Here is a 56,824-nt window from a genome sequence, read left to right on the forward strand (position 1 = left end):
ACTCGGTGTTGTTCTTGCAGCCCTTCAGGTGCTTCGGGATGTGCACGAGCCCGCGATACGTCGCTCGGCCTTGGCCGACGGAGATCGACTTCGAAACCACGTTCGACGTCGTCTCGTCGGCGGCGTGGATCATCTTCGCGCCGGTGTCCTGATGCTGTCCGTCGTTGGCGAGCGCGATGGAGATCACTTCGCCGCGGGCGCGTTTGCCCTTCATGATGACGCCGGGGTATTTCATCGTGAGGCGACTGCCGATGTTGCAGTCGATCCACTTGATCTCGGCGTCCTCGTGGGCGAGGCCGCGCTTCGTGACGAGATTGAAGACGTTCGCGGACCAGTTCTGGACCGTGACGTATTGGATCTTTGCGCCCTTGAGCGCGACGAGCTCGACGACGGCGCTGTGCAGCGTGGAGGTCTCGAACTTCGGCGCGGTGCAGCCTTCCATATACATCACCTCGCTGCCCTCGTCGGCGATGATGAGCGTGCGCTCGAACTGGCCGAAATTCTGGGCGTTGATGCGGAAGTAGGCCTGGAGCGGATGCTTCACCTTCACGCCGGGCGGCACATAGATGAACGAGCCGCCGGAAAACACGGCACTGTTGAGCGCGCTGAACTTGTTGTCGGAGGTCGGGATGACCTTGCCGAACCACTTGCGAAAGATCTCCGGGTGCTTGTGCAGGCCTTCGGTCGAGCCGACGAAAATGACGCCCTGCTCGCCGACGGCGGCCTTGATGTTCGAATACGCGGCCTCGGAATCGAACTGCGCCTCGACGCCGGCGAGGAACTTGCGCTCCTGCTCGGGAATGCCGAGCCGCTCGAACGTCTGCTTCATCTCCTCGGGGACGTCGTCCCAGCTGCGGCTCGGGGTCACGCCCTGCGAGAGGTAGTAGCGGATGTTTTCGAAGACGATGTTGTCGAGGTCCTTGCTCGCCCAGTGGGTCGGCATGGGCTTCTCGAGAAACTTGCGGTAGCCGTCCTTGCGGAACTCGCGGACCCAGTCCGGGTCGTTCTTGACGTCGCAAATGTAGTCGATCGTCTGCTCGGTGAGACCCACGCCCGCGTCGTAGGCGTAGTCCATCGGGTAGCTGAAATCGCCGGCGCTCCGGTCGATGTCGATATTCGGCTTTTCGGTCTCTTCGATGGTGGCGGGCATGGCGTTCTCCTTTCGGTTAGGCGGTGGCGAGTTCTCCTTCGGTGACCCAGTCGTAGCCCTTCGCCTCGAGCTCGAGGGCGAGGCTCTTGTCGCCGCTCATGACGATGCGACCGTCGACCATCACGTGGACCTTGTCCGGCACGATGTAGTTAAGCAGGCGCTGGTAGTGGGTGATGACGAGGAAGCCGCGGTCGGGCGAACGCAGGGCGTTCACGCCCTCGGAGACAATCTTCAGAGCGTCGATGTCGAGGCCGGAGTCGGTTTCGTCGAGCACGGCGTATTTCGGCTCGAGCATGGCCATCTGGAGGATCTCACAGCGCTTCTTTTCGCCACCGGAGAAGCCTTCGTTCACCGAACGCGACGTGAAGGAACGGTTGATCTTCAGCGCGTCCATCTTCGCGTAGAGGTTCGCGTAATAGTCGGTCGCCTCGAGTTCCTCGCCCTCGGGCAGGCGGGCCTGCACGGCGGCGCGGATGAAATTCGCAATGGTCACGCCAGGAATTTCCATCGGGTATTGGAATGCGAGGAAGAGGCCGGCGCGGGCGCGTTCATCGGGCTCCTCCATCTCGAAAAGGCTCTGGCCGTCCATGAAAACGTCGCCGCCGGTGACCGTGTAGTCCGGATGGCCGGCCATGATCTTGGCCAGCGTGCTCTTGCCGGAGCCGTTCTTGCCCATGATGGCGTGCACTTCGCCCTTGGGGACTTCGAGGTTGAGGCCCTTGAGAATGGGCTGATCGCCGATGTTGGCAGTGAGATTTTGGATGCTGAGACTCATCTAGTTTTTTTGGACGGAATTGACGGAATTTTGGGAATTTTCGGCGCAATCGGCACAAACGCCGCGGAGGGAAACTTCGTGATGGGTGACGGTGAAGCCGGCGGGCAGGTTCCACTGCTCGCTGCGCTCGGCGGCGAGGTCGATGTCGAACACCTTCGCGCAGGCGTCGCAGACGAAATGCCCGTGCTCGTCGAGATTCGGGCAGAAGCGCGTCGGCTCGCGATCCACATGCACCTGCTTGACGAGGCCGCAGGCGACCAGCGTCTCCAGACTATTGTAAACCGTTGCCAGAGAGATGCTCGGCATACCCTTCTTGGCACGCATGAAGACCTCGGTCGCAGTGGGGTGGTCGCGTTTGTTGACGAGCAGATCGTAGACGTGGCGACGCTGCGGCGTATCGCGCAACGCGCCGCCGCGAATCGTCTCGTCGTAATGATCGTGCCGATGGGCTTTCACACCGGCAAGGTGCCACAGCGTCGAACGCGATCAAGAATTATTCTAAATCGAGAACCATTATCAGTGAGAGTCGAACGGGGCCTCTCTCGCCGGAGTTTTTTTTCTTCACCGGCGCCCAAGCGCTTATCACCTTGTCGGCCGTGAATCCCCCGAGCGCTCGCCTGCCCCGCCTGGTCTGGATCGTGGCCCTGCTCCTTCTTCTGGCCTACCTGATCGCCGACAGCGCCGCGCGATGGACGGATGTCGACCGCACCACGCGCTCCCGGGCCGCGGAAGCTCCCGTCCCCGCGCTCGATCCCTCGTCGCCCACCGGCTACGCCCACGGCCAGCACCGGCTCATCCTGGCCTCGTATTCCGCCGACGGTTACCAATGGCTCATGCAGGCGACGCAAGTCGTGAACGGGCAAACGCTGCGGATTCGCTCCGTCGACTGGGACAACGCGCCGTTCGGCCGCGAGGCCCACTGGTGCAGCGGCCTCGTCTGGTGGGTGGCAGGTCTTGCGTGGCTGGATCACGTTCTCACCGGGCGATCCCTGCCGCTGGCGCTCGAGCACATTGCTCCCGTTTCTCTCGCGCTCCTCCTGGCCCTCGTTCTGATCGTTGTCACTCCCGTCCTCGCCCGACGCTTCGGCGGACTGGTCGCCATTATTTTCGCGGCCGGTCTCGTCTTTTTCCTGCCGCTCTACTCGACATTCTCCGTCGGCTATCTGGATCACCACGGCCCGGTCGCCGTGTGCGCCCTGCTGAGCGTGCTGTTCCTGGCGGGCGGCGGCGCCGGCTGGCTGCGTAATCCCACCAGCCGCGAAGCCCCGCTCGAATCAGGCGCGTCCGCGATGGCGAACTGGCTGCCGGAGCGGCGCCAGGCGGCGCGGTGGTTTGTCGCTTCGGGCTTTCTCGGCGCCGCCGGCCTGTGGATCAGCACCGCCTCCCAGGTTCCGGTTCTGGTGGGCATCGGACTGGGAGTTCTCGGCGGAAACTTTCTCTGGGGAAGACGCATAGGCTCCGACCGCCCCTGGAAATCCGATCCCACCCTGTGGCGGATCTGGGGAATCGCGGGAGCCATCGGCAGCATGGCCTTTTACCTGCTGGAATATTTTCCCAGCCATTGGTCGTGGCGGCTGGAGGTCAATCACCCCCTCTACGCTCTCGCCTGGCTCGGTGCCGGGGACATGCTCTGCCGCCTGCACACGATTCCGATCGACCGGGCCGGTCGCCGCCGGGCCTTGGTATCGGCGCTTCCCGCGGCCGCAGCCGTCGCCGCCCTTCCCCTTGTCGTGATTCTCGCCAAAAATCGCGTCTTCATCCTGTCCGACCCCTTCCTCTGGGCACTCCACGTCGACTACATCGGCGAGTTCCAGCCAATCATCGCCCGGCTGACGCAGCACTCCTGGCAATCACTTCTCGTGTTCATCAGCCACCCGCTGGCCGGCCTGCTCGCCACCGGGCTGCTCCTGCGATCATCGCGGGTTGCCGCGCCCGCCAAGGCCCTGCTCGCTCTCGCCGCCGGACCGGCCGCAATTACCACCCTGATGGCCTTCAAGCAGGAACGCTGGCTCGGCCTCGCCTGCGCGCTGGCCATCCCGGCCCTGGCCCTCGCGGCATTCGTCGTCCAGCAAGGCCCTGCCCGTGGTTGGAGCCGGGTCCGCATCCTCCTCGCCGGCGGCGCCCTCGCTCTCGTGATGGTCATCCATCCGCTCTACTGGCCGCCGACCTTCCTCCAGCCCCGCATCGGCGCCCCGCCCGGGAACGACATCTTTCTCACCGTCCGCAGCCTCTCGGATCGTCTGCGGCAACGAGTGGGAGCCGACCCCGTCGTGATCGCCGGCGGTTTCTCGATCACCTCGCAGATGATCTATTTCGGCGGATTTCGAGGTATTGGCACCGGTTATTGGGAAAATCGCGACGGACTGCACGCGACGGTCGAAATTCTCGGCGCGGACACCGACGCCGAGGCTCTCGCGCTCATCCGAAAACGCGGCGTTACGCATATCGCGGACGTGTCGTGGGACTACTACTCCACCCCCGCCTACCGCCTTCTCCACGGCCTGCGTCGCGACGATCCCGACATTCGGACCGGCTTCCTGGGTCGCCTCGAAAATGGCGATCTGCCGTCGTGGGTGCGCCCGGTCATCGCCGAGATCGGGCAGTTGAACGCCATGATTTACGAAATCGATCTCGACCAGTCTCCGCAAGCCGCGCTCGTGCACGCGGCCCGCTTCTTCAGCGAATACGGTGCCCTCCTTCGTGCCGAGTCCTGCGTCAGAAAAGCCCTGCGGCTCGACGCAACCAATGTTCCCGCTCTCATCACGCAGGCCAATCTCCAGGCAGCGCGCAAGCAAAACGCCGCCCTCGAGGAAACGATGCGCCATCTGGAAACCCTCCTGCCAGCCAGTCCGCCTCTCGATTCCGAGGACGAACTGGAACTTGCCCGCGCCTGGCTCGCGATCGGCCGGGAACCGGAGGCCCGAGCGGCCCTTGCCAAAGCCGCCCGTTCGCTGGACACCCGCAGGCTGCGTCGCCTCAGCCCAAGCCAGCTCCTCTTCCTCGTCGAACGCTCGCGGGCATGGGACCTCCCTTCGTCGCCCGGAGTGCCTGCCGGTTTTGCCCGCAGTCTTCTTCCGAAAGTGATGCGCCCGAATTAGGCCCTCGCGTCAGGTCTGCGGCTTCCCGTCGAGGTGGCGGATGACCGTCGTGAGATATACCGGCTCGGGGTGAACCTTCCGGTATTTGGTGATTTCGCGGCGCTCCACGACCTGAAAGCCGTAGCGCTCGAAAAGTTTGGCTCCGCGGCGGCTCTCGAAGGTCACCATCTGCCCGAAAACGGCCTTCTCTCCGGCCGCATTCAAATAATCGAGATACTTGTTTAACAGAACCCGCGTTCCCGCGACGCTCTGGGCCTCCGGCAGGAGATTCACGTGAAAATGTGCCGTCCGCCGGGGCGCCGCAGGCACTTCGCGCCAGGAATTGCGCAGAATCCAGGTGATGAATTCGCGCGTGGCCGGCGAATACCGGCGATAGCGAACCGCCGCACGGCCAAAGAGGCTGAAGTTCAGGAAGAAGTCGTAGAATTGCTGCCGCAGCGGCCGACGGGAACCCAGGAGGTAACCTTTCACCACCCCATCATGCTCGATCACGAAGGACGATTCCGGCTCCCAGTCCGTGTAATAGGACGTGAGGTAATCGGCGAACAATTCGCGGTCCTCGAAAACGGGATCGATGGCCTGTCCGAGATAGCCGGTTTCGCAGCACAGGCGACGCACGTCATCGCGATCGCGGGGCTCGTAACTGCGAACGGAAATACGATCAGAGAGGGACACTACTCTATGGGTTGTATTCCGCGATCACGGTCCGGTAAATCGAAAACAGGCGCTCAAAAATCGTCGTCCATGCGTAACGGTCGCGCACCGTGCGACTTGCGGACGCCCCGGCCGCGCGGAGGTCCGTGCGCGTCGCGGCATCGATCGCCGCCGCCAGGGCCTCCGGCGTATTTTCCGCCGCCCAGTGCGACTGGTTCGTGAAGATGATGCGGTCCATGTAACTGCCGCGAATGCCCACCACGGGCAGGCCGCACGCCTGGGCCTCGAGCGTGACGAGCCCGAACGTCTCGAGGATGCCCGGATGCACGAAAATGTCTGCCGACCGGTAGATCCGGGCCAGCTCGCGCGCCTCGCCACAATACGGCATCCAGCTCACGGCGCCGGTGTAGGCGCGGGCGTGCTCGAGCTCGGACCGCCGCGTGCCGTCGCCCACCGCCAGCAGGTGGAAGCGCCCCGGCTGCCGGGCATTCAGCACCTCGAACCCCTTGAAAAGCGTCTGCACGTTCTTCTCGGGCGCGAGCCGACCGACGTAGAGCAGCAGCGTGCGGTCGGCGGGGATGTCGAGTTCGCGCCGCAATGCGCCGGGATCGGACTCTTCCGGCGTGAAGACGTCGATGTCCACGCCGAGATCGGTATTCGCGATGTTTTCGACGCCCCAGTCCGTGAGCAATGCCGCCAGCGCGGGACTGGGCACGAGCGTGCGCTCGAACTTGTTGTAGAGGGCGCGAATGTAGCGTCGCGAAATTTCCTGCGCGATCTCGGTGGGGATGCGGCCGAGGAATTTCGAGACGGAGCGGATCGACGCCTCGGGAAAGTGCGAGTGGTAGAAGCCGACGGTCGGGATGCCGAGCGCGCGGCCGGAGGCGACCGCCTTCCATGCGACCTGATACGGATCGCCGGACTCGATGAGGTGCGGCTTCTCGCGCTCGAGGATCTCCTCGACGAGATGCAGCTTCAGCAGCGCGCGGTAACGCGAGGTCTTCGAGACGAGCGGCGACTCGATCGTATAAACGCGGGCCTTCGCGTCGCCGAGACGCTCGGTCTTCGCGCCCGGCACGATGAGAATGTGCTCATCGTCCGGGCAATGCGCCCGCACATACGCGACCTTCTGCTCGAGGTAGCGCCGCACCCCGCCGCTGACCGGCGAATAGAACTGGGTGAGGTCGCAGTATTTCAAACTACTCCTGCGCGGCGAGCCAGCGTTCGGCGTCGATCGCAGCGGCACAGCCCTGGCCGGCGGCGGTGATCGCCTGTCGATAGACGTGATCGGCGACGTCGCCGGCGGCAAAAACGCCTGGCACATTCGTGAACGTCCCGCCGGATTGCTTCAAATAACCGGCTTCGTCCGTGTCGATCTTGCCGCGGAACGGCGCGGTATTCGGCTCGTGACCGATCGCAACGAACACGCACTTGAGCGCGAGTTCAGACTCCTCGCCGGTGACGAGATTCTTGAGCGTAACGGCGCGGACTTCGCCCTCGTCGTCGGTGAGGTATTCGGTCACGGCACTGTTCCAGATCGGCGCGATCTTCGGGTTATCCAGCGCGCGGTCGGCCATGATCTTCGAGGCGCGCAAGCTGTCGCGGCGATGGATGAGATAGACCTTGCTCGCAAAGCGCGTGAGGAAGGTCGCCTCCTCGCAGGCGGAATCACCGCCACCGATCACCGCCACCGGCACGTTGCGATAGAACGCACCGTCGCAGGTCGCGCAGGACGTGAGGCCGTGACCAATGAGTTCCTTCTCGCGATCGATGCCGAGATAACGCGGCGAAGCGCCGCTCGCCACGATGAGCGAACGCGTCTCGAGCCATGCGCCGTCGACCTTGATGCGATTCACGCCATCCGCGTGCTCGAAGTCCTCGACCGTGCCGTAGCGAAAGCGCGCGCCAAACTTCTCGGCCTGTGCGTGCATGCGCATGATGAGTTCCGGTCCGTCCACGCCATCGGGAAATCCGGGAAAATTTTCGACCGCGGTCGTGGTGGTGAGCTGACCGCCGGGCTGGCGTCCCTCGAGCACAAGGGGCAAAAGATTCGCGCGTGCCGTATAGATGGCCGCGGTGAGGCCGGCGCATCCCGTGCCGACAATGATCACGTTTTCCATAGAGCCGGTGAGTTAAGCACGAAGCCCGCGCGCCGGACAAAGAAAACTCCTGTCATTCCCCTCGCAACAGAACGACCTGCGTGCCACAGACGACCGCCGGCGCGGGCAGCGGCCCCAGGACCCGCTCCCACCGCGGCATCTCGGAGCGTTCGACCACGAAGGCCATCGGGCGGCCAGACGCCCACAGAGCCGACAATCCGGATTCGCCGAGATACCGCTCCCGCCCGAGGCCGAATTTGCGGGTGAAGAAATCCTCCGCCGGATCCTGCCCGAGCAGCACCACCGGTTGCTCCGTATAAAACAGCAGACTGCTCGCGGTATCGATGCCGCCCTCGAAGACAACGGGGGCCTCCGCCGGCAGCCGCGTGCGCAGGACGCGGGACGCCCCCGCCAGCGAGAAATACGGAGCCACCACCGCATAGCCGAGCACCGCCGCGAGGCAGAAAATGCCCGCCGCGGTGCCGATCGCCGCGAACGTCTGCCGCGGCCGGAACCACCCCCAGCCCAGCGCCGCCAGCGCGAGGCCGAAACAGATCATCCCCAGCCGCGCCAGCCCTCGCCACACCTCGGGGCCGAATCCCGCCACCGTCGTCCACGCCGTCGCCCGGGCGGCCACGCTCGCGGACTCCCCGTCCATCGGCAGCGGCGAAAGCGCCAGCCACGTGCAGGCCAGCAAGCCCAGTCCGCACAGGCCCCCGAAGACCGCCAGCGGAGGCCGAAGCGAACTCCGCTCCAGCACGGCGGCGGCAAACAGCGCGAAGGCCGGCCACATTGTCATGGCGTAATAATCCTGCCGCTCGCCCACGAAAAGCAGCGGGAGAAAAACCACCCCTGCCCAGGCCGCCACGATCGCCGCTTCGTCGCGGCTCATTTCCACCCTGCGGCGCACCGCCAGCGCACCAATCACCACCAGCGACCACGGGAAGAACCACGCCCCGTGTAGCAGGATGAATTGCCAGCGCGGCACGTTTTCATAGCGTGTGGCAGGCGCGGCGCTTCCCGCGAGGTGGCCGGCCTGCTCGGCGGAAATCCAGTTTGCGATCCATCCCGGGAAACGCGATTCGATGTAGAAATACCAGGGGAGGTTGATCGCGAGAAAAGCGAGGATTCCCGGCACGCTCGACAACCGCCACAGCCGGCGCCGCCATTCGGGAACGATCCCGCCCGCGACGAGCAGCGTCGCCAGCGGATACGCGAGCCCGTGCGCCCCTTTGACGAAGCATGCCAGCGCCGCACAAATCCAGAAAGCCGCGGCCCACCGGCGCCCACGATCCGCCGCGAACATCCGCACGCCGCAATAGATCGCCCATGCGATGAACGCGCCGAAGACCGGCTCCGGCATCACGATGCGGCCGAGGGTCGCCGTTCCCAGGCAGGTCAGCAGGATCACGCCGGCAAGAAATCCCCGACGCGGGCCGCCGAAGAACGCGCCGAGCGCATAGACCGCCATCACGCCGGCCGTGATCCCCAGCGCACCGGGCAGCCGCGCGGAAAACTCGTTCACGCCAAACGCGTGAAACGACGTCGCCATCATCCAGTAAAGCAACGGCGGCTTCACGAGGCGCGGCACGCCATTGTTCTCGGGGATCAGCCAGCTGCCGCCCTGCACCATGCGCTTCGCCGCGCCCGCGTATTGGCCGTCGGTTTCATTGTAGAGCGAGCCCACGCCCGCCGGAAGGATCTGCAGCAACCCGCACAGGGCGAGCAACAGCAGCACGGCGCGCGGGGTCGTCACGCGAGGGCGAAACTCTCCGGAAAGCCGGCGGGCAGACGGATCGGGCGGCCCTGCGGCATCTGGACCAATGCCAGCGCCTGCCGGCAGGTTACGAGCAGAGCGCCGTCCCGAGGCCGCACGACCTCGAATTCGCACCAGAAGCGCGCCGCCGACCATTCTTTGACCCGGCCATCGACACGCACCGTATCCCCGAGCACCGCGGGGCGTTTGTAGTCGATCTCGGTGCGGGTCACGACCGGGTGAATCTGCGTGCGCGCAATCTCCTCGAAACTCATGCCGAGCTGGATCGCAAGCAATGTGCGCGCCGTTTCAATGAACCGAAGATAGACGATGTTATGCACCACGCCCGCGGCGTCGGTGTCGAAATACATGACGGAAATCTCGGTGGAAACTTCGGTGCGGGGCATGGAAGGCGATTTACCACAGAGACCGCGGAGAGCACGGAGAAACACAATTTTTCGCATTTCCTCCGTGCCCTCCGCGAAGTCCGTGGTCTTAAATCCCCGCATGTCGAACAAGGCCCCACTCCTCTTTGAACCCCTGCCGATGGAACGCGTCTGGGGCGGGCGCCGCCTCGAGAGCGTGCTCGGAAAAAGCCTGCCAACCGGCGTCCCGATCGGGGAATCGTGGGAAGTCGTCGATCGAGAGGATGCCCAGAGCGTCGTGCACGGCGGAGAGTTCAAGGGGGCCACGCTCCACGAGTTGTGGACCAACCATCGCGTCGAGATTTTCGGAGAAGCCTACCGCGACCACCCCGCACCGCGCTTTCCCATTCTCATCAAGCTGCTGGACGCACGCGAACGCCTTTCGGTGCAGGTTCACCCTCCCGCCAGAATCGCGCCGGCGTTGCAGGGCGAGCCGAAGACGGAGATGTGGTATTTCCTCGATTGCCTTCCCGGTGCCTCGATCTACGCCGGCCTCAAACATGGCGTGACGCGGAGTTCCTTCGAGACCGCCATGGAACGCGGCGAAGTCGAACAGACGCTGCATCAGGTGCCCGTGCAATCCGGCGAAAGCATCTTCATTCCCAGCGGCCGCGTGCACGCGATCGGCGACGGTTGTCTCATCGTGGAGGTCCAGCAGAACAGCGACACGACCTACCGCGTCTTCGACTGGAATCGCACCGGCCTGGACGGCGTCCCGCGCGCACTGCACATCCCTGAATCGATGAACTCCATCGATTTCGAGGATTTCGAACCAGCGGTCGATCCCGCGCGGCCCACGGGAGACAGCATTGTCGCCGGCTGCGAACACTTTCTGGTCGAACGCTGGAACCTCACCGAGCCTCGCCTCGCCTCCACCAATGAAACATTTGCCATCTTCGCCGTGATTTCTGGCCGGGTGAGCTTCGCGGGCGGGATCTTCGAAACGGGAACGTTCTTCCTGACTCCCGCATCCGCGCATGGAGAGCGCCTGCATCCCGTTGGCACGGAAGCCGCTGTCCTCCGGTCAACCCTCCCGATTCCTCACCCCGCCTGAACCCGAAAAGATTCACGCCGGAAGTTCTTGACCTGCTACCGGCAAAATGAAATTCCAACCCCAGCTTGTTATGAAACTCCCAGTTCTCTGCACCTTCGCCCTCCTCGCCGCTGCGGCCGCCTCCCATGCCGGATCTTTCGGCGGCCCGCCCCCCTTCACCGACATGTCCCCGCTCCAGAGCGGCATCGACGGCAGCTATCAGGCCACCGCCCGCGGCGAAAACCTCACCGGCGTCATCCGCTTCGCCTACCAGAACGGCGTGCAGAGCCCGAATTCCACGGCAAACGTCTACTCCTTCTTTGTCGACGGCAATGTCGTCACCGGCGGCGTGACCGCATCCATCACGGGCAAGGACCTCGCCGGCGTTCTCGGCGGTCAGGACTTCACCGTTCCGCAGAGCGATCGAGGCACTACGGAGCTGCCACTGGTCTTTATCGTCCGCGGCAACCGCGCCAATGGCCAGTTCTCCGGTCAGATGGATCTCGAAGATAAGATGTCGGCGTTCCGCGGCAAGGGCAACATTACTCCGGCCCCTGCCGAAACCAACACGGTCGTCCTGATTCAAACCAACAGTAACGACAACAGCCTTGTCATTGTTGATAACGGTTCCTCTTTGAACACGGAAGATGTGACCGTAACGCCTTTTATCATTCCCGGCAGCGCCATCACGCCGACGGACTTCACCTTCGAAGGCGTGCGCACCAGTGTTTTCGCACAAGGTTCCGGCACCGCTTCCAGCGCCATCTCGACGAACAACTAAGTTTCGTCCCCGGGTGTTGTAACCATCGAGCGATTGCGTTTCGACTCTCCATTGTTGATCCAGGCTTGGAACCCCGTCCGTCTCAAACGGACGGGGTTTACGCTTCTCGAGCTGGTCGCGGTCGTCGCGATCGTGCTCATTCTCATCACCCTGCTCAGCGCGGTCATTTCCCGTCTGCCGGGAGTGGGTGACCGCGTGCGCTGCACCGCAAACCTCCGCGGACTCGCCGTCGCCTTCAATAATTACATCGAGGACAACGGCTACTGGCCCAGGCAGCCAAACTTCAGCCACACCCAGCAAAAGGAATACGAGGACTGGTGGCTGAAGGAGATGAAGCCCTACGACGTTTCCGAGAAGACCTGGCAATGCCCGGCCATTGTCCGTCTCGGCAAGATCCAGGCCAACGGCACCTCACCGCGGGTTCAGTATTCCCCGACCATGTTCGATTCGAAACCAGGAACCGCCCGCAAGTGGCCGAACATGCCCTGGCTCATCGAGATCGCCAATGTCCATGGGCACGGACCGCTCATGATTCTTCCGGACGGCTCCGTCCACGACTACGATCTCTACGTCGCGAAATACCTGAAGTAACCCGAGCTGGCGTTACCGCCACTCGTGCTTCGGGTATCGCCGGGAGAGCTCCTGCCTGAGCTTCGGATAGGCTTCGACCCAGAAATTTGCGAGATCCGTGGTCACCTGCACGGGACGCATGTTTGGAGCCAGGATTTGGATGGTGAGCGGCACCCGGCCGCCGGCAATTTTCAGCGAGGATTGCAGGCCGTAAAGATCCTGAATGCGGGCCGCAATGAAGGGGTCTGCCTCCGCCGCATAGAGAACCTTCGCCCGCCGCCCGCCCGGCAGGTCGATCCTCTCCGGCGCAAATTTCTCCACCTGCTGCTGCTGCGCGGGGGTCAGCCATGCCCGCACGGTCTCGCGAACGGGCCGATCCTTGATGTCGCGGTAACTCGTCGCGTTTCCGCAGACCTCGTGAATGAGCAGTTCTCGCTCGGTTTCTCCGATTGGCGGCAGAGCAAGGTCCGGCATCCAGGCTGCGAGCCGATTCACCCGGCAGATCCATTGCTCGACGGCGTCGTCCCATTGCCGGAGGACGAGATTGCCCTCGATGACTTCCCTCGCGAGACAGGCGCCGGACTCCTCCGACGGCTCGGCATCGCGATCCCGCGACTCCAGCACAAGGTCGCGAAAGACCTTCTCGATCCGAACCACCACGCGATTCTGCGTCGAGTCGAAACACACCTCGCGACGCTCGGTGAAATCGCGCGGAAACATCTCCCGAAGCCACGCTTCGTCGATCTCCGTGGCAAGACTCAGCATCACCTGCGCCTCGCCGCCACGCTTTTCGATGTCATTGATCTCGGCAGCGACGAGTAATCGGCTGCCCTGCGCCACGCTTTCCCGAGCGAGCAAGCCACGCCGCCCATGCACGATATCGCAGAGCAGCGTGCCCATGCTCCGGCGGCGCGCGACCTGATCGGCAAACCCCGCCAGCACGCAGCGGGCGATCGTCGCGTCCTCGGCCGGACGCTCGCTCACATCGAGCCGTTCCCCTTTCGCAATCCCGAGAAATTGCTCGAACAGTTTCCCGACCTGGCGCGCCGCATCCGCGTGAACGGCAAGTCGGCGACAGGCATCGACCCGATAACCCTGCCGCTCCGCCCACGCCCACGCGCGCATGAAAATCTGAAAATCGGACACCCCTTCGCCAAAGGTCTCCTCACGCTGCTCTTCGATGCGCTTGTCCGCGCGCAGCAATATGCCGCGCGACTGCGTGATCGCGGCGATCAGCGCCGCGGCCCGCACGCACCCGAGTTCCTGCGCCGCAAGAAACATCCGGGCGTAACGCGGATGCACCGGGAACGAGAGCATCCGGCGCCCAATCTCGGTAATCCCGGCCTCCTCGACGGCCCCAAGATCTCGCAACAACGACTCCGCCCGCTCGAGCCCGCGGGCGTCGGGCGCTTCCAGCCACCGAAACGTGCGAAGATCCGCCACCCCGGCGGCCTTGAGCGTGAGCACGGTCTCCGTGAGGTCGAGACGCCTGATCTCCGGCAACTCGGCAGCCGGGCGCTGCTCGTGATCGCGCCGCGTCCACAGGCGCAGGCAACGGCCGGGAGCCGTGCGCCCGGCGCGGCCAGCGCGTTGATCCGCCGAGGCGTGGCTGATCTTCTCGATGTAGAGCGTGTTGATTCCGCGGTGCGGATCGAACCGCGCGACGCGGGCAACGCCGGCATCGATCACAAGCGTCACGTCCTGAATCGTGAGCGACGTCTCTGCGACATTCGTTGAGACGATGATGCGCCGCGTCCCGCCCGCGGCGACGGCCGCATCCTGCGCGTCGGGCGGAAGTTCCCCATGCAGCGGCAGCACCGGCACGCCGGCACCCAGCCGAAACTGGATCGCCTGGATGGTGCGCTGGATCTCGTAGGCGCCCGGCATGAAGACGAGCGCATTGCCCGGGGTGGACGGAAAGGCCCGCGCGACCGCCTCGGCGGCCCGCTCCCAGATGGGCTCCTCGCGCGGCTCACGGTCGAGAAACTCGATCTCCACGGGGAACGTGCGGCCCTCGGATTCCAGCAGCTCGCACGGCGCGAGATATTCCGAGAGAGCGCCGCCCTGCAACGTCGCCGACATCACGAGGAGCCTGAGATCGGGCCGGCTCGCATCCTGCAAATCGAGAGCCCGCGCCAGCGAGAGATCGCCGAAGAGATGGCGCTCGTGAAACTCGTCGAACACGATCGCCGCAACGCCGCGCAATGCCGGATCTGCCAGCATCCGCCGAAGCAGGATCCCCTCGGTCACGTAAAGAATGCGGGTCTGCCCGCTGGAAACGTTATCGAGGCGAATCTGGTAGCCCACCTCTCCGCCCAGCCGGGCGGCGCGCTCGCTGGCGACGCGCGCCGCGAGCATGCGGGCGGCAAGTCGGCGGGGCTGCAGGACGATGATGAGCCCGTCACCGGCCAGCCCGGAATCGAGCAGCATCTGCGGAACCTGCGTGGATTTTCCGGAGCCCGTCGGCGCCCGGAGCAGGAGCCGATTTCCCCTCCCGAGGGACGCGACAAGCCCGTCCCGGATTTCATAGATGGGCAGCGACATCGTGTTCATGCGAACCGCCCACTTTACAGAAGCCCGGCCGGAGCACAAAGAAAGAGGCAGACCGCCAAATTCCACCCTCCGCACGCTTCGCGCTGGCGTGGCGGGACGCTTTATGTAGTGTGGCGGAAATGGGATCCGGTTTGCGATTTGTCTGGGCGGCCGCCGCGCTATGGAGCGTCGGCTCGCTGGCTTTGGCGGAGGAAACGCCTCTCACTCCGGCGGAAATCAAGTCCGCTGTCGTGCTCGACGAGGTGTCACTGCCCACGCCGGGAGAATTTTTCGCCGCGATCAACAAGCTCGATCGTCCGAACTGGTCGCAGCTCGCCGCGCGCAAACCCGGCCCGCTCGGCACCTCGAACCGCGCGCAGACGGCCCTGAACCTCGGCACGCGCGTCGCGGACGGCTTCATCGCCGTGGAAGCGCAGGACGGCCAGCAGGTCAAGAACGTCGGCAAGGACATCATCGACCTCGCCAAGGGGCTCGGTGTTTCGCAGAGCATTCTCGCCCGCGGCAACAGCATTGGCGATTTCGCGGAGAACAACGACTGGAGCGCCCTCAAGGAAGAACTCGACGCCACCGAGAATGAAGTGAAGCACCAGATGGCCGCGCAAAAGGACGACGAACTCGTCGTTCTCGTCACCACCGGCGCCTGGCTCCGCGGCATTCAGGCCACGAGTTCGGTGGTCGCCGGAAATTACCATCCCGAGTCCGCCCGCCTGCTTCGCCAGCCCGCCATCGTCGAATACCTGATCGGTCGCATCGACACGCTGCCCGAACGCCTGAAGGGCGACGCTCTTGTCGGGCAGGTGCGCAATGGCCTGATCGAAATCAAGGCCGCCGTGGCTCCGTCCACGCCCCCCAGCGCGGACACCGTCAAAACCATCGAGCAAACGACCACCCAGCTCGTCGACGCCATCAGCGGCCCCGCCGCGCCGGCCCCATGAAACGCCTCTCTCTTCCGATTTTCGCCCTTGTCGCGCTCGCCGCGACTGTGACCCTGCGAGCTCAGGACGCCACGCCCACCCCGGCAGCCGATGATCCCTCGGAGGCGGCAACTCGCGCCGCCACTCTCGAACTCGCGGGAGCCTTCTCCAATGACGGCTACAAGATCCGCGACGGCTACTACTTCGGCACGCTCGATCCCGGCAAAAGCACGATCATCGAAGTAAACCTCTTTGCCGGCGACGAATACTGGTTCTGTGCCGCCGCCATCGCCCCGGCCCGGAAGCTCTCCGTGCAGGTCTACGACGAAGAAGGCAAACCCGTCGAGCAGCAGAGCTACGGCGACGGGGTCACCGCCGCGGCCGGCGTCGTCGCCCCGTGGAGCGGGAAATTCCTCGTCAAGACCACGCTCGTCGAGGGTGAGAAGGCACCCTTCACCTTTCTCTACTGCTACAAGTAAGCGTCACTTTTCCCGATGCCCGAAGCTCTCACGACCGAAAAAACCGACGGGCTGGGGGTCCGTCACTTCTCCGTCTTCCTCGACAACAAAGTCGGCGCCCTCCTCGAGGTTGTCCGCATGCTCGGTGATCACAACATCGTGGTCCTCGCCCTCAGCATTCAGGACTCCGCCGAAAGTTCCATCTGCCGGTTCATCGTCAGCGACCCCGACCAGGTGGAGAACCTCTTCGAAGAAAACGCCATCCCGCACAGCGTTTCCGAGATTCTCGTCACCGAACTCAAGGACGGCGCGACCGACCTTCCGAATGTCCTCGCTGCGCTCCTGAAGGCCGAGGTGAACGTCCTCTTCAGCTATCCCCTGCTCATTCGTCCCCGCGGCCGGGCGGTGCTCGCCCTGCACGTGGACGACAACGAGTGCGCGTCCGCCGTGCTTCGCGGTGACGGCTTCCCGGTGCTGAACCAGGCGGACCTTTCCCGCTGACTCCATGCGCCTCGCGCTTTCCGTCTTTTCGTCCCTCCTTGTCGTTGCGCAGCTGGCTTCGGCCGGACTTGTGATCGTTCAGGAGGCCGATCACCTCGGACCCGACGCCGGTCGCACCCGCATGACGTTGAACATTTCCGGCGAACGTGCGCGGATCGACGTCGGCGACCAGCTTTCGAGCATCGTCGATCTCAAATCCGGCACCGTGACCTCCCTCATGCATCCGCAGAAGATCGCGATGCAGTTGCCGAAGGCGGCGCTGGCCGCGATCCGGGAAAAGGCCGCTGAAAAAACCGAGAAGCCGGACCTCGAGCCAACCGGGAAGAAGGAAACGATCAACGGCTATGCCTGCACCGAATACGCCGGCACTCTCCAGGGACTGGCGGTGACCTATTGGGTGACCAATGACGTCCCGGATCAGAAAGCGATTCTCGACCAGATGGCGAAGCTTGCGAGCAGTAGCGACATCTTCAAGGGCGCCCTCGCGAGCGGCGCGGATTTTCCGGGGTTCCCCATTCGCACCACCGTCACCTCTCCCCAGCTCGGCACCTCGACGATGACGGTCATCTCGATCAGGAAGGCCGACCTGCCCGACAGCGAGTTCGAAATTCCCGCCGGCTATCAGACATTGAAATCGCCGCTCCCCGGCGCCGGCGGAAACTAGGCGCTCTCGCCGCCGCAGCCCGTTCGCGCGACCACCCATTCCCTCACCGGTCGGCCTTCCCCGACGTGCTCGCGAAGCACGCGGTCGAGTCGTCCGGGCGTCATCGCGCCATACCAGACACCTTCGGGATAGACGACCAGCCACGGCCCTCCGGTGCAGATGCGCAGGCAGGCGGCCTTGCTTCGCAGGGCGCGCAGCCCCAGCGTTTTCACCGCACCCTTGAGGTGCTGCCACAGGGCCTCCCCCTCCCCGGGGTCACAGCAATCGGGCCCGATGCACAGAAAAAGATGCCGTTCCGCCGCGGTGATCTCCCGAAAAGAGATCTTCGATTGGACCGGAAAGACGTCACTCATCACCGGTATCCTGAATCCTTTCGCCCCTCCCCGGCAACTTCGCTTCCCAGCGATAACTTGCGTAGGGCGCGAATTGCGTCGTAACGTCCCGCCGTGAGACGCGTCCTCCCCATCTTTGCTGCCCTGCTCTGCGCCCTCGGCGCAGCGCGCGCCCAGGAGCAGGAGCAGGGGATGCTCGATCGCATCGACGCAAACTGGAAACAGGGCATTCAGGCAATGAATGCCGACGCGACGGGCAAGAAAAAGGGTAAGGACAAGACGGCAGGCGCCCTCGTCAGTCCGCTCACGAGTAAGAAATTCGAGTCCAGCGAGATGGCGACGAAGAGCTTCTCCGCCAGCTCGTTCAGCGGCGTGAAAGGCGCGCCGATCAAATCTTACGAGACGCGCTCGTTCTTCGGCCTCAGGAATCCGTGGTTCGGCCGCAAGGTCTTCGACACCACGGCGGACACGATGGCAGGCCGATCCGCGCGGGAATCCCGCGAGCAGTTCAAGACCGATGCCTTTGCCGTGAAGGAATTCGAGAAAGCCAGTAAAGGAGACGCCCAGGATGCCTCCGCCACGCTCGCCACCGCCGATCAGCCCCGGCCCTACCTCGTGCCCGGCAAGACCCAGCAGGGCCTCGACAAATTTACGCAAAATCTGAAGAAGGACCTCACGATCGACGACGTTCGCGACCTTCTGAACAAAGGCACGGACAAGTAAGTCCGCTCCCCCCGTTTTCATGGACATCCTCAACGACCTCATCCGCAACTGCGCCCAGGTGCTCAGCCCGGAGGACCTTCGCAAGAAACTCGCCGAAAATCGCCCATTGCGCGTCAAACTCGGCGTCGACCCCACCGCCCCGGACATTCACCTCGGGCACACCGTGGGCCTCACGAAGCTTCGCCAGTTCCAGGAGCTCGGCCACCAGGCCATCCTCATCATCGGCGATTTTACCGCGATGATCGGAGACCCGAGCGGCCGCTCGGCAACCCGGCCGCAGCTCACGCACGACGAGGTCATGGCCAACGCGAAGACCTACCAGCAGCAGGCCTTCAAGATTCTCGATCCCGCCCGCACCCGCGTCGTGTTCAACGGCGAATGGTTCGAGATGATGACCTTCGAGGAGGTGATCCGCCTGAACAGCCGCGTGACGCTCCAGCAGATGCTCCAGCGCGAAGACTTCCGCGAGCGCATGAATGCGGGCCACCCCGTGCGCGCCCACGAGGTCCAATACCCGATCATGCAGGGATGGGATTCCGTGATGATCGAGGCCGACGTCGAACTCGGCGGCACCGACCAGCTTTTCAACATCATGGTCGGCCGCGATCTCCAGCGCGAGGAGGGCCAGCCGCAGCAGGTCGCCATGATGCTGCCGATCCTCGAGGGGCTCGACGGCGTCCAGAAGATGAGCAAGAGCCTCGGCAACTCCATTGGAGTGAGCGAGCCTCCCGTCCAGATGTTCGGCAAGCTCATGAGCATCCCGGACGCGCTCATGCCGAAGTATTACGAACTTCTGCTCGCGGAGACGCTTCCCGCCGACACGCATCCCATGGTCGCCAAGAAGGAGCTCGGTCGCCGCATCGTCGCCCGTTTCCACAGCGAGGCCGACGCGCAGCATGCGCTCGACGACTTCAACACCCGCTTCAGCCAGAAGGATCTCGGCAGCGCCGATCTCCCGGCCTTCCAGCTCCCGCCGGAGAGCGACATCATTTCGATCGTCGTCACCGCTTTCACTTCGCTCGGCGCCCAGCGTTCCCGCAGCGATGCTCGTCGCCTCGTCGAGCAGGGCAGTGTGCAATGGAACGGGGAAAAGATCACCGATCCGAAGGCCACCCTTCCCGCGGACTCCACGGGCATTCTCCGGCTCGACAAGACGCGCGCCGTGCGGGTCGGCTGACTCCCCCCGACTCAGCGAACCAGGGAAGCGCGAACGGGTTTCTCCGCCGCGATGTCCCGCCCGGTAAGGGCGCCTTCGGCCTTTTCGTGCCGATTCTGGAGCACCTGGGCCGGCGTTCTGGAGCGCCCGAGTTTCGAGGGGACGGAAAGCACCCCGTCGTTGCGAGCGATCAATCGGTAGCAGGCGCGTAGCGGCACGTAAGCTTCGCCCGCCGATCCCGGCACCGTCGCCAGGAGGTTCCGATTCGGCCGACTCTCCCGCACCGCCCCGGCCTCCATCCGCACGATCTCCGTATCGCCAAACACCTCGGGAAGGAAATCGAGTCGGTTCGACCCGAAAACGAGCATCTCGCCCGCGCATGGCGTCCACCGCACGCACATCCGGTCGCCATCGGCTCCCTCCATCGAGACGATGCGCGGCGTTGGAGGCTTCGCGACGGCAAAGGCCTCCGGCTCGCTCCAGTCACTCCACACGCCCGCACGTCGAACCTTCGCCCGCACGTAATGCGGGCCGGCCGAGAGGAAGGTTTCGTCAATGGGGGTGAGCTGAAACGTTGGCGAAAATTCCGCAGTGCGATCCAGATTCGGCGCCACGAGCGAGAAGTTCTTCTCGCCGGAGATCTGCCACCACACGCGATCGGGTTTCGCCTCGTGGTCGCGGATTCGCAGCGTCACGGGATCGATCCCGGGGGCCGGCGTGGGTCGAAAATCGCCGCCCTCGTAGTCCAGAGTGAGGCGGAGTTTTCCTCCGGACTTCGACTCGATCACGTTGTCGCCGGCCTGCGGCAGCGGGAATTGCGCCCGCGCGGCCTGGCAGAGGATCGCCGACTTTCCGGCTTTCGCTTCGTAAACCGGTTCGCCGTTTTTCCCGGTCAGCACGGGATAAGGCAGGCTCAATGTCTCGCCGTCCGCCCGGCGCGGAACGAAGTCGACCACGCAGGTCGCCGCACGCAGGGCCGCATTCGCCCGCAGCGCGTCACTCGCGGCCAGCGCGCGCTCGGGAACGCGATCGAGATCGATGATGACCTTTTCGCCGGGCAACAAAGTCCAGTCGCGCGACGGCAGCGTCTTCTTCAGGCGAAAAACCTTGGGGGCGCGGGCCTCCTCGACGAACTCGAATCGGGACGTATTCTGCCACGCCGCGTCAGCCTGCCAGCGCGACTGGCGGCCGAAGACCTGCGTGCGGAGGGCCAGCAGCGGATCGGCGAGAATCTCCTCCTCGCCGACCGGCGTCCGATTGTCCCAGCCGAGATACAGGAGGTTCTGATCGCCATCGAGGAGCATCCACGGGGAATCGCCGAGGCGATGCTCGGCCACGGAGTGCCCGTTGAGCCGCGCGAAGCGGGCCTCGCCGCCGCGGGTGACCGTGATCGCGGCGAGCGCGCGGGCGTCGTCTCCACAGTAGGCCGCGCCGAAGGCCGTGAGCAGCATCGCGGGGTCGCGCCCGGCCTCGAGGTCGCTCGTCGCATGAATAACGCGATCCCGCCACGCGGCGAAAAGCTCCGGCAGGCCGCGAATCCCCTCGAGACCGAGCTGCGCGACGGAATCCTTCACCGGCAGCAACGGCCGGCCATTCACGCGAATGTCGGGATTCCGCACCGGCGCGGAGCCGGTATTTTCGACCGTGATCCGGCGCACGACGCGCGGCGAGGCGGCATCCGGCGCGAAGTAGCCGGGAGGCTCCGCGAGATGGGCATCGTCGACGGCCACCGGAAGGTTCAGATGGGCCTTGCCGCCTTCGGACAAATCGACCTGGACCGTCGCGGCGCAGGCGGCCACCCATGGCAGCGCGAAAAGCCAGGCAACCCTCCGCATGGGCAATCAGCGGGCGCGCTGGTCGTAGAAACTGATCGCCGTCACCAGATCGACGGCGCGCTGAAGAACGGTGTCCCACAGCGCATCGCGGCCGTTGGAGCGCACCACCGCGGGATCGATCTCGGGATTGGTGTTCGCAACGAGCGCGGCTTCGTTGAGGTGCGGGCGCTCCATCTCGAAGACAAACGAGCTCACGCCCTTCTCCTTGCTGAGCGCGAAGATTTTTCCCTGCGTCGCGGGCGAAAGCGCGGCCGCGATATCGGGTTTCACGCCGTCGGGAAAAATCGGCCCGGAATCCGGCAAAACGATCTGCGCGACCGCCACGCGAAGGATTTTTCCCTCGCCGAGCGACACATCCGAGAACTCCACGGCCTCGCCGCGGGTGGTCGTGCCGACGATCATGGCATTTGCATTCTTCCGCAGCGTAGCGGCGAGCGCCTCGGCGGCGCCGGCGTTGTCCTTGTCGGTAAGCACGACAAGGATCCCGCTGAAGTCGGGATCGCGGTCGGAGGTGAGGATTCGCTCCTGCTTGGCGCTCGGCTTCTGGATGGAAAAGAGCAGTTTGCCCTTTGCGCAGAAGCGCTTCGCGACATCGGCGGCCACCTCGTAATCGCTGGAGGCCGGAGCGCCGCGCAAGTCGAGCACGACGGCATCGAGTCCCTTGGCCTTGAAGTTGGCGAGCGCGGCATCCATCTGGGCGAGGGCCTCGCGACCCAGCGAACCCAGCCGCAGGTAGCCGATGCGATCGTCGAGAATCTCGGCGAGAAAGGCCGGGGCGGCGCCGGGCTTGACCGCGGTTTCCGTCGTGATGGAAAGGCCCGGCGACAGCCGATCGATCAGTCCCTCGAGCGTGGCGCGGCGCAGTTCGCGATCGGTGGTGCGACCCGCGTCGAGAAAGTTCGTGCGAAGACTCTGAATCGCCTGATCGAGCTGCGAGTCGCTGAGCGCGTTGATGATCTCGCCGGTGGAAAGCGGCTCCGGAGTCGGCTCGGGAACGGGGGTGGCCGTCGGGCTCGCCGATGGAGCGGGCGGGGCGGAAGGGGACGGCGTTTGCGCAATGGCCAGCGCGGGCAGCAGAAGAGCGGCGAGAGCGGGAAGGAGCGGCTTCACAGGACGGCGCCAATGTCGTTGCGCCGATGCAGATTCGCAAAATGAATCTCATCCGCGGCGGCGTAGGCGGCGGTGCGGGCGGCGGCGAGCGATTCGCCGAGAGCCGTGACTCCGAGAACGCGCCCGCCATTGGTCACAAGTCCGTCGGGCGACTCCGTGGTGCCCGCGTGGAAGACGGCGACGTCGGGCCGGGCCTCGGCGCGATCGATTCCGGTAATGATTTCGCCCTTTCGGTAGGCGCCGGGATAGCCGCCGGAAGCAAGAACGACACACACGGCCGCCCGCGGGTCCCACGCGATCTCCTGCTCGGCGAGGGTGCGATCGATGCAGGCCTCCAGAAGATCGACGAGATCGCTCTGGAGACGCCGGACGAGGACCTGCGTCTCGGGATCACCCCAGCGGCAATTGAACTCGAGAACCTTCGGGCCCCCGGCCGTGAGCATGAGCCCCGGGAAAAGCATGCCGCGGAAATCGAGGCCGTCGGCCTGCGCACCCGCCACGAAGCGATCGAGAATCTCCGCCCGGATGCAGGCCTCGAGCTCGGCGTCGATGGAACCCGTCGGCGAGATCGTGCCCATGCCGCCAGTATTTGGGCCTTCGCCGCCGTCGTAGGCCTGCTTGTGGTCGCGGCAATCGGGAAAGAGCGCGTAGCTCCCGCCGTCGATGAGCGCGTGCAGCGAGCATTCGATGCCTTCGAGAAATTCCTCGATCACCACGCGGCGGCCGGCGTCGCCGAAGGCGCCCTCGTCCATCGAATGGTGGATGGCTTCGTCGGCCTCGTCGAACGAGCGGGCGATCACGACGCCCTTGCCCAGCGCGAGACCGTCGGCCTTGACGACGAGCGGGTATCTGGCGGCACGGCAATATTCGCGGGCGGCGGCACTGTCGTCGAATTCCTCGTAGGCGGCCGTCGGAATGCCATGCCGGCGCATGAAATCCTTCGCAAAGGCCTTCGAGGATTCCAGCCGCGCCGCGGAGGCGGTGGGGCCAAAGGCCCGCAGGCCGGCGGCTTGAAAGGCATCGACAATGCCTCCCGCCAGCGAGTCATCCGGGCCGATGATCGCGAGGTCGATGTGATGCCGGAGAGCGTAGATGACGAGTCCCTCGTTGTCGGTGACGGAGATCGGCACGTTCACCGCAAAGCGCGCGGTGCCGGCATTCCCCGGGGCGCAATGGACTCCCCTGACCCGCGGCGACTGGGCGAGCTTCCAGGCCAGCGCGTGCTCACGACCTCCGGAGCCGACGACGAGGATATTCATCAGGGTGCGCGGAAAAGGAGAACGGTCGGAACGGCAGGCAGGGCGTCGCGCGAGAGCAGCGCGGCGGAGCCGTTGAGGCGATAAACGGAGGTATATCCGCCGGCGAAACGATTCATTGCCGAGACGGTGCCCATCGGAACGATCACCTGCGGACGAAGCGCCTCGATGATCTGCTGGCGCTGCGGACCGGTGAGGTCCGTGCCGCTCACGGGCAGGAAAAGCACATCCACCCGGCCGATGCGCGAGAGATCGGCCGGCGGCGGAACGGTCTCCAACTGGCCGAGGAAGCAGAATTTCAGGCCGTCCATCGTCCAGCGGTAGGTGACGTTCATGCCGCTGACGTCCTGAACGTCGGGGTTCTTGAAGACGGGCACGCCAAGGATCCGGATGCCGCCCACGGTGTTCGTCCCGGCGCCGACGCTGCCGCGCAGGATGTGCGGGGTATTGTCGACGAGATCGACATTGTTCGCCTCGGGATTCTCGCTCGAGATCAGCACGATCTCCGGGGTGAGGTTTTTCGGCTCGGGGAAGTCGGTGCTGCCAGGCGTGAAGGGATTCGTGAGCATGGCGACCCCGAGAGCGCTGCGAACCCGGAAGCACTGATCGCCATACCAATCCACGCGCACGATGCGCTGCGGTTGTCCGGTGGGTTTCTGAATGGATCCGCCACCGCAACCGGCGAGGAGCAGAGCCAGAACGGCGACAAGGGAGAGGCGGGCAGTCATCAAGGTCGTTCCGTGTTACGTGATGCCGCCCGGCAATTCAAGCGGCGGGAAGCAATCCGGCCCGCACATTCCACGCGAGCGTCTCCGCCAGCGTCCCGGCAAGCGAGGCAAACGGCTCCGGCGCGTAGCGCGCGCGAAACTCGGAGCTGTCGAGCACCCAGCGGTCGGGAAAAATCTCGCGCACGCGATCGCGAGTCAGGCTGGGAGCGGCATCGCGAAGCGCCGGCACAGCATCGACCACCGCGGAAACCCCGCGCAGCAGCGCATGGGGCAGCGGCAGAATGCGCCCGGGCCGCCCGAGCACATCGGCCGCGGTCTGGATGAGCTCCCGATCGGTGATCGATTCCGACGCACAGGCCGCCAGCGGCGTGGTCGGGGCGGGCGCGGCATCCTCGAGCGCCCGCAGAATGGCCCGCACGAGGTCGCCGACAGCAATCCAGCTGTAGGTCTTCGGCCGCAGCCCAGGCTTGATGCGCACGGCACCGGCGGCCATGCGGAAAAGCGGCAGCGTGGCGCGATCCCGCGGACCGAGAATCATCGGAGGCCGCCAGACCAGGGTTCCCGGCCGCTCCACGAGGAGACGACGCTCCATCGCGAGCTTGGATGCGCCATACCACGTGAGCGGAGCATCCGCGTCGGCCGCCGTTCGCACGATCTGGCCCGCAGGGGTCGGCCCGCCGGCACTTTGCGACGAAAGGACAACCGTGCGCGTGCCAGCGGGCAGGCGCGTGAGCAGGGCGAGGGATTCGTCGACGTTCACGCGGAAGCATTCCTCGCGACTTCGCGAAAAGAGGACGCCCGCGCAGTGCACGGCGTGGTCCACTGCCGGCGGCGGCTCGCCCCAGGGCATCACCCGCAGATTTCGGGGCAGTTCGGCAAACCCCTCGAAGGCGAGCTGCCGGGCGAGCTTCCCGGGATCGCGCACGCTGGCGACGATTTCCTCGTAACGGCCGTCCCGCAGGACCTCGAGCAGAAGGTTGAGTCCGACGAATCCCGTGGCGCCGGTCAGAAACAGGCGCATGGACGTCAGGCGGCCGCGAAGGGAATCGGGCGCTCGTAGATGCGGAACGTGCGATTGACGAAGCCGCCGAGCAGCTCGCCGTTTGCGATGATTTCCACGTTGTTCTCCTCCATCCAGCCGAGTTCTGCGGAGGGATAGCGGTCCCGCGCGCGGGCAAATTGCTCTCGCAGCAGCCAGGCGTGCAGACCGCGGTCGCGGAACTGCGGCAGGATGCCGTAGACCGTCTGGCGGCAGGACGTGATTTTCCGCGTCTTCATGCGCCAGAGAATCACCGGCAGGCGCAGCAGATGCGGCACACGCTGGAGGCCGTGCAGGATTTGATTGAAATCCGGCAGCGTGAGCGCCACGCCTGCCGGTTCGCCGTCCTTCTCCGCAATGAGGATGATCTTCGCGTCGGCGAAAGCGCGCATGTCGTCCGCCGCGCCGAGCAGATCCTCCATGGCGATCGGCACGAAGCCCCAGTTTCGCTCCAGCGTGTCGTTGTAAACCGCGTGCACGATTTCCAGCTCCTTCTCGAGCTTCGGGAGACTGATCGGACGCACCGTCATCTTCGAGCGCGCGGCGACCCGATTTGCCATCCGCTCGAGCCGTTCGGGTGTCGGCACCCCGGCCATCGGCAGGTGCATGCCGACGAGGTTTCGCACGCCGACGAAGCCCGCCTGCAGCAGGAGCGGCTCGTAATACGCAGGATTCCACGTGAAGCCGATGCACGGCGGCTTGTCGTGCGAATCGACGAGCAGGCCGCATTCGTCGTTGATGCTGGGATTGTAGGGCCCGCGCATGGCGGTGAGGCCGTGCTCGCGGAGGACGGAGGCGGCGCGATCGAACAAGGCGCGCGCGATCTCGGCATTGTCCTCGCAATCGAAGAAACCGAAGAAGCCCACCGTGTCGCCGTAACGGGCATTGTGCGAGCGATTGACGACCGCCGCAATGCGTCCGACGACCTTTCCTCCGCGACGCGCGAGGAACGGAAAAATCGTGCCGTGAACCCGCTGAAACGGCGAGTCTGGCTTCAGGTATTTTGCGACGCTACCGGGAAACGGCGGGATGAAACCCGGTTCCGTTCCGTGCAACGTCTCCGGCACCCTCTCGAAGCGGGTCCGATCCCTCGGCGTAAGACAGGCTGAAATCGAAAACATTTTTGCGGCGGCCGGGTTCTGAATATGCGGGGTCGTCGAAGGTGCCAAGCTCCCTCGCCAGCCGGGCAAAGATATCCAGCACGCGGTCGAGATCTTCGTCCGTATGCGTGGCCATGAAACTTGTGCGAACGATCGCCTCGCCGTAGCGGACGGCCGGGTAGATCGCCGGCGTGGCAAACACGCCCTCCTCGTAAAGACGCTGGGTGAACTGGAACGCCCGCGCCTCGCTGCCGATGAGAATCGGGACGATCGGCGTCTGCGTGGTGCCGATCTTGAAGCCGAGCGACTTGAAGCCCTCGTGCATCTTGCGGGTATTGCGCCACAGCGCGTCGATCCGCTCGGGCTCGCTCTGCATGAGCTCGAGCGCCTTCAGCACGCCCCCCGCCACCGCGGGCGCCAGCGAAGCCGTGAAAATGAAGCAGCGCGCCTTGTGCCGGAGAAATTCGATGACTTCCTTCGAGCCGGCGATGAAGCCGCCCATCGAGCCAAGCGACTTCGAGAACGTGCCCATCACGAGGTCGACATCGTCGTTCACGCCAAAATGGTGCACCGTGCCGCGACCGAGCGGCCCGAGCACGCCCAGGGCGTGAGCCTCGTCGACGTAGGTGAGCGCGCCGTATTCCTTCGCGGCCTCGATGATTGGCGGAAGGTCCGCAATGTCGCCCGACATGCTGAAGACGCCGTCGAGGACCACCAGCTTGCCGGTCGCCTCGGGCAGACGCTTCATCCGGTTCCGCAGCGAGACGGCGGAATTGTGGCGAAAGGGGACGAGCTTGGCCGGAGCGAACTGGCAGCCATCGATGATGCTCGCGTGGTTCTCGCGGTCGCAGAGAATCGCATCGTCGTCCTCGGTGAGAGTGGCCAGGGCGCCCTGGTTTGCAAAAAAGCCGGTCGAGAAGAGGAGCACCGCCTCGCGCTGGAGGAATGTCGCCAGGGCTTCCTCGAGCTGCTCGTGCAGGCGGATGTTGCCGTTGAGCAAGCGGGAGCCCGTGCAACCGGAACCAAACCGCCGCACCGCATCACAGGCCGCCTCGACCACGCGCTCGTCCTGAGCGAGGCCGAGGTAGTTGTTCGACCCGATCATGATCTTCTCGGCCCCGTCGCAAACGACGTGATTGCCTGCCGTGTCGTCGATGCGGCGAAAATATGGATAAAAGCCCTGGGCTCGTGCGTCGGCGGAATCCCGATAATCCCGGCACTTTTGTGTTAAATCTTTCGCCACCTTGGAAATAATAGACCGTTCTTTCGCACGAATTTGTGCCGTCTCAATCCATTTCGTCTCCAAAAGCCCTCCGTATCAATCAAAAAGGAGAGCCTCGCATGATCGGAGAGCACGAACCGAGGCAAGGGAAGCGAATCCCGTGCCAGTGATTACGCCGCTTGCCAGCACCGGTTTTCTCGGTCACTGTCTGGCCCCTCGGGGCGTAGCTTAGCTTGGTAGAGCGCCTGGTTTGGGACCAGGAGGTCGCAGGTTCGAATCCTGTCGCCCCGATTTTCTTCGACAGGATGAGAACAATCGTTCGACCGCCCGCGCGCGAGCGCCTCCTTTCGCGAAGTCCCGCTCGCGGAGCCCGGCATTTGCCGGGATAATCCTGTCGCCCCGATTTTTTCGTTTCGCATTTCCCGGAATGTCGCCTCGCCCGCCCGGTTTTCTGACGATGCTGCGCACGCTGTTGCGGGATTCGGCGCGGGAAGGCGCCGCCGCCCTCCGGGGCGATCCGGAAATGCCGGCCGAGGAAATCGTCCGCCGGCACGCCATTTGTCGCTCGAACGCCTGCGGCCAATACCTCGACCTTCACGATCAATGCGCCGAATGCGGCTGCCGCGTGGCGGTGAAGGTCGCCTGGCGCACGGCGGCCTGTCCGCTCGGGCATTGGCAGGCCCTCACTCCGATCGTCGTGCCGCCGCAGGACCCGCCCGCGACTTGATTCCCCCGGCGTGACGTGCGACACCGACGCCCTGCCATGCGCCTCGCCCTGAAAATTCTGGCCGTCCTTTTCGTCATCCTCGCCGGAGCGGCGATCTACGAGGGCGTCCTCAAGGTCCATGCCTACCGCGAGACGCAGTTCGCCGGGCGCGAGCTCACCCAGGTCCAGTTTCTCTCGCTGGCACGGAACCTCGGTTTCACGTGGCTCTTCGCGGCGATGTATGCGGCCATCGGCGCCGGCCTCTGGCAGCAGCGGAAGTTCACGTTCATCCTGGTGCTCCTGTTCGCGACGCTCGTCGGCCAGTGGATGAACGTCGGTTACCGCAACGGCTTCGTGCTCTCGTTCGTCGCCCTCGCGGTGCTCGCCGCGCCGAAGGTGCGGGCGTCATTTCGCAACTGACACGCATTCCGTTTTGAGTTCTGACGCGGCGCGGGTAGGCTGCCCGGAACGATGAATCCGCCGGTTGGCACCATCACTTTCCTCTTCAGCGACATCGAGGGCAGCACCCGCCTCTGGGAGCAGCATTCGGAGGCGATGCGCCTGTCCCTGCGCCGACACGACGAGATCCTGCGCAATGCGATGGAGTCGCACCACGGCTTCGTCTTCAAGACGATCGGCGACGCCTTCTGCGTAGCCTTCGATCGCGCCGGCGACGCCTTTGCCGCCGCCGCCCAGGTGCAGCACGAATTGCACGAAGAGGAATGGGGCCCAACCGGGCCGCTGAAGGTGCGCATGGCCCTGCACGTCGGCGCGGCCGAATTCCGCGACGGCGACTACTACGGCAACAGCCTCAATCGCGTCGCCCGCATTCTCGCCGCCGCGCATGGCGGTCAGGTGCTGCTTTCGCTGCCGGTCGAGGAACTCGTCCGCGACCACATCGCGCCCGGCCTCATGCTGCGCGACCTGGGCGAGCGCCGCCTGCGCGACCTCATTCGCCCGGAGCATCTCTTCCAGCTCGTTCTTGCCGGCCTGCCGGCGGACTTCCCGCCGCTGCGCTCGCTGGAAGTCACGCCGAACAATCTTCCGACGCTGTTGAATACCTTCGTCGGCCGCGGCCAGGAGCGCGACACCGTGAAGCAGTTGCTCGCGACCACTCGCCTGCTCACGCTCACCGGCACCGGCGGCACGGGCAAGACGCGCCTCTCCATTCAGGTCGCCGAGGAATCCCTCGCCGAATATCCCGACGGCGTCTGGCTCGTGGAACTCGCGACCATTTCCGATCCCGACCGCATCGTCGAACTCATGGCCGAGACCGTGGGCCAGCGCGAGGAACCCGGCGAATCCCGCCGCGCCGCGCTCATCCGCTACCTCTGCGGCCGGCGCATGCTTCTCATCATCGACAACTGCGAGCACCTGCTCGAGGCCTGCGCCGATCTCGTCGCCGAAATGCTCCGCAGCTGCAGCACCATCCGCATTCTCGCGACCAGCCGCGCCTCGCTCGGCATCGCGGGCGAACGCACCTGGGCCGTGCCGCCGCTCAGCGTGCTGAATCCCGCCCGGGACCTCTTTCAGATTTCCGACATCGTCGGCGTGGTGTCCCAATACGAGGCCGTTCGCCTTTTCATCGACCGCGCCGCCGCCGTGAAGCCCGGCTTCGAAGTCACCCGGCAGAACGCCGCCGCCATCGCCCAGATCTGCTGGCGACTCGACGGCATCCCGCTCGCGATCGAGCTCGCCGCCGCCCGCGCCCGCGTCCTCACGCCGGAACAGATCGCCCAGCGCCTCGACGACCGCTTTCGCCTGCTCACCGGCGGCGGCCGCTCCGTCCTGCCGCACCAGCAGACGCTGCGCACGCTCATCGACTGGAGCTACGACCTGCTCTCCGAGAGCGAGCGCGTGCTCTTTCGCCGACTCGGCGTCTTCGGCGGCGGCCGCACGATCGAGGCCATCGAGGCCGTCTGCACCGGCGACGGCGTCGACACCTACGACGCGCTCGACCTGCTCCAGCTCCTCGTCGACAAGTCGCTCCTCAGCGTCGAATCGGACGCCACCGACGCGACCCGTTACACGATGATCGAGTCCGTCTGGCAATACGCCCGCGAGCGCCTCGAAGCCTCCGGCGAATTCCCGGCGCTGCGCGACCGCCACCTCGATTACTTCCTCGTCCTCGCCGAAGAGGCCCGCCCCCAGCTCGAGAGCCTCAGCACCGCAAGGTGGCTCGACCGCGTCGGCTCCGACATCTTCAACTTCCGCCTCGCCTTCGACTGGGCCGCCGCCAGCACTCCGGAAAACACGCAGAAGGGACTGCGCATCGTCGCCGCCCTCACCCGTTACATCGAGATCCGTGGCAACTTCGAGGAAGGCAAGGCCGTCATCGAAGATCTGCTCGGGGCTCCCGGCGCCGAAGCCCCCACGCTCGCCCGCGCCGAGTCGCTCGTCGGCGCCGGCCGCATCGCCTGGTGCCGCGACAATTCCGAGGCGGCCGTCGGCTACTACCGCGAGGGCGTCGCCCTGTTCGAAAAGCTCGGCCGCACACGCGACGCCATCTTTCACAACGCCTTGCTCGGCTTCGTGGAAACCAACATCGGCATCACCGACGGCGTCGAAGAGCGCTTCCGGCGCGCGCTGGAGGCTGGCCGCGAACTTCAGGATGTCAGCCTCACCGCGATCGGCCTCAGCGGCATGGGAAGTTTTGCGGCGCGGCGCGGCGACAATACCGAGGCCCGGCGCCTGCGCGAGGAGAGCCTCGCGATCTACCGCTCGACCGGCGATCAATGGATCTCCGGCTACCTGCTCTGGGGCATTGCGAAGGCCTGCGCCATCGACGGCGATGCTCCCGCCGCCCGCGCGGCGCTCGAGGAATGGACGGCCATCGCCCGGAAGTTCGGCAACCGCTGGGTCACTCCCTACCTCCTCCAGATTTTTGCCGAAGTCCTCCTCATCGAGAAAGACGCCCCCGCTGCCGCCCGGGTTCTCGGCGCCTCCGAGGCCGGCCGCGAAGCCCTCGGCATCACGCTCGACGTCATCGATCGCGCCGACTGGGAGCGAACGGTGAGCACGCTCGGCCGCGAGCTGGATGCCCCGGCCCGGCTGCGCGAATGGAATACCGGCCGCCAGCTCGGCCTCTGGGAGGCCATCGACTTCGCCATTCACAACCGCAAGAGATCCGCCGCCGCAGCCGTCGCGGCCTGAGGTCCGTGAGCACGTTCACCACGCCGGATCCCCGCTTCGCCAGCCTCGGCCGCCTGCTCGGCGCCGGGGCCGTTGCCCGGCTCGCCCGCTCCCATGTCGTCGTGGTCGGCGTCGGCGGAGTCGGCTCGTGGACCGTCGAAGCCCTCGCGCGCTCCGGCGTCGGCGCGCTGACGCTCGTCGACATGGACGACATCTGCATCACGAACGTCAACCGCCAGCTCCCCGCCCTCACCTCCACCGTTGGCCAGGCGAAGGTCGCCGTCCTCGCCGAGCGCATCGCCCACATTCATCCCGGCTGCGCCGTCACTCCCGTCTGCGAATTCCTCACCGAATCGAATGCCGCCCGCCTGCTCGACGGCCCGTTCGACTTCGTCGTGGACGCCACCGATCGCATGTCCGTGAAGGCCGCCATCCTCGGCACCGCCCGGGCGCGCGGCATTCCCGCCCTCACCGTCGGCGGGGCGGGTGGCCGGGCGGACGCGACCCGCATTCGTTGCGTCGATCTCGCCGAGGCCGGCGGCGATGAGCTTCTCCGCCAGGTCCGCCGCAAACTCCGGCAGCACTACGGCTGGCCGGGCGGCAACGGCAATTTCTACGACGTCCCCGCCGTGCTCTCGAGCGAGCCTCCGGCCTACCCGTGGAGCGACGGCCGCGTCTGCGCCACGCCCGAGCCGGATTCGTCGCTCAAGATGGACTGCGCCACCGGCTTCGGCGCGGCGTGCTTCGTCACCGGGGCCTTCGGGTTCGTCGCTGCCGGCGAGGTCGTCCGCCGATTGGTTCAGGAGCCAAAAAGCCTCGCATAATTCCCGGCCACCGGCCCCGCGAGCTCCGCGACCGGCATCCCGCGCAACTCCGCCAGCCCCGCGTAGACCGCGCCGAGATTGCCGGGATGGTTCACCCGCTCGCCCGTCGCGGATCGCGCCGCGAACTGGTCGAGTTCCTCCGGCAGCGGCATGTCCGGCGCATCCGTCTCCACCAGCAGCCGATCGAGCGGCACCGCGAGGAACGCCTCCCGCTTCCGCTCCCGATTCGCCGCGAGGAACGATCCGGAGAACGAGAAATACCCGCCGCGCTCGACAAAGCCGCGCACCATTTCGACCGGCCCGCCATACGCATGCAGGAGGAACGGGGGCGCCGTTGCTTCGTGCAGCACCTCGTTCAACGCGCCCCACGCCCGCAGGCAATGGATCGTCACCGGCAATCCGCGCCGCGCCGCCTCCCCCAACTGCCACCGGAAAATCTCCAGCTGCCGGTCGAAATTCCGATCGGTCTTCCACCGATCGAGCCCGATCTCCCCCACGACGCCTCCGCCATCCAGCCGCGCGCTCAGTCGCTCCCGCCATTCCGCCGAGACCTCGTCGACCCGCCAGGGATGCACGCCATAGCTCGCGCGAATCCCCGCGTGCGCCGCCGCCAGCTCCGCCACCGCGGCCCAGTCCGCCTCGCTCGTGCCGTTCACGACCATTCCCGCCACCGCACCGCTCGCGAGAAAGGCGTCGCGCCACGGCGTGAGCTCCGCCGCCTGCAGGTGGTTGTGGGCGTCGAAGATCTTCATGTCGCCGAGAGCGCGCGGATCCGCTCGCAGACCTTCCCGAGGCCGTGCAGTCGCGTCGGCGAAAGCACCCGCGCAATGCCGAGGTCCTCGAGCAGCGTCGGCTGGAAATGCGCGGCCTCGGCCGCCTCCGCCCCGTCGTAGAACTCCGCAAGAAACGCCGCGAGCCCGCGCACGATTCCCGCCTCCGCATCCAGCCGCAATCGCAATGCTCCGCCGGCCACCTCGCCAGCCAGCCACACGCGCGAGACGCAGCCGGGCACAAGGTTCGCGTCGATCCGCTCCGCGTCGGTCAGCGGCTCCAGCCGCGACTTCCGCCCCACGATCGCGGCCAGCCGCTCCTGGGGATCGGGCACGAGCCGGTATTTTTCGGTCCACGCCGTTTGTTTTTCCGCAAGCGTCACCCCCGCACGATAGCGCGTCGCCCCGCTCCCGACAGGCAGGAAATCCGTCCCGGGCTTGCAGCGGCTGCGAATCTCGGGTTGGCTAGCGCGCAGACTGCTCCGCAGCATGATGCGATTCGCCGCCCCCCTGCTCCTCGCCAGCGCGCTCCTGCTTCTGGTCGCTCCGATCGGCGTTCGCGCCCAGGTCCCTGCCGGCGCGCCTCCCGCGGCCGCGAACGGCCCCACCGTCCGCAATCTCGTCTTTCTCATCCGCGGCCCCGACGGCGTCGTCAGCGCGATTCGCACCACCTCGTTCCAGCAGCAGGGCGCCGTGCTTCTGCTCGTGAATACGAAGGGCGGCCGCGCCATGGTGCAGGCCCGCACCGTCGCCGGCCAGCTGGCCTGGCTGACCGACGAGCAGCTCGCCGTCGCGAACACCATCGACATCGGCGTTCTCGCCACCCAATACGAGCTCGCCGCACGCAACATGCCCTCGGTGAAGAAGATGCTCGGCGAAGAAGCCGCCCGCCTGCGCGCCGAGCAGAAACGCCGGGCCGACGCCCTCGCCGCCGAGAAAAGTGCGGCCGAGGCGCGCATCCAGGCCGCCACCTCCTCCGTTTACGATCCCGGCGCCGGTTACACCGCCGAGGCCCTCGACGGCCTGCTTGCCGCCGCGGAGGCCGTGCGCGCCGAGAATCCCGCCGCCGCCCCGCGCATCGATGCCTGGGGAAAGCCCTTCCGCGCGCATCTCGAGCGATTGAAAGCCGGCGAAGTCTACGAGAACGGCGCGTGGATCACGAAGGAGCAGGTCGCCGAACGCGCCCGCGCCGAGCGCGAAGCCGCCTTCCAGCGCAGCCTCGCGGACCTCACGATCAGCGCCGTCGCCCTGCCCGCGGACGCCATTCAGGGCCTCGCCCGGAATGCCGCGATCTCCGCCGGCGTCGCGATGCTCGTCGGCATCGGCCTCATCGTCTTCGCGCGGCGCCGCATCGCCATGCGGGCCGTCGGCGTCGCCCTGCTCGTCGGCGGCCCGGGCTATCCCGCCGCCCTCTTCTTCCTTGCCACGCGCACACCCTCCGGGCTTCCGACGGAATCCACCCCGGCGGACCTGCAACCCGTGCTCCTCGCCCTCGAGGCCGCGGCCGACTCCGCCACGCCCGCGGACAGCCAGACGCTCTCCGAGGCCGCGGTGAACACCTTCCTCGCGCGGTTTCTCCGGATCGAACGCGCCGCGAACCCCACCGGCTGGGCCGCCACCCGCGAGGCCATCGCCGTCCGCCTTCTGCCCGATCGCCTGTTCCTGTTCGAGCTCCTCCGCAGCACGGATCGCGAATGGATCATCCGCTACACCCTCGACTTCCGCCCCCCCGGCGTGACGCCGCCGCTCGTTGTTTCCAGCGTCACCCTCGGCGCCCTCGACCTGCCCACCGGCGTCGCGCAGGCCCTCTGGAGAAATCTCGAGCCGCAGCTCGCCGGCCTCCTCTCCCGCGTCCATGTCACCGGCGGCCTGAAGATCCAGAATCCCACCGACGGAGCCATCAAACTGGCGCCGCAGACCCTGAAGCCCGACGCCAGCGCTCCGCTCGTCATCCCTCCTCCGTCTTTTAACGAGAATTCACCCGGCCAATCCCCCACCCCCGAGCGAAAAGAGGAGTCCACCGCATCACCGACTCCCATGCCATGATCCTCGACGCTCACTGCCGACTCTCGCTCGAAGCCACCTCGCCCGTTCCCGTGATCTTCATGCTCCGCCCGCGCAGCGGCTGGGGGCAGTGGGTGATGCGCGAGGAATACGTGATCGAGCCGCACGTCCCCATGTCCGAATACACGGACGACTTCGGCAACCTCTGCCAGCGCGTCGTCCTGCCGACCGGCCCGTTCTCGCTCGAGGCCAGCTGCACCGTCGACACCTCCGACACGATCGACGTCGATCCCGAGGCCACGTTCGTCCCCGTCGAGCTGCTGCCCGACCCCATCCTCAAGTTTCTCCTGCCCAGCCGCTACTGCGAGTCCGACCAGCTCGGCCAGCTCGCCCACTCCATCATCGGGAACCTCCCGCCCGGCTACCAGCAGGTCGAAGCCATCACCCGCTGGATTCACCAGAACGTCACCTACCAATACGGCACGAGCGACGCCTCGACCTCCGCGCGCGTGACGGCGGAATCTCACACCGGCGTCTGCCGCGACATGGCCCACCTCGGCATCGCCCTCTGCCGCGCCATCAACATCCCCTCGCGCTTCGTCTGCGGCTTCCTCCACGAGCTCGATCCCATGGACCTCCACGCGTGGTTCGAGGCCTACGTCGGCACGCGCTGGTATACGTTCGACGCCACCCAGTCCGAACCGAAAGGCAACCGCATCGCCATCGCCTACGGCCGCGATGCCGCGGACGTCGCCCTGCTCACGCAGTTCGGCCAGCTCCAGCTGAGCGACATCAAGGTGGATATCGGCCCGCACAAGGGCTGATCCCCGCTTGCCATCGCCGCCGCCACGCGCGAACCTCCCCCGGCATGGGCCCGCAGGATTTCCAATGAGGACCACGGACCCCGAGGTCGCGATCATCGGCGCCGGCCCCTGCGGATTGCTCACCGCGCTCGTCCTCGCCCGCCGCGGCATTCGCTGCGCGGTCTTCGAGCGCCGCGCGGAGCCGCTCGACCACCCCCGCGCCATGGCGATCAGCCGGCGCACGTCGGAAATCTTCCAGCAGCTCGGGATTCGCGACGCCATGGAGGTCTCCCATCTCCGACCCGGCGACTACGACCTCGCGATCTGGGAAACCTCGCTTGCCGGCGAGATCCACGGCCACGTGCCGTGGCGGCCGGACGATCCCTCGGTCGTGCCCTATCCCGGGCTCCACTGCCCGCAGACCGTCACCGAGCGCGTGCTTCGCGAAGCGCTGGCGGCCGAGGCGACGGCCGGCGTCTTCTTCGATCACGACGTGCTCTCCCACGAGGAGACCGCCGACGGCGTCCGGCTCCAGATCCGGCGCAGCCCGTCCGACGCGACGTTTCCCGTCGCGGCCCGCTACGTCGTCGCGGCCGACGGCGCCGGCAGCCCGATGCGGCGGTCCCTCGGCATCGAGGCCATCGGGCCGGGCGACCTCGGCCACTTCCTGAATACCTGCTTCCGCGCGCCCTACGGCGCGTCTCTGCGCGAGCGCCGGGCCGTGCTGCACCACCTGCTTCGCAAGGATCTCTTCGAGGTCTTCGTGGCCATCAATGGCGACGACCTCTGGCTCATGCACCACTTCCTCCAGCCGGGCGAAGATCCCGCGGACTACCCGCCCGAGCGGCTCGCCGACATCGTGCGCGAGGCCTCCGGCCTGCCCGAGGTGCCGGTGGAAGTGCTCGGCGTCACCCAATGGGTGATGAGCCCGAAAATCGCGAACGCCTTCCGCAAGGGCCGCGTGTTCCTCACGGGCGACGCCGCGGCCCGCCTCTCGCCCGCCGGCGGCCTCGGCATGAACACCGGCCTGCAGTCCGCGCACAATCTCGCCTGGAAACTTGCCGCCGTCCTGCGCGGCGCGCCCGCCAGTCTGCTCGACAGCTACGATACCGAACGCCGCGGCCATGTGATGGAGACCTTCTCGACATCGAACGATTTCGGCAAAGAGGTATGGACGATCCTCGAAGCCGGCCTTGCCGGCGATTACGCCCGCGTGCGGGAGCTCGTCGCCGGCAGTCGCCGCGGCGGCGGCGGCCTGGGGCTCGACCTCGGCTTTGCCTATCGGCAGGGCGCCCTCGTGCCCTCCGCGCAGGCCGCGCCGCAGTGCGGCATCGACGCCTACACGCCCTCGGCGCTTCCGGGCCGGCGCGCGCCGCATTGCCGGCTCGGCGACGGCGAACAGACGTTCTCCTGCCTCGATCTTTTCGGCCACGACTTCGTGCTCCTCGTCGCGGGCGATCCCGCGCCCTGGCGCGCCGACACCCCGCTTCCCGGCGGCTACGGGCTCGAGATCCACGGCATTGGTGCCGCGGGGCTCCGCGACGTCGACGGCGCGTTTGCCAGCATCTACGGGCTGGCTCCCGGCGAGGCCGTGCTCGTGCGGCCCGATGGCGTGGTCGGCGCGCGACTCACGTCCAGCGACGCCCTGCCGTCGGCGCTCGCCACGATCCTCGGCGGCGGCCCCGCCGTCGCGTAGCCCCGTCAGTCCGCGGCGTCCTTCGCCTCGGCCGGCTTCGCCGCCTTCTCCGCAGATGGCCCCTCGGCCGCCCGCGCCAGCACCTTCGAGAGGCGATGCAGCATCCACGCGCCCAGCTCGAAGGCATCGGCCAGCGCCGCGACCTCCGGCGCGGCGGATTGCGCCTTCGCCCGGTCCACCTGCGCCTTCACGTAGTCGCCGCGCCGCTTCGTCAGCGCCCGCAATTTCTCCACCGCCTCCGGACTGCGCTCCTCCGCCGCCCGCCGCGCCGCCCGGATGAGTTCGTGCAGCCCGTGCTTGAGCGTGTAAACCGCGTCCCGCAGGTCGTCCCGCTCCCGCACCTCGAAAAGCGCGTCGTTGAACTCCCGCACGGAGTCCTCGAAATACCGCACCAGCGACAGCTCGGCGCGCAGCAAGTGCAGCAAATACGCCTCCCGCTCGCTCAGCGAATTTCCCGCCGCCAGCCGCGCGCCGTATTGCTCGATCGTCGCGCTCAGCTGGCCAAACGCCGCGTCGCCGATCGGCTCGCCATCCTCGCCAATCTCCGCCTTCACCGGGTGCACGTGCACCGCCACCAGTAACCGCGACAGCTCCTTCGCCATCAGCTCCACGCCCGTCGTCGGGTCGTCCAGCGCACCGTCGGAGAGAAACTTCGGCGCCGCCAGCTCGGCGGAGGACTCGCCCGGCAGCCACGCCTCCAGCCGCCGCATCACCGGCCCGATCGCCAGCGCCATCACGCTCGCCGGCAGCAGATTCGAGAGCAGGAACACCAGCGCCAGCTCCAGCTTCGGCCCCACGCCAGCGTGCTCCACCGCCGCCAGCACCAGCGGCACGCCCGCCTTCTCGACGAGGAACAGCCCCGCCATCAGCAGCCCGCTCCACGCGCAGAAGACATCCTCGAACCGCACCAGCCGCTTCGACGGCCGGTCCAGATTCCACGCGAGGAACACCCGCAGCGCGATCGCCCCGAGGTTCGTCCCGTAGATCAGCATCGCCGCCTGCTCCGGCGAGAACGACCCCACCCCCGCCAGCGTGATGATCAGCATCGCCGCGCCCGTGTTCGACTGGAGGATCGCCGCCACCAGCACGCCGATCGCAAACGCCACCAGCGGCGCATCCACCGTCGCCGCCAGCATGTGTTGAAACCACGCCTCGTTCCGCAGCGGCGCCGCCCCGTCGCCCATGCTCTCGAGCCCGAAGAGCACCAGGCCCACGCCCAGCAGCACCCCCGCCGCCGCCCGCCACCGCGGCTGCCTCACCGTCCCCGAGAAAATGCCCGCCGCGCCCACGAGGTAGGCCACGTAAGGGTGGATATCCAGCGTCACGATGAACGCCAGCGCCGTCAGGCCCACGTTGCACCAAAGGATCACCGGCGCCGCGCCCCGCGCCGTCACGAACCCGCTGCGCACCATGCCCGCCACGATGAACGTGACCGCCGTCGCGCTCTGCATCAGCGCGCCAAAGCCCATGCCCGTCAGCCCCGCCAGCACCGGCCGCTCGCTCACCCGGTGGATCGCCCGCCGGAAGCTCGGCCCCGAAAGCCGGCGCAGGTTTTCGCCCACGAGCTGGATCCCGAGGAAAAACAGCCCCAGCCCGAGAATCAGCGCACTCAGCCCGTGCATAAGGAGAATGACTTAGCCGCAGAGACCGCCGAGGACACGAAGAAAGACGACCGCGCCGGGCTTCGCATCAGCAACTCCGCCACGCCGCCCCCCCGGGAAGACCGAAAGCGAGAGAACTCCTTCGCCCCATTCGTCAAAGGCATCCGCCTTCCTCCGCGCTCTCTGCGTCCTCTGCGGTGAAACCTCACTCCCTCACCAGGTGCGAGAAATCGTGCTCCGTGAGCTGGTCGATGCGGTCGATCGTGAGGTCCGCCGGCGGGTATTTCTCCTCGATCCCCGGCTCGTGCGCGTAATGGCCCTGGCGGACGAACACCGTCGTCAGCCGGTCGCCCCAGATCGCCTTCATCGCCGTCAGGATGCGCAACTTGTCATCCATCATCACGTAATGCTTCGCCGGGTGGATTCGCTCCACGTGGTCCAGCTCCTCCTCCTTGTGGATGTAGATCATCACATTGCGCACCACCGCCTCGAACAGCCCCGAGCGCTCCGCCTTCCGCGGCTGGAACACCGCATCGCCATCCGAGAGGATCGCCACCGTCCCCCACTTCTTGCAGTGCTGGATCGCATCCAGCGAGCCCGGGAACAACCGGTTCGCAAACGGGTAATCCACCAGCCACGAAGAGAGCCGCAGCAGCCGCGCATCCCGCATGTCGCTCACCCGGTAGCGCTGCAGCGCCCCGAGGTAATCCGCATAGCCCAGCTCCACCCGCAGCTCCTCGAAGATCTCCCAATACCGCTGGCTCACCGCCGTCCCAAAGTGCCGCGTGAGGTGGTGCCGCATATCCTCGGTCACCCGGTCGTTGTTGAGCAGCGTATTATCGATATCGAACAGAAAGACAACCGGCTCGGGAGGCTTGCTCATGGCGCCGACCCTAGGCCCCCACCCGCACCGAGGCAAACCCGGAACACAGGCCGGACGGATAAGGCGAAATATACCCCACCCCTTTATCAGCCGAGGCAGGAGTAGCTTGATTGGCTCATATCGCCCTTCTATTGAAGACAAGCATGCGTTGGGTAGTTCTTTGTCTGGCTATTGGGTGCTCAACGTCTTTCGCGGCCAGCTACAAGAAGCTCGGGACAGTTCCATACACCGCCACGGCCGTTGCTCCGGTCTCTCGATCGGGTGACGCCGTCTACATCGCCGACGGGAGTGCCGGGAAATTCGACTGCGGCCAAATCCAGATCCTTGAGAACGGAAAGAAACGCACGATCCATGTCTTCAACGGCTATGGAGGCAAACACCCAGCGGAGTTTGTCACGACTCGGAAGGCGGTGGTCGGAATCACGGACGCAGGCGGGCGATACGGCTCGGGAACCGTCTTCGAACTGCGTGGAAAGCGCTTCCGGATATTAGCCCACTTCCCGGAAGCCTTCGGAGCTCCGAGGACCCTCTTCGTGAGTGGGAAAACCATTTACGGTGCTTGCGCCAACGGCGCCTACCGGTTGCGGGGCCGAACGTTGGAGCTCTTTCCCCTTCCAGTCATCGCTTCAGCGGTGATTCTTCGGGGCAACCTGTATGCCGCGAAAAACTACCTTGGTTGGCTTTACCGCTTCGACGGGACGGCCTCGACCTTGATCACCGAGAACTGGTTCTCGTGGACTGTGCCCGGCCCACGCGCCCTACTCGGGATCACTGCCTATGGCGGGCGATACGGCTACGGCAGCATCACGGAGTTCAACCCATCGACCGGAGCGATGCGAACGATCGTGAATTTCCAAAGCTACAACGGAGGCCGGCCCGGCGAGATTGTCGTCCTGCGCAATGGCAAAATCTTCGGCGCAAATCCGGACGGCATTTGGCAAATCTCGAAGCGTCCTCGGAAAGTGTTGGATATCGACTCCGTGCAAATGCTGGGAACCGACGGCCGACGACTCTTCGGCCTAGCCGGCTTCCTTTCGAAGACAGTCTTTCGCCTCAGCCCCTAACTCTAAAAACAACGATTTCGAGGCGCGGAACACTTCTCGTGAGAACGTGGGTTCCTCTAAGGGCATAGGTCCCACAACTTGACTCATCGTCTAAGGACCGATCGTCCATGACGCGCCAGTCTTCGGCGCATGTCGAAGACTCCCCGCCCGCATACCGACCCGCCAAATTGTAGCCGATCGTCCACAGACGGCGGCGCCGTTTTCACTCATCGTCCGTCGATGACCGCTCCCGTCGCCAACAGCTACTTCTCCGGCGCGGGGTTGATGGACATCGGCCTGCGCCTCGGCGGCGTGGAAATTCAGCAGAGCTTCGAGATCGATTCCGTGTGCTGCGCCACGCAGCGACTCAACTTCTCACACGAAACGGTCGAGGGAGACATCCGCGCGAAGCTCGTCGCCGCCGAGAAGCCCTGCGACGTGATGATCGCCACCTATCCCTGCACGCGTTACTCGCCCATCGCCGACATCCACGGCACCCGCACCGGCGAAGACCTCTTTCTCCACTTCTTCCGCCACATCGCCATCCGCGAGCCCGAGGCCTACGTCATCGAGAACGTGCCCGGCATGCGGAAGTTTCCCGTCGTGATGGAGGCGATGACCGCGCTGCCCCGCTATTTCATCAACGTCTTCTGCCCCGTCTCCACGCAAACGTGGCTCCCGCAACGCCGCGACCGCCTCATCATCCTCGGCACGCGGCGGCCCTTCACGTGGCGCCCACCCGAAGCAGGCCATCGCGTCACCCTCGCCGAAATCCTCGAAGACGAACCGGAAGTCGAAATCCCCAGCTACGTCGCAAAGCGCCTCGACGGTGCCTACCGCGACAAACCCATCATCAGCGATCCCTCGCGCGGCGACCTCGCCCCGACTTGCGTCGCGCATTACGCAAAGGACGTCTCCACGCGCCTCGTTGTCGACCGCCGCTTCCCGCGCGGCGTGCGCCCTTACAGCGTCCGCGAATACGCTCGGCTCCAAGGAGTGCCCGACAGCTTCCGCTTCACCGGCACCTCGCGCGACGCCTACCGCATGATCGGCAACGGCGTGAGCGTGCCCGTCGGCGAATGGATCGGGCGGGAGCTCGTGCGGTATTTTCGCAGTTCGTAGAGGAAGCTACGACTTCTTGAAGATCGTTGCGTAGTGCGTCGCGAGGAACTTTTCGTCCGGCAGGGCGGCGTCTTCGGGGAGCCGCAGCGGCTCGCCGACAAACGCGCCAAAGTTTTCCTGCACGCTTCGCTGGGCGAGTTCGCCCTTCAGACGCGGGGAAAGCAGGAGGCGCAAATCTTGGTCGAAGGCAATCAATCCGAGATCGAAGGCCGCGTCGTGCAACCTCGATAGGCAGAGGCCATTTCTCACGTTCAGCCGCTCGTTCTCGGCCACGCTCCACGGAAGGATGTGCGAGGCGACGAGCAGCTCGCGGATGGCGAGCTGCGTGACCCCGCAACGGCCACCGAAGTTGTTCAGCACGGCGTTGCGAAAATACTCCTGCCCACGGCGTTGTTTCACCGTGACGGTGACGTCCGTAGGTCCTGCGGGCGGATTTCGCCGGACGCGGATGCCCGTCTTAGGCACGACTTCGAGAGTCGCGTTGGCCGGCGTGGCGAAGAGCTTCCGCAGCATCTCTTCGCTCGCGGGAACGGTCTCGCCCAAGTTGTCGTGAAACTCTTGCCACATCTGACGGTCGAGGTTGCTCGCGCCAGCGAGCCCGCGAATGCCGCGCATCTGCAAGGCCGGATCGAGGGATGCGAAGTTGCAGAGCTTCATCGCAACGCTGTCGGACGTGCGGCCCAACTTTTCCGCGAGGGCGATGATAGCCGGCTGTCGCGCGTGAAACTGCCCGAACGTGAGCTTGTGGTAGAGATTCAGCGCGACAAGCAATTCGTCGCGAGTCCAACGGCGTCGGGGCGTGGCCATCGGAGCGGAGATTGAAAGGCGGGGCGCTTTTTGTCGATGGGTGATTCGCATCTGGGCGCCTCGGGAGTGCGACCTTGCGGCGAAGCATTGGCAGCGGGTGGCGCGGCGGTTGCGGCGGGCCATTCTGACTTCTCGGAAGGGGCCGGCCGGCGGTTGACGGGGCATTCCGAGAACCCGGAACGCTCCATCTCTCGTGTGGGACGCCCTTCCGAGAACCTGGAATGCTCCATCTCTGGTGTGGGACGCCATTCCGAAAACTCGGAATGCTCCACCTCTCGTGTGAGAACCTGGAATGCTCCATCTCTGGTGTGGGACGCCATTCCGAAAACTCGGAATGCTCCGCCACTCGTGTGGGATGCCATTCCGAAAACTCGGAATGCTCCACCTCTCGTGTGAGATGGCATTCTGAAAACTCGGAATGCCGTCTCAAGCGGGTAGGGAGGGCTTCTGAGAACCCGGAAGCCGTCCTCCGGCGGGCAAACAAACGGGGCGGCGGGAGCGAACGCCCCGGAAGTCGCGAGCAAAGCGGGGGCGACTTCTGATCTTCCCCTGACATTCCCGTATCGTCCGCTCCCGTATTTTGGTTGCCAGTCCTCTTTTCTGGCTATAGACGAATGGGCATTCGTGAGGACTCCGGCGAGGCGGCCGCCGGCGAATTGCGAAGGTCGTATCCTCTAAAATTTGCCGCCTTTGGAGACCTCAAGCGTTACCTTTCGAACCCCTTCGACTCGAAGGAGATCAGCATCGACGAACTCGTGGCCTTCACGGCCGACCACCTCGGCAAGCTCACGGGGCAGAACCCGGGCGGGATGTTCAACGAGGCGATCGCGGCGACGGATGCGCTGTTCACGGCGCTGTCGGGCACGATCTCCGCGGAGGATACGGCAGGGGCGATCCGCCAGGCGCGCACGGCGGCGACGACGGCGAAGCGGGAGGCGATTTTCGAAAAGCTCAGCCAGCTGGAGGGCCTCATCCATGCGCGATTCCCGCGCACTTCGGCGACGTTATGTGGAGCTGCTGCCGGGCGGGCTGAAGGAGTTCCGCGAGGCGACGCTGGATGCGTTGAACGGGAAGCTGGTGGCGCTGCTCGCGCGGCTGGCGCCGTATGCGGCGACGATCGGCACGGCGGATGTGGCGGGGCTGACGACGTTGCAGGGGGAATGGGCGACGCTGCGCGGCGAGCAGGTGGCGAAGAAGGGCGTGTCGACGGATGCCTCGGGGAATCGCCGGGAGGCGGCGGACGCGCTGCGCGAGCAGCTTTTCGACAATCTCCTCGCGATCGCCCGCCACGAGAAGGGCCAGCCGGAGAAGCTCGGCCTCTACATGCAGCAGAGCCTGCTGGAGGACGCGACGCAGTCCGCCGAGGAACCGGCGCCGGCGACCCCGGTGTAGGGGGGGCGGGCAGGGCGAATCCTACGCCGCCGCAACCAGCCGGCGGACGCTGAGCACTTCGTTGGAAAGAAGCGGCTCCAGCCAGGATTCCGGCACGGAAGTCACGGCAATCGTGTCCCCAAGGGCGTTGAATACCTCGATGGAATAGCCGTCCTCGGTATCTCCCATCGGGTGATGATCCACGATCTTCACCACATCGCCGGCACAGAGGCCATCCGTGGGAAGATCCCGGGCAAGCGCGGCGTCGGTATAGAGTTCGAACTTCATGCGGTCGGTGCTTTGTCCGGGACCAAGGTAACAAACTTCGTCTGGCGCGACAAATGTTCCGTCATCCAGATCGTGCGAACTCGCAGCATCCGGCCAGTAGGTCCGGTGAGCGAGGTCCGGATTTGATAAAACTGCCCATGCTCGGTGCTCTCCAGCACTTCGGCATCGAGCGGCAGGATCTGCTCGCGAAGGTCTGCAATGAGCCGGTCGGCATGGTCGCTGTCGTAACCCGCCAGAGCAAGGAAACGGCTTTTGTCTCCGTTGGCACGTCGCACGAGCAGATAGTGAGTAATCTTGCGCGGGTCGATGATGGCGTCTTTCGGGAGCTTCATCGCGCGGTTTCCAGGCTGCCGACAATGCGGCTGACAGCGCTGATCGTCTCTTGAACCTCCGCCATCGTATTCGTGACGCCGAGCGAGAAACGAATACTCTCGTGGGCGGCGGCTCCGGGCTTCATGGCGGCGATCACGTGCGAGGGATCGGGCGAATCCGCGAGGCAGGCGGAGCCGCTGCTCGCGCAGATGCCAGCTTGATCGAGCAGCAGGAGCAGGGCCTCGCTGTCGAGGCCGGGAAAGTGGAGGTTCGTCGTGTTGGCGAGACGGCGGTCGGCATGGCCATTGCGCGTCGATCCCGGCACGGCGGCGAGGATGTCAGTTTCCAATGCATCGCGCAACGGGAGCACGGTGCGGGCGAAGGCATCGAGTTTCTTCCGCGCATGGGCGGCAGCGACGCCGAGGCCGGCGACGAAGGCGACATTCTCGGTGCCGCCGCGACGGCCGCGTTCCTGGTGTCCACCACTTACGAAAGACGTGAACGGCGCCTTGCGCCGCACGTAGAGCGCGCCAATGCCCTTCGGTGCGCCGATCTTGTGGCCGGAGAGCGCGAGGTAGTCGACGGACAGGCTTTTTACATTGAGCGGCATCTTGCCCACCGACTGCACGGCATCGCAGTGGAAGAGCACGCTGCGCTCGCGGCAAATCGCCGCAATTTCCTCGGTCGGGAAAAGGACGCCTGTCTCGTTGTTCACCGCCATCAGCGAGACGCCGACCGTGTCGGGCGTGATGGCTGCTTCCAGGTCGGTGAGCGATAACAGTCCGTCGCGATCGACAGGCAGATACGTGATGCGGAATCCCATCTCTTCCAACCCGCGGCAAAAACTCAACACGGCCGAATGCTCGACGGCGGAGGTGATGAGGTGCCGCTTCGTCAAGTCGGCTCGCAGCATGGCGTGGAGGGCGGTGTTATCGCTCTCGGTGCCGCCGCTCGTGAAAATAATCTCCAACGGGTGCGCCCCAATGAAGTCGGCAACCTGCTCCCGGGCCGTTTCCAGAGCCTTCCTGAGCTTCGAGCCAAATCGATAGCTGCTCGAAGGATTACCCCATTCCTCGCGGAAGTAGGGCATCATGGCCTCGACCACCTCCGGGAGCACGGGCGTGGTCGCGTTGTGGTCGAGGTAGATCATTGAGGAATCGGAGATTCGCGGAACTTCCGAAACGGAACAAGGAAACTGCCTTACCGCCCCCAAAATCTCCTCGCGATCGCGCGCCACGAGAAGGGCCAGCCGGAGAAGCTCGGCCTCTACATGCAGCAAAGCCTGCTGGAGGACGCGACGCAGTCCGCCGAGGAACCGGCGCCGGCGACTCCGGTGTAGGGGGGCAACCGTTGGCGGCGGGCCCTAGTCGAGCACGAAGGGCTCGGGATTGGGCGGGCGATTTGCCGCCAGGCCAGACTCCAGCAGGAAGCGGGCGTGGGCCAGCATGAGCTCGTAGGACGGCGCGGGAGCCGGCAGCGGAGCTTCCTCTTCGCGCACGACGAGGAGGTCGAGGTCAAAGAGGTGGCTCGAAGTCGCGCTGGAGGCGTTCGCGGATGATGGGCGAGGCATACCGATTCAGCATCTGTTCGAATTCCGGGCTGGAGATGTCAATGTGTTTCAGGCGGATGAGCTGGGTGATGTCGAGGTAGTCGACGCCCGCCTCGACCCGGTGCGGGGATTGCAGGGCGTGGAGCTTGAGGGCGATGAGATGCAGCGCACCGATCACGCGCACGCGACGATGGCCGATCTCGAGCCATTCGCTGCTGGCAATGAGCTTCGTGAGGGTGGCGTCGTCCACGAGCATGAGGTCGACTCGCAGTCCGGCCGGCCCACGCGGTTCGAATTGCGCGAAGGCCCGGATCGGGCGCTCCGGCGCAACGAGCCGGTAGCCGGCGCTTTCCAGCACTTCACTCCAGGCCCGCAGGTCGCGGCTTGCGAGAAGGAAGTCGAAATCGGTCGTTGTGCGGATGAAGCCGTGCGCGTTCACGGCGTGGCCGCCGATGACGAGGAAATCGAGCCCGGCCGCGGTAGCGGCATCCACGCAGGTCTGGAAGATGTCGCGCGGGTCTTCCATCGGCGGGGCTACGCGGCGGCGAAGGTCTGCGAGACGATTTCCTGGGCCTCGGTCTGGATGCGCTTCAAATGCGCGGCGTCGACGAAGCTCTCGGCGTAGATCTTGTAGACGTCCTCGGTGCCGGAGGGACGGGCGGCGAACCAGCCGCTGGCGCTCTCGACCTTGAGGCCGCCGATGGCTTCGCCGTTGCCGGGGGCCTTCGTGAGCATGCGGGTGATGGGCTCGCCGGCGAGCTCGGTGGCGGGCACCTGCTCGGGCGAGAGGGCCTTGAGGATCTTTTTCTGCTCGGCGTTGGCAGGGGCGTCGATGCGCTCGTAGACGGGAGCGCCGAATTCCTCGGTGAGCGATTGGTAGTGCTGGCCGGGGTCGCGGCCGGTCTTTGCGGTGATTTCCGCGGCGAGGAGGCCGAGGATGGGGCCGTCCTTGTCGGTGGACCACACGCGGCCGTCTTTCTTGAGGAACGAGGCGCCGGCGCTTTCCTCGCCGCCGAAGCCGAGGGTGCCGCCGAAGAGGCCGTCGACGAAGTATTTGAAGCCGACGGGGACCTCGATGAGCGGGCGGCCGAGCTTGCCGGCGACGCGGTCGATCATGCTGGAGCTGACGAGCGTCTTGCCGATGCCAACGCCAGCGGGCCAGCCGGGGCGATTCGCGAAGAGGTAGTTGATGGCGACGGCGAGGTAGTGGTTCGGGTTCATCAACCCGCAGCTCGGGGCGACGATGCCGTGGCGGTCGGCGTCGGTATCGTTCGCGAAGGCGATGTCGAACTTGTCCTTCAGCCCGATGAGGCCGGCCATGGCGTAGGGGGAGGAGCAGTCCATGCGGATCTTTCCGTCCCAGTCGACGCTCATGAAGCGGAAGGTGAAGTCGATCTCGTCGTTCACGACGGTGAGGTCGATGCCGTAGCGCTCGGCAATGTGGGGCCAGTAGGCGACGGAGGAATTGCCGATGGGGTCGACGCCGATACGGAGGCCGGCGGCCTTGATGACGTCGAAGTCGATGACGGCGCCGAGGTCGCCGACGTAGTCCGCGATGTAGTCGAACTTCGTGGCGGCGGCCTTCGCCCGCGCGAGCGTCGTGCGCTTCACGTCCTTCAGCCCGCCGGCGAGCAGCTCGTTGGCGCGTTTTTCCATCCAGCCGGTGATGTCGGTATCGGCCGGGCCACCGTTGGTGGGGTTGTATTTGATGCCGCCGTCGGTGGGCGGATTGTGCGACGGAGTGATGACGATGCCGTCGGCGAGGCCGGAGGATTTGCCGGCATTCCAGGCGAGGATGGCATGGGAGATGGCGGGCGTGGGCGTGTAGCCATCCTGCGCGTCGATCATGACGGTGACGCCGTTGGCGACGAGCACCTCGAGGGTGGAGATCCACGCGGGCTCGGAGAGCGGGTGGGTATCCATGCCGAGGAAGAGCGGGCCGGTGATGCCCGCGCCGGCGCGGTATTCGGCCACGGCCTGGGCGATGGCGAGGATGTGGCCTTCGTTGAACGTGGTCTTGAACGAGGAGCCGCGGTGGCCGGAGGTGCCGAAGGCGACGCGCTGCGCGGGCACGGAGGCGTCGGGCTGATCGGCGTAATACGCCGAGATGAGGCGGGGCAGGTTGACGAGGATGGAGGCGGGGGCGGGCTTTCCGGCAAGGGGACTGAGGCTCATGGAATCAGCGAAGTTTCGCCGAGGGTAGGCCCCGGCGCGGGGCTTGGCGAGCGGGGATCGCCGCCCGCGGGCTGGACAATCGGGGAGCCGGGTTTACGCTTTTCGTGTGACCCCCCTGCTCGGCGAATTCGTCGGCACGATGCTGTTGATCATTCTCGGCGACGGCGTGGTGGCCAACGTGCTGCTTGCGAAGTCCAAGGGCCAGAATGGCGGCTGGATGGTGATCGCGACCGGCTGGGGGCTGGCGGTTTTCTTCGCCGTGGCGGTGGTGGCGCGGGTGAGCGGCGCGCACCTGAATCCCGCGGTGAGCGTGGGCCTCGCGACGGCGGGGCTGTTCCCATGGGCCGACGTGCCGGGCTACGTCGTCGCGCAGATGCTCGGCGCCTTCGCCGGGGCCGTGGTCGTGTGGCTCGCGTATCTGCCGCACTGGCGCGTGACCGACGATGCGGAGCTCAAGCGCGCCATTTTCTGCACCGCGCCGGCGATCCGCAGCGCGCCCGCGAATTTCCTCTGCGAGGTGATCGGGACGTTCGTGCTCGTGTTCGGCGCGCTCGCGATGAAGGGCGCCTTCGAGCCGGCGCCCCTGAGCGGCGCGGCGGTGCCGATGAACCTCGGCGCGCTGGGGGCCATCCCGATCGCGCTGCTCGTGCTGGCGATCGGCCTCTCTCTCGGCGGCCCGACCGGCTACGCGATCAATCCCGCCCGCGACCTCGGCCCCCGCCTCGCGCACGCGCTCCTGCCCATCCCCGGCAAGGCCGGCAGCGACTGGGGCTACGCCGCGATCCCCGTCGTCGCCCCGCTCGTGGGTGGCGCGCTCGCCGCCCTCGCCTACGTTGCCCTCGGAAAGTTTTAACGCCCCGCCTCCCATGAAATACCTCCTCGCCCTCGACCAGGGCACCACCAGTTCCCGCGCCATCGTTTACGACGCCACGTGCACGCCCGTCGCCTCTGCGCAGAAGGAATTCACGCAGCATTTTCCGCAGCCCGGCTGGGTGGAGCACGACGCGAGCGAGATCTGGCACGGCGTGGTCGAGACCGCGCGCGACGCGGTGTCGCAGGCCGGCATTGCGATCGAGGACATCGCCGCGCTCGGCATCACGAACCAGCGGGAAACCGTCGTCGTGTGGGATCGCGCCACGGCCCAGCCCATCGCGCCGGCCATCGTCTGGCAGGACCGCCGCACCTCCGACTACATGACCGCGCTGCGCGAGGCCGGGAAGGAGCCGCTCATCCAGCAGAAGACCGGCCTCGTGCTCGACTCGTATTTCTCCGCGAGCAAGCTCCACTGGCTGCTCCGCGACCGGCCCGACGCCCGCGCCCGCGCCGCGGCGGGCGAACTCGCCGCCGGCACGATCGACTCGTGGCTCATCTACAAGCTCACCGGCGGCCGTGAGCACGTGACGGACGTGACCAACGCCTGCCGCACGATGCTGATGAACATCCACACCGGCGACTGGGACGACGAACTGCTCGCGCTCTTCGACATCCCGCGCGCGGTGCTGCCGCGCATCGTCGCGAATGGCGTGCAGCTCGGCGAATCCATCCCCGGCTTCCTCTCGAAACCCGTCCCGGTCTTTGGCGGCGTCGGCGACCAGCAGTCCGCCCTCTTCGGCCAGCTCTGCGCAAAGCCCGGCCTCGTGAAATGCACCTACGGCACGGGCTGCTTCATGCTGGAATTCACCGGCGGCGAACCCGTCGCCAGCCGGAATCGCCTGCTCACCACCGTCGCATGGAAGCTCGGCGACGCGCCGATGCAATACGCGATGGAGGGCAGCGTCTTCGTCGGCGGGGCGGCCATCCAGTGGCTGCGCGACGGCCTCGGGATCATTCGCTCGGCGCCCGAGGTGAACGACCTTGCCGCCCGCGTGGCGGACTCCGGCGGCGTGACGCTCGTGCCGGCCTTCACCGGCATGGGCGCGCCGTATTGGGACGGCTCCGCCCGCGGCGCGCTGCTCGGCATCACCCGCGGCACCACCGCCGCCCACCTCGCCCGCGCGACGCTCGAGGGCATCGCGTTTCAGGTCACCGATCTGCTCGTGGCGATGGAGAAGGATTCCGGGCGGAAGATCTCCACGCTGCGCGTCGATGGCGGGGCCGCGGCGAGTGATCTCCTCATGCAAATCCAGACCGACCTGCTCGGCGTGCCCATCGAGCGACCGAAGAACGTCGAGACCACCGCGCTCGGCGCCGCGATGATGGCCGGCCTCGGCGCGGGCGTCTGGAGCAGCCTCGACGAGCTCTCGAAGGTGCGCGAGGTGGAGAAGAAATTCTCACCCGTCACCACCGCGAAGCAGCGCCGCGAGCGCCTCAAAACCTGGCGCCGCGCCGTGAAGCGCGCACAGAACTGGATCGTGGAATAATCTTATGAACCGCAACGAAATGCTGGAGCGCATCCGCTCCGAGAAGGAATGGGACGTCGTGATCATTGGCGGAGGCGCCACCGGCCTCGGCGTCGCGGTCGACGCCGCCACGCGCGGCTATCGCACGCTGCTCGTCGAGGCGCACGATTTCGCGAAGGCCACGTCCAGCCGCAGCACGAAGCTCGTGCACGGCGGCGTCCGCTACCTCGAGCAGGGCGACATCCCGCTCGTGCTCGAGGCGCTGCGCGAGCGCGGCCTGCTCCACCGCAACGCGCCCCACATCGTTCACCACCTCTCGTTCATCGTGCCGCGCTACAAATGGTGGGAGGGCCCGTTCTTCGGCATCGGCCTGAAGATGTATGACCTCCTCGCCGGCAAGCTGAACCTCGAGAAATCCCGCCTGCTCAGCCGCGAGGAAACCATCGCGCGCATCCCGAACATCGAGACGGAGAACCTGCTCGGCGGCGTGGAGTATTTCGACGGGCAGTTCGACGACGCGCGCCTCGCGATCACCCTCGCGCAGACCGCCGCCGACCACGGCGCCACCCTGCTGAACTACGTGAGAGCCACCGGCCTCACGAAGACGGACAACCTCATCACCGGCCTCACCGCCGAGGACGTCGAGACGGGCGAGGCCTTCACCCTGCGCGCGAAGGTCGTCATCAACGCGACGGGAATCTTCGCGGACACGATCCGCCACATGGACGAGCCGCAGGGGCCCGCCGTCGTGCAGCCCAGCCAGGGCGTGCACCTCGTCTTCGACCGCAGTTTCCTGCAGGGCGACTCGGCCATCATGGTGCCGCACACCGACGACGGGCGCGTGCTCTTCGTCATCCCATGGCACGACCGCGTGCTCGTCGGCACGACCGATACACCGATGCCGCACGCCGACGTCGAGCCTCGCGCGCTCGACGAGGAGATCGGCTTCATCCTGCGCAACGCCTCGCGTTACCTCGCCCGCGATCCCCGGCGCAGCGACATCCAGAGCATCTTTGCCGGCCAGCGTCCGCTCGTGCGGCCGCCGCGCTCCGACGGCTCCAGCACGAAGCAAATCTCGCGCAATCACGAGGTCCTCATCTCCGACGCCGGCCTCGTCACGATCGTCGGCGGCAAATGGACGACCTACCGCAAGATGGCCGAGGACGCGATGGACCACGCCACGCTCATCGGCGAGCTGCCCGAGCGCAAATGCGTGACCGAGACGCTCCAGCTCCACGCATGGACCAGTCCACACGCGCCCGAGGTCGACGAAGCCCTCGACGTCTACGGCAGCGACGCCCAGCACATCGCGCGGTTGATCCAGGCCGACGCCACGCTCGCCGAGCCGATCGCCACCGGGCTCCCCTACCAGCGCGCCCACGTCCTCTGGGCCGCGCGGCACGAGCTCGCCCGCACGATCGAGGACGTCCTCGCCCGCCGGCTGCGCGTTCTCTTCCTCGATGCCCAGGCCGCCCTCGACGCCGCTCCGGTGGTGGCCGAGCTGCTCGCCTTCGAGCTCGGGCACGACGCCGATTGGATCGCCGCACAGCTTGCCGACTTCCGCAAACTTGCCGGCGGCTATCTCGCGCCGAAGTGATAGATTGTCCGCCATGCTCCCGCTCAAAGATCCCACGCTCCTCAAGACGCTCGCCTGCCTTTGCGGCGAATGGCGGGCTGCCCGTTCCGGCGCCACGATCGCGGTCACGAATCCGGCGACCGGCGAAGTGATCGCCACCGTGCCGGAGTTGAGCGGCGAGGAAGCCCACGAGGCCATTGCCTTCGCCGCCGAGCGCATGAAGGAGTGGCAGAAACGCACCGTGCTCGAGCGCTCGAGGATCCTGCGCCGCTGGTTCGAGCTGCTCGTGGAGAACACCGACGACCTCGCGCTGATCCTGACGAGCGAGCAGGGCAAGCCGCTGGCCGAGGCGAAGGGCGAGATCGCCTACGGCGCGGCCTACATCGAGTGGTTCGCCGAAGAGGCGAAGCGCATCGGCGGCGACCTCATCCCGCCGCCTTCGAACGACCGCCGCATCCTCGTTCTTCGCCAGCCCGTGGGCGTCTGCGCCGCGATCACGCCGTGGAATTTTCCGAACGCGATGCTCACCCGCAAGGCCGCGCCAGCGCTCGCCGCGGGTTGCGCAATGGTCTGCAAGCCCGCCTCGCAGACCCCGCTTTCCGCGCTCGCCCTGGCCGAGCTCGGGGAACGCGCCGGCCTGCCACCGGGGCTTTTCAGCGTGCTCACCGGCCCCGCCTCCGCGATCGGCGAGGCCTTCACCTCCAGCCCGATCGTGCGCAAGCTCACCTTCACCGGCTCGACCGGCGTCGGCAAGAAGCTCATGGCCGCGTGCGCGGGCACCGTGAAGAAAGTGACGATGGAACTTGGGGGCAACGCGCCGTTCATCGTCTTCGACGACGCCGATCTCGACGCCGCCGTCGAGGGCGCGATGGCCTCGAAATACCGCAACACCGGCCAGACCTGCGTGTGCGTGAACCGCCTGCTCGTGCAGTCCGGCATCTACGACGCCTTCGCCGCGAAACTCGTCGCCGCGGTGCGAAATCTGAAGGTCGGCAACGGACTGGAACCCGGCGTCGAGCAGGGCCCGCTCATCGAGGAAATGGCCGTCGAGAAGGTCGAGGCGCTCGTCGCGGATGCCCTTGGCAAGGGCGCGCGGGTGCTCACCGGCGGCCGGCGGCACGCCCTCGGCGCGACCTACTACGAGCCCACCGTTCTCGCTGAGGCCACGCCGGCGATGGATCTCGCGGAGGAGGAAATCTTCGGCCCGGTCGCACCGCTCTTCCGCTTCGAGACCGAGGAGGAAGCCGTCGCCCTCGCGAACGACACGAACGTCGGCCTCGCGAGCTACTTCTACACGCGCGACCTCGCCCGCATCTGGCGCGTCGCCGAGGCGCTGGAATACGGCATGGCCGGCGTGAACACGGGCCTCATCTCGAACGCGATGGCCCCCTTCGGCGGCGTGAAGGAAAGCGGCCTCGGCCGCGAAGGCTCGAAATACGGCATCGAGGACTACCTCGTCCTCAAATACGTTTGCCTTGCCGGGCTGTGAGCGACGGGCTTCCCCCTTGACCATTCCGCACGACATCCGCTTACCTGCGGGATGCTTTATTGCTGTAACGGGGCATTCAAAAGCGGTTCGACCTGGCTTTACATCATCGTTTGCAACCTTGTCGGTCGCGGCGAAGCCCTGCCCTCCCGGTTTGAAAACCCGAAACGACTCAATCGGGGCCTTCAACGGGAGCTTCTCCTGCCTTTTCTCGCGGAAGTCGACCTGACCGCCGCGCATTACGTCATCAAATCGCACTACGCGGACGCCGAGGCCCGCGAGGCCCTTACCGCGAATCCGAATGCCCGCGTCTGCGGCGTCTCCCGCGATCTCAAGGACGTCGTCGTCTCGGCCTACTTCCACTACAAGCGGCTCGGCGAAACCGCGGCGCCCTTCGAGGAGTTCTTCTGGGAACGCGGGCTCCGCGTCGTCAAGCGCGTGCATGCCTACAACGAGCTCTGGAGCGCGCCGCATCCGCAGATTTACATGACGCGCTACGAGGCCCTGCACGAGGACTTCGCCGCAGAAGTCGGCCGGCTTTGCGAATTTCTCGGCCTCTCGCCCGATCCCGCGCTCATCGAAGCCGCCCGCGCGAACAGCAGCTTCAAGCAGCAACAGGCCAAGGAGGTGCAGAAGAAGGGCGAATCCGAGCACAAGTTCTTCCGCTCGGGCAAGGCCAGGGACTGGGTGAACCACCTCACTCCCGAGATGGCCGCCGCCGTGGACGCCATCCAGTTCGGCCACGGAGCGCCCGCCAGTTCCTGACTCGATTCCGCGTCAGTCGCCGCTCGCTTCGGGCGGCAGCAGCCGGCGCGCGCTGGCCACGGTATCGATCTCCGCGACCGTCTTGTCGGCGCGAATGCGGTGGATGCGAGGGAAGCGCAGCGCGAGTCCGCTCGCGTGCCGCGCACTCGGCTGGATCGAGTCGAAGGCGACCTCCAGCACGACCTCCGGGCGCACGTCGTAAACGCGACCCCGCTGGCGAACGATCATGCCGAGAAATCGCTCCGTGAACGCCGCGATTTCCGCATCGGTCAGGCCGCTGTAGGCCTTGCCGATGTTCAGCAATTCGCCCGTCACCTCGTCGCGCACGGCGAAGGTGTAGTCGCTCAGCACGCCCTTGCGCCTGCCGTGCCCGTATTCCACTGAGGTCACCACCACGTCGAGCGTCGCAAAGGCTTTCTTGAGCTTCACCCACGCGAGGCCGCGACGCCCCGGCGCATAGCGGCTGCCCGGATCCTTCACGATGAGTCCCTCGTTGTTTCGGCCTCGCGCGACGACGAAGGCGATCTCGACCTCCTCCGCGGATTGCGCCCGGGTCAGCGGCAGCGTCCGCAACGGCGCCGCCAGCGGAAGTGCCTCCAGTATTTTTCGGCGTTCCGCCAGGGGCTCGCGGAAAACCGATCTCCCGTTCATCCACAACACGTCGAACGCGGTGAACGTCACCGGCACCTCCGTCTCCATGAACAGGTCGCGCTCGACGCGGCCGAGCCGCTTCTGCAGCTCGAAGAAGCTCAGCGGCCTGCCGTCACGCCACGCGACAATCTCGCCATCGAGCACGAATTCCACGCCGGTCCGCACGGCCGCCTCGGCAATCTCGGGAAACGTCTTCGTGATGGGCCGCAGGTCGCGAGAATAGATCGCCGCGTCGCCACCCGCGCAGTGCAGTTGCGCGCGGATGCCATCGAGCTTGTCCTCGACCCACACTTCGGTCGCGCCACCCGCGGTCATGCGATCCCACACGCTCTCCTCGTCCGGCTCGGGACTCGCGAGCATGCACTTCACGGGACGAAACGGCTGCAGCGCGATGCCGACGAGCGCGTCGCGTCGCGCCCGGAGAGCCGTTTCCCCGAGATCGCCGAGAAGCATGTGCGCCTCGCGGACGACTTCCGGCTCGCGGGAAAAAGCGGCCGCCACGGCATCCTCGACGAGGCCTTCCTTCAGGCCGATGCGCAGGTCGCCGGTCAGGATTTTCACGAGCGTCTTGGCATCCTGCGCGGAGAGCCGACGCAAGCGCTCCTCCAGCAACGCACCCTTCGCAAGCGGCCCCCGCGCCTGCTCGATCTGCGTGAAGAACGCGTGCACGGCGGCAAGCGGGAGGGCTTCCCCGCCGACGTTCGCGGCCAGCGCCTCCTCGGCCGTGAGGCCGGCGTCGTTATGGCGGCGCGAGATGGCCTGCAGGTCGGAAGGCGACAGACCCGAGGCCGCAAGTAACGCGCGCCGAATGATTGCGCCGCCGAGCTGCAGCGGCCGCGCCGCGGCCTGTGGAAAGGCACGCCCAGTCAGCCATGTCGCGGCCAGCGGGAGCTCCTCATCATCGAGCCGGGCGAGATAATCCGCGAGGAGCTGCACCTTCACGAGCTTGCCGGTAGCGGCGGCGATCTTTTCGCAAACGGCGGAGAAGC

The 56,824-nt window shown here is 66.1% G+C and carries 55 protein-coding genes and 1 tRNA gene (1 of these 56 cut by a window edge); 26 read left to right on the top strand and 30 right to left on the bottom strand.

The window, feature by feature from the left end:
- The 3 genes from sufB to VIM61_05640 all read right to left on the bottom strand — a co-directional run.
- Positions 1-1,150 (bottom strand): Fe-S cluster assembly protein SufB (gene sufB / locus VIM61_05630; GenBank protein HEY8899872.1); only part of this gene is annotated, 1,150 nt, incomplete at its 3' end.
- 16 nt (positions 1,151-1,166) lie between these two features.
- Positions 1,167-1,925 (bottom strand): Fe-S cluster assembly ATPase SufC, encoded by a 759-nt coding sequence (gene sufC, locus VIM61_05635; protein ID HEY8899873.1) that lies wholly within the window; start codon positions 1,923-1,925, stop codon positions 1,167-1,169.
- On the bottom strand, positions 1,926-2,381 hold the full coding sequence (locus tag VIM61_05640) for a transcriptional repressor (GenBank protein ID HEY8899874.1): 456 nt from the start codon (positions 2,379-2,381) through the stop codon (positions 1,926-1,928).
- Between the two features lie 140 nt (positions 2,382-2,521).
- Here VIM61_05640 and VIM61_05645 point away from each other — a divergent pair, with 140 nt between their 5' ends.
- Entirely contained in the window at positions 2,522-5,023 is a 2,502-nt protein-coding gene (locus VIM61_05645; GenBank protein HEY8899875.1) for a hypothetical protein, read from the top strand.
- Between the two features lie 9 nt (positions 5,024-5,032).
- On the opposite strand, the gene VIM61_05650 is transcribed toward VIM61_05645, so the two are convergent.
- From VIM61_05650 to VIM61_05670, 5 genes are read right to left on the bottom strand one after another with little or no spacing between them, the layout of a single operon-like run.
- Positions 5,033-5,698 (bottom strand): hypothetical protein, encoded by a 666-nt coding sequence (locus VIM61_05650; protein ID HEY8899876.1) that lies wholly within the window; start codon positions 5,696-5,698, stop codon positions 5,033-5,035.
- Between the two features lie 4 nt (positions 5,699-5,702).
- On the bottom strand, positions 5,703-6,875 hold the full coding sequence (locus VIM61_05655) for a glycosyltransferase (GenBank protein ID HEY8899877.1): 1,173 nt from the start codon (positions 6,873-6,875) through the stop codon (positions 5,703-5,705).
- Between the two features lies 1 nt (position 6,876).
- Positions 6,877-7,797 (bottom strand): thioredoxin-disulfide reductase, encoded by a 921-nt coding sequence (gene trxB, locus VIM61_05660; protein HEY8899878.1) that lies wholly within the window; start codon positions 7,795-7,797, stop codon positions 6,877-6,879.
- A gap of 52 nt (positions 7,798-7,849) precedes the next feature.
- A complete protein-coding gene (locus VIM61_05665; protein HEY8899879.1) occupies positions 7,850-9,532 on the bottom strand; it encodes a glycosyltransferase family 39 protein in 1,683 nt (560 codons plus the stop codon).
- Complete coding sequence (locus tag VIM61_05670; protein HEY8899880.1) at positions 9,529-9,939, bottom strand: thioesterase family protein; 411 nt, start codon at positions 9,937-9,939, stop codon at positions 9,529-9,531. The genes VIM61_05665 and VIM61_05670 overlap by 4 nt, the downstream gene beginning before the upstream one ends.
- A 100-nt stretch (positions 9,940-10,039) precedes the next feature.
- On the opposite strand from VIM61_05670, the gene VIM61_05675 reads away from it, so the two are divergent.
- The 3 genes from VIM61_05675 (at position 10,040) to VIM61_05685 (ending at position 12,362) form a co-directional block, all read left to right on the top strand.
- Complete coding sequence (locus VIM61_05675; GenBank protein ID HEY8899881.1) at positions 10,040-11,011, top strand: type I phosphomannose isomerase catalytic subunit; 972 nt, start codon at positions 10,040-10,042, stop codon at positions 11,009-11,011.
- A 70-nt stretch (positions 11,012-11,081) separates the two neighbouring features.
- Entirely contained in the window at positions 11,082-11,771 is a 690-nt protein-coding gene (locus tag VIM61_05680; protein ID HEY8899882.1) for a hypothetical protein, read from the top strand.
- Positions 11,772-11,825: 54 nt separating this feature from the next.
- Complete coding sequence (locus tag VIM61_05685) at positions 11,826-12,362, top strand: type II secretion system protein (protein ID HEY8899883.1); 537 nt, start codon at positions 11,826-11,828, stop codon at positions 12,360-12,362.
- Positions 12,363-12,374: 12 nt separating this feature from the next.
- On the opposite strand, the gene hrpB is transcribed toward VIM61_05685, so the two are convergent.
- Positions 12,375-14,894, bottom strand: a complete 2,520-nt coding sequence (gene hrpB / locus VIM61_05690) for an ATP-dependent helicase HrpB (GenBank protein HEY8899884.1) — start codon at positions 14,892-14,894, stop codon at positions 12,375-12,377.
- Positions 14,895-15,013: 119 nt separating this feature from the next.
- Between hrpB and VIM61_05695 the strand changes: the two genes are divergently transcribed.
- Genes VIM61_05695 through VIM61_05710 form a run of 4 tightly spaced genes read left to right on the top strand, consistent with a single transcriptional unit; the run spans position 15,014 to position 17,431 of the window.
- Positions 15,014-15,829, top strand: coding sequence for a hypothetical protein (locus VIM61_05695; GenBank protein HEY8899885.1), 816 nt, complete (start codon positions 15,014-15,016; stop codon positions 15,827-15,829).
- Positions 15,826-16,287 carry a hypothetical protein gene (locus VIM61_05700; GenBank protein ID HEY8899886.1) on the top strand — a complete coding sequence of 154 codons (462 nt, stop codon included), beginning with the start codon at positions 15,826-15,828 and terminating at the stop codon, positions 16,285-16,287. The genes VIM61_05695 and VIM61_05700 overlap by 4 nt, the downstream gene beginning before the upstream one ends.
- Before the next feature lie 15 nt (positions 16,288-16,302).
- The gene (locus VIM61_05705; protein HEY8899887.1) at positions 16,303-16,767 is read left to right on the top strand and encodes a hypothetical protein; all 465 of its coding nucleotides are present in this window, start codon (positions 16,303-16,305) and stop codon (positions 16,765-16,767) included.
- Between the two features lie 4 nt (positions 16,768-16,771).
- Positions 16,772-17,431: a DUF4412 domain-containing protein gene (locus VIM61_05710; protein ID HEY8899888.1), complete on the top strand. Its 660-nt coding sequence runs from the start codon at positions 16,772-16,774 to the stop codon at positions 17,429-17,431.
- Here the strand turns inward: VIM61_05710 and VIM61_05715 are convergent.
- Positions 17,428-17,784 (bottom strand): hypothetical protein, encoded by a 357-nt coding sequence (locus VIM61_05715; protein HEY8899889.1) that lies wholly within the window; start codon positions 17,782-17,784, stop codon positions 17,428-17,430. The genes VIM61_05710 and VIM61_05715 overlap by 4 nt on opposite strands.
- Before the next feature lie 93 nt (positions 17,785-17,877).
- Here VIM61_05715 and VIM61_05720 point away from each other — a divergent pair, with 93 nt between their 5' ends.
- Complete coding sequence (locus VIM61_05720; protein HEY8899890.1) at positions 17,878-18,486, top strand: hypothetical protein; 609 nt, start codon at positions 17,878-17,880, stop codon at positions 18,484-18,486.
- A gap of 19 nt (positions 18,487-18,505) precedes the next feature.
- On the top strand, positions 18,506-19,663 hold the full coding sequence (tyrS, locus tag VIM61_05725) for a tyrosine--tRNA ligase (protein ID HEY8899891.1): 1,158 nt from the start codon (positions 18,506-18,508) through the stop codon (positions 19,661-19,663).
- 11 nt (positions 19,664-19,674) lie between these two features.
- Here the strand turns inward: tyrS and VIM61_05730 are convergent, their stop codons facing one another.
- From VIM61_05730 to VIM61_05760, 7 genes are read right to left on the bottom strand one after another with little or no spacing between them, the layout of a single operon-like run.
- Complete coding sequence (locus tag VIM61_05730; GenBank protein HEY8899892.1) at positions 19,675-21,477, bottom strand: hypothetical protein; 1,803 nt, start codon at positions 21,475-21,477, stop codon at positions 19,675-19,677.
- A gap of 6 nt (positions 21,478-21,483) precedes the next feature.
- On the bottom strand, positions 21,484-22,587 hold the full coding sequence (locus VIM61_05735) for a S41 family peptidase (protein ID HEY8899893.1): 1,104 nt from the start codon (positions 22,585-22,587) through the stop codon (positions 21,484-21,486).
- Positions 22,584-23,846, bottom strand: a complete 1,263-nt coding sequence (gene purD, locus VIM61_05740) for a phosphoribosylamine--glycine ligase (protein ID HEY8899894.1) — start codon at positions 23,844-23,846, stop codon at positions 22,584-22,586. The genes VIM61_05735 and purD overlap by 4 nt, the downstream gene beginning before the upstream one ends.
- The gene (locus tag VIM61_05745; protein HEY8899895.1) at positions 23,846-24,571 is read right to left on the bottom strand and encodes an MBL fold metallo-hydrolase; all 726 of its coding nucleotides are present in this window, start codon (positions 24,569-24,571) and stop codon (positions 23,846-23,848) included. The genes purD and VIM61_05745 overlap by 1 nt, the downstream gene beginning before the upstream one ends.
- Before the next feature lie 37 nt (positions 24,572-24,608).
- The gene (locus VIM61_05750; protein ID HEY8899896.1) at positions 24,609-25,592 is read right to left on the bottom strand and encodes an NAD(P)-dependent oxidoreductase; all 984 of its coding nucleotides are present in this window, start codon (positions 25,590-25,592) and stop codon (positions 24,609-24,611) included.
- 5 nt (positions 25,593-25,597) lie between these two features.
- Entirely contained in the window at positions 25,598-26,677 is a 1,080-nt protein-coding gene (locus VIM61_05755) for a hypothetical protein (GenBank protein ID HEY8899897.1), read from the bottom strand.
- Positions 26,622-27,953 carry an aminotransferase class I/II-fold pyridoxal phosphate-dependent enzyme gene (locus tag VIM61_05760; protein ID HEY8899898.1) on the bottom strand — a complete coding sequence of 444 codons (1,332 nt, stop codon included), beginning with the start codon at positions 27,951-27,953 and terminating at the stop codon, positions 26,622-26,624. Before VIM61_05760 ends, VIM61_05755 begins: the two co-directional genes overlap by 56 nt.
- Positions 27,954-28,149: 196 nt before the next feature.
- Here VIM61_05760 and VIM61_05765 point away from each other — a divergent pair.
- The 5 genes from VIM61_05765 (at position 28,150) to VIM61_05785 (ending at position 32,594) form a co-directional block, all read left to right on the top strand.
- Positions 28,150-28,223 (top strand) — tRNA-Pro (locus VIM61_05765).
- A 136-nt stretch (positions 28,224-28,359) separates the two neighbouring features.
- Positions 28,360-28,659, top strand: a complete 300-nt coding sequence (locus tag VIM61_05770) for a hypothetical protein (protein HEY8899899.1) — start codon at positions 28,360-28,362, stop codon at positions 28,657-28,659.
- Positions 28,660-28,695: 36 nt separating this feature from the next.
- Positions 28,696-29,058 carry a hypothetical protein gene (locus VIM61_05775; GenBank protein HEY8899900.1) on the top strand — a complete coding sequence of 121 codons (363 nt, stop codon included), beginning with the start codon at positions 28,696-28,698 and terminating at the stop codon, positions 29,056-29,058.
- A gap of 51 nt (positions 29,059-29,109) precedes the next feature.
- The gene (locus VIM61_05780; GenBank protein ID HEY8899901.1) at positions 29,110-31,791 is read left to right on the top strand and encodes an adenylate/guanylate cyclase domain-containing protein; all 2,682 of its coding nucleotides are present in this window, start codon (positions 29,110-29,112) and stop codon (positions 31,789-31,791) included.
- Between the two features lie 5 nt (positions 31,792-31,796).
- On the top strand, positions 31,797-32,594 hold the full coding sequence (locus VIM61_05785) for a tRNA threonylcarbamoyladenosine dehydratase (protein ID HEY8899902.1): 798 nt from the start codon (positions 31,797-31,799) through the stop codon (positions 32,592-32,594).
- Here the strand turns inward: VIM61_05785 and VIM61_05790 are convergent.
- Together VIM61_05790 and VIM61_05795 are read right to left on the bottom strand one after the other, a co-directional pair.
- Positions 32,570-33,346 (bottom strand): TatD family hydrolase, encoded by a 777-nt coding sequence (locus VIM61_05790; protein HEY8899903.1) that lies wholly within the window; start codon positions 33,344-33,346, stop codon positions 32,570-32,572. The two genes, VIM61_05785 and VIM61_05790, sit on opposite strands and share 25 nt — an antisense overlap.
- A complete protein-coding gene (locus VIM61_05795) occupies positions 33,343-33,855 on the bottom strand; it encodes a SufE family protein (protein HEY8899904.1) in 513 nt (170 codons plus the stop codon). The genes VIM61_05790 and VIM61_05795 overlap by 4 nt, the downstream gene beginning before the upstream one ends.
- On the opposite strand from VIM61_05795, the gene VIM61_05800 reads away from it, so the two are divergent.
- From VIM61_05800 to VIM61_05810, 3 genes are all read left to right on the top strand, one after another.
- The gene (locus tag VIM61_05800; protein HEY8899905.1) at positions 33,854-35,410 is read left to right on the top strand and encodes a hypothetical protein; all 1,557 of its coding nucleotides are present in this window, start codon (positions 33,854-33,856) and stop codon (positions 35,408-35,410) included. The two genes, VIM61_05795 and VIM61_05800, sit on opposite strands and share 2 nt — an antisense overlap.
- The gene (locus VIM61_05805) at positions 35,407-36,192 is read left to right on the top strand and encodes a transglutaminase family protein (protein ID HEY8899906.1); all 786 of its coding nucleotides are present in this window, start codon (positions 35,407-35,409) and stop codon (positions 36,190-36,192) included. Before VIM61_05800 ends, VIM61_05805 begins: the two co-directional genes overlap by 4 nt.
- A 64-nt stretch (positions 36,193-36,256) precedes the next feature.
- Positions 36,257-37,867, top strand: coding sequence for an FAD-dependent monooxygenase (locus tag VIM61_05810; protein ID HEY8899907.1), 1,611 nt, complete (start codon positions 36,257-36,259; stop codon positions 37,865-37,867).
- A gap of 5 nt (positions 37,868-37,872) precedes the next feature.
- Here the strand turns inward: VIM61_05810 and VIM61_05815 are convergent, their stop codons facing one another.
- Together VIM61_05815 and VIM61_05820 are read right to left on the bottom strand one after the other, a co-directional pair.
- The gene (locus VIM61_05815; protein HEY8899908.1) at positions 37,873-39,489 is read right to left on the bottom strand and encodes a Na/Pi symporter; all 1,617 of its coding nucleotides are present in this window, start codon (positions 39,487-39,489) and stop codon (positions 37,873-37,875) included.
- Positions 39,490-39,673: 184 nt separating this feature from the next.
- Positions 39,674-40,351 (bottom strand): HAD family hydrolase, encoded by a 678-nt coding sequence (locus VIM61_05820; protein ID HEY8899909.1) that lies wholly within the window; start codon positions 40,349-40,351, stop codon positions 39,674-39,676.
- A 143-nt stretch (positions 40,352-40,494) separates the two neighbouring features.
- Here VIM61_05820 and VIM61_05825 point away from each other — a divergent pair, with 143 nt between their 5' ends.
- Positions 40,495-41,415 (top strand): hypothetical protein, encoded by a 921-nt coding sequence (locus VIM61_05825; protein HEY8899910.1) that lies wholly within the window; start codon positions 40,495-40,497, stop codon positions 41,413-41,415.
- Between the two features lie 219 nt (positions 41,416-41,634).
- The gene (locus tag VIM61_05830; GenBank protein HEY8899911.1) at positions 41,635-42,516 is read left to right on the top strand and encodes a DNA cytosine methyltransferase; all 882 of its coding nucleotides are present in this window, start codon (positions 41,635-41,637) and stop codon (positions 42,514-42,516) included.
- Positions 42,517-42,522: 6 nt separating this feature from the next.
- Here VIM61_05830 and VIM61_05835 read toward each other — a convergent pair whose 3' ends face one another.
- Entirely contained in the window at positions 42,523-43,323 is an 801-nt protein-coding gene (locus tag VIM61_05835; protein HEY8899912.1) for an HNH endonuclease, read from the bottom strand.
- Between the two features lie 706 nt (positions 43,324-44,029).
- Positions 44,030-44,296 (bottom strand): hypothetical protein, encoded by a 267-nt coding sequence (locus VIM61_05840; GenBank protein ID HEY8899913.1) that lies wholly within the window; start codon positions 44,294-44,296, stop codon positions 44,030-44,032.
- 2 nt (positions 44,297-44,298) lie between these two features.
- On the opposite strand from VIM61_05840, the gene VIM61_05845 reads away from it, so the two are divergent.
- Positions 44,299-44,715: a hypothetical protein gene (locus tag VIM61_05845; protein HEY8899914.1), complete on the top strand. Its 417-nt coding sequence runs from the start codon at positions 44,299-44,301 to the stop codon at positions 44,713-44,715.
- A 21-nt stretch (positions 44,716-44,736) separates the two neighbouring features.
- On the opposite strand, the gene VIM61_05850 is transcribed toward VIM61_05845, so the two are convergent.
- From VIM61_05850 to pgm, 6 genes are all read right to left on the bottom strand, one after another.
- Positions 44,737-44,982, bottom strand: coding sequence for a DUF4926 domain-containing protein (locus VIM61_05850; GenBank protein ID HEY8899915.1), 246 nt, complete (start codon positions 44,980-44,982; stop codon positions 44,737-44,739).
- On the bottom strand, positions 44,979-45,314 hold the full coding sequence (locus VIM61_05855; GenBank protein ID HEY8899916.1) for a hypothetical protein: 336 nt from the start codon (positions 45,312-45,314) through the stop codon (positions 44,979-44,981). The genes VIM61_05850 and VIM61_05855 overlap by 4 nt, the downstream gene beginning before the upstream one ends.
- Complete coding sequence (locus VIM61_05860) at positions 45,311-46,444, bottom strand: aminotransferase class V-fold PLP-dependent enzyme (protein HEY8899917.1); 1,134 nt, start codon at positions 46,442-46,444, stop codon at positions 45,311-45,313. The genes VIM61_05855 and VIM61_05860 overlap by 4 nt, the downstream gene beginning before the upstream one ends.
- Before the next feature lie 213 nt (positions 46,445-46,657).
- Complete coding sequence (locus tag VIM61_05865) at positions 46,658-46,792, bottom strand: hypothetical protein (protein ID HEY8899918.1); 135 nt, start codon at positions 46,790-46,792, stop codon at positions 46,658-46,660.
- 16 nt (positions 46,793-46,808) lie between these two features.
- Positions 46,809-47,369: a hypothetical protein gene (locus VIM61_05870; GenBank protein HEY8899919.1), complete on the bottom strand. Its 561-nt coding sequence runs from the start codon at positions 47,367-47,369 to the stop codon at positions 46,809-46,811.
- Positions 47,370-47,377: 8 nt separating this feature from the next.
- Positions 47,378-49,018 (bottom strand): phosphoglucomutase (alpha-D-glucose-1,6-bisphosphate-dependent), encoded by a 1,641-nt coding sequence (gene pgm, locus VIM61_05875; GenBank protein HEY8899920.1) that lies wholly within the window; start codon positions 49,016-49,018, stop codon positions 47,378-47,380.
- A 106-nt stretch (positions 49,019-49,124) separates the two neighbouring features.
- On the opposite strand from pgm, the gene VIM61_05880 reads away from it, so the two are divergent.
- From VIM61_05880 to VIM61_05900, 5 genes are read left to right on the top strand one after another with little or no spacing between them, the layout of a single operon-like run.
- Positions 49,125-49,871, top strand: coding sequence for an MIP/aquaporin family protein (locus VIM61_05880; GenBank protein HEY8899921.1), 747 nt, complete (start codon positions 49,125-49,127; stop codon positions 49,869-49,871).
- A gap of 13 nt (positions 49,872-49,884) precedes the next feature.
- Positions 49,885-51,378 carry a glycerol kinase GlpK gene (gene glpK / locus VIM61_05885; GenBank protein HEY8899922.1) on the top strand — a complete coding sequence of 498 codons (1,494 nt, stop codon included), beginning with the start codon at positions 49,885-49,887 and terminating at the stop codon, positions 51,376-51,378.
- A 4-nt stretch (positions 51,379-51,382) separates the two neighbouring features.
- Positions 51,383-52,954: a glycerol-3-phosphate dehydrogenase/oxidase gene (locus tag VIM61_05890; protein ID HEY8899923.1), complete on the top strand. Its 1,572-nt coding sequence runs from the start codon at positions 51,383-51,385 to the stop codon at positions 52,952-52,954.
- Between the two features lie 13 nt (positions 52,955-52,967).
- Positions 52,968-54,422 (top strand): NAD-dependent succinate-semialdehyde dehydrogenase, encoded by a 1,455-nt coding sequence (locus tag VIM61_05895; GenBank protein ID HEY8899924.1) that lies wholly within the window; start codon positions 52,968-52,970, stop codon positions 54,420-54,422.
- Between the two features lie 51 nt (positions 54,423-54,473).
- Complete coding sequence (locus tag VIM61_05900; protein HEY8899925.1) at positions 54,474-55,184, top strand: sulfotransferase domain-containing protein; 711 nt, start codon at positions 54,474-54,476, stop codon at positions 55,182-55,184.
- A gap of 12 nt (positions 55,185-55,196) precedes the next feature.
- Here the strand turns inward: VIM61_05900 and VIM61_05905 are convergent, their stop codons facing one another.
- Positions 55,197-56,824 carry the 3' portion of an ATP-dependent DNA ligase gene (locus VIM61_05905; GenBank protein HEY8899926.1) on the bottom strand. Its footprint extends 1,048 nt past the window's final position, so only the last 1,628 of its 2,676 coding nucleotides appear in the window; its start codon lies beyond the right edge, outside the window — the gene reads right to left on this strand; it ends in the stop codon at positions 55,197-55,199.

It is taken from the genome of Chthoniobacterales bacterium, from assembly GCA_036569045.1.
In the GTDB taxonomy this organism is placed as follows: domain Bacteria; phylum Verrucomicrobiota; class Verrucomicrobiia; order Chthoniobacterales; family JAATET01; genus JAATET01.

Coding starts and splice junctions, on each gene's coding strand:
- sufC (HEY8899873.1), bottom strand. CDS start 1,925: ATGAGTCTCAGCATCCAAAATCTCACTGCCAACATCGGCGATCAGCCC.
- trxB (HEY8899878.1), bottom strand. CDS start 7,797: ATGGAAAACGTGATCATTGTCGGCACGGGATGCGCCGGCCTCACCGCG.
- VIM61_05670 (HEY8899880.1), bottom strand. CDS start 9,939: ATGCCCCGCACCGAAGTTTCCACCGAGATTTCCGTCATGTATTTCGAC.
- VIM61_05675 (HEY8899881.1), top strand. CDS start 10,040: ATGTCGAACAAGGCCCCACTCCTCTTTGAACCCCTGCCGATGGAACGC.
- VIM61_05680 (HEY8899882.1), top strand. CDS start 11,082: ATGAAACTCCCAGTTCTCTGCACCTTCGCCCTCCTCGCCGCTGCGGCC.
- hrpB (HEY8899884.1), bottom strand. CDS start 14,894: ATGAACACGATGTCGCTGCCCATCTATGAAATCCGGGACGGGCTTGTC.
- VIM61_05695 (HEY8899885.1), top strand. CDS start 15,014: ATGGGATCCGGTTTGCGATTTGTCTGGGCGGCCGCCGCGCTATGGAGC.
- VIM61_05700 (HEY8899886.1), top strand. CDS start 15,826: ATGAAACGCCTCTCTCTTCCGATTTTCGCCCTTGTCGCGCTCGCCGCG.
- VIM61_05705 (HEY8899887.1), top strand. CDS start 16,303: ATGCCCGAAGCTCTCACGACCGAAAAAACCGACGGGCTGGGGGTCCGT.
- VIM61_05710 (HEY8899888.1), top strand. CDS start 16,772: ATGCGCCTCGCGCTTTCCGTCTTTTCGTCCCTCCTTGTCGTTGCGCAG.
- VIM61_05715 (HEY8899889.1), bottom strand. CDS start 17,784: ATGAGTGACGTCTTTCCGGTCCAATCGAAGATCTCTTTTCGGGAGATC.
- tyrS (HEY8899891.1), top strand. CDS start 18,506: ATGGACATCCTCAACGACCTCATCCGCAACTGCGCCCAGGTGCTCAGC.
- VIM61_05730 (HEY8899892.1), bottom strand. CDS start 21,477: ATGCGGAGGGTTGCCTGGCTTTTCGCGCTGCCATGGGTGGCCGCCTGC.
- purD (HEY8899894.1), bottom strand. CDS start 23,846: ATGAATATCCTCGTCGTCGGCTCCGGAGGTCGTGAGCACGCGCTGGCC.
- VIM61_05745 (HEY8899895.1), bottom strand. CDS start 24,571: ATGACTGCCCGCCTCTCCCTTGTCGCCGTTCTGGCTCTGCTCCTCGCC.
- VIM61_05750 (HEY8899896.1), bottom strand. CDS start 25,592: ATGCGCCTGTTTCTGACCGGCGCCACGGGATTCGTCGGACTCAACCTT.
- VIM61_05770 (HEY8899899.1), top strand. CDS start 28,360: ATGTCGCCTCGCCCGCCCGGTTTTCTGACGATGCTGCGCACGCTGTTG.
- VIM61_05775 (HEY8899900.1), top strand. CDS start 28,696: ATGCGCCTCGCCCTGAAAATTCTGGCCGTCCTTTTCGTCATCCTCGCC.
- VIM61_05780 (HEY8899901.1), top strand. CDS start 29,110: ATGAATCCGCCGGTTGGCACCATCACTTTCCTCTTCAGCGACATCGAG.
- VIM61_05790 (HEY8899903.1), bottom strand. CDS start 33,346: ATGAAGATCTTCGACGCCCACAACCACCTGCAGGCGGCGGAGCTCACG.
- VIM61_05800 (HEY8899905.1), top strand. CDS start 33,854: ATGATGCGATTCGCCGCCCCCCTGCTCCTCGCCAGCGCGCTCCTGCTT.
- VIM61_05795 (HEY8899904.1), bottom strand. CDS start 33,855: ATGCTGCGGAGCAGTCTGCGCGCTAGCCAACCCGAGATTCGCAGCCGC.
- VIM61_05805 (HEY8899906.1), top strand. CDS start 35,407: ATGATCCTCGACGCTCACTGCCGACTCTCGCTCGAAGCCACCTCGCCC.
- VIM61_05810 (HEY8899907.1), top strand. CDS start 36,257: ATGAGGACCACGGACCCCGAGGTCGCGATCATCGGCGCCGGCCCCTGC.
- VIM61_05815 (HEY8899908.1), bottom strand. CDS start 39,489: ATGCACGGGCTGAGTGCGCTGATTCTCGGGCTGGGGCTGTTTTTCCTC.
- VIM61_05820 (HEY8899909.1), bottom strand. CDS start 40,351: ATGAGCAAGCCTCCCGAGCCGGTTGTCTTTCTGTTCGATATCGATAAT.
- VIM61_05825 (HEY8899910.1), top strand. CDS start 40,495: ATGCGTTGGGTAGTTCTTTGTCTGGCTATTGGGTGCTCAACGTCTTTC.
- VIM61_05830 (HEY8899911.1), top strand. CDS start 41,635: ATGACCGCTCCCGTCGCCAACAGCTACTTCTCCGGCGCGGGGTTGATG.
- VIM61_05835 (HEY8899912.1), bottom strand. CDS start 43,323: ATGGCCACGCCCCGACGCCGTTGGACTCGCGACGAATTGCTTGTCGCG.
- VIM61_05840 (HEY8899913.1), bottom strand. CDS start 44,296: ATGAGGCCCTCCAGCTGGCTGAGCTTTTCGAAAATCGCCTCCCGCTTC.
- VIM61_05845 (HEY8899914.1), top strand. CDS start 44,299: ATGCGCGATTCCCGCGCACTTCGGCGACGTTATGTGGAGCTGCTGCCG.
- VIM61_05850 (HEY8899915.1), bottom strand. CDS start 44,982: ATGAAGTTCGAACTCTATACCGACGCCGCGCTTGCCCGGGATCTTCCC.
- VIM61_05855 (HEY8899916.1), bottom strand. CDS start 45,314: ATGAAGCTCCCGAAAGACGCCATCATCGACCCGCGCAAGATTACTCAC.
- VIM61_05860 (HEY8899917.1), bottom strand. CDS start 46,444: ATGATCTACCTCGACCACAACGCGACCACGCCCGTGCTCCCGGAGGTG.
- VIM61_05870 (HEY8899919.1), bottom strand. CDS start 47,369: ATGGAAGACCCGCGCGACATCTTCCAGACCTGCGTGGATGCCGCTACC.
- pgm (HEY8899920.1), bottom strand. CDS start 49,018: ATGAGCCTCAGTCCCCTTGCCGGAAAGCCCGCCCCCGCCTCCATCCTC.
- glpK (HEY8899922.1), top strand. CDS start 49,885: ATGAAATACCTCCTCGCCCTCGACCAGGGCACCACCAGTTCCCGCGCC.
- VIM61_05890 (HEY8899923.1), top strand. CDS start 51,383: ATGAACCGCAACGAAATGCTGGAGCGCATCCGCTCCGAGAAGGAATGG.
- VIM61_05895 (HEY8899924.1), top strand. CDS start 52,968: ATGCTCCCGCTCAAAGATCCCACGCTCCTCAAGACGCTCGCCTGCCTT.
- VIM61_05900 (HEY8899925.1), top strand. CDS start 54,474: ATGCTTTATTGCTGTAACGGGGCATTCAAAAGCGGTTCGACCTGGCTT.